Genomic DNA, 55,810 nt, shown 5'->3' on the forward strand with positions numbered 1-55,810 from the left:
GGTAGCCGCTGTGCTGGGACACGGACACGTACTGCACCTGGTCGCCGTTGATCCACACCACGACGTGCTCCCAGTCGTGCCGGTGCCCGATGGCCGCCGGGCCGAGGGTGGCCTGGTCCTTCTCGAAGTAGCTCGCGTACATCACCGCGCACCAGCCGTTGTCGCACTTCGCGCGCGAGTAGGTGTTGGCGTTGGCGAGCTGGGCGTGGTCGTGGCAGTGGCCGTTGACGTCGCCGCCCAGCTTCAGACCGGGGTTGAGGGTGCCGTCGGCGCCGATCGCGGCGGTCGCGTAGCAGCCGTCGCCGTCGTAGTCGTAGGCCGGGGAGTAGGTCTGCTCCAGGCCGTCGGCGTTCTGCGGGAGCAGGGTCAGGACGTTGGCGTGGGCGGACGTGGGGACGGCGACGACGAGGGCCAGTGCGCCGAGGAGTGCCGAGGTGAACGATCTCAACTTGGGCATGACAGCGGCTCCTTGTCAGCAGTAGAGGTTGCCGCCCGGCGCGACGCCGAGGATCGAGGTGAACCGGTTGTAGGCGTCGACGCGGCTCTGCACCTGCGCCGGGTTCCTGCCGTCGCACTCCAGGGAGCCGTTGATGGACCGGATCGTCTGGCCGAAGCCGGCCTGGTTGACCATGGCGTTGTGCGGGGTCATGGTGCCGGGTCCCGTCTGGGTGTTCCAGTACCACAGGCCGGTGCGCCAGGCCACGGACGCGTCGTTCTGCACCAGCCAGGGGTTGCCCAGCAGATCGAGACCCAGCGCGTCCCCGGCCGCCTTGTAGTTGAAGTTCCAGCTGAGCTGGATGGGCCCGCGACCGTAGTAGGCGGCCTGACCGGCCGGGCAGCCGTACGACTGGCTCCAGTCGCAGTAGTGGGGGTAGTTGGCGGTGTTCTGCTCGACGACGTACACCAGGCCGCCGGTCTCGTGGTTGACGTTGGCGAGGAAGGCGGCGGCCTCCTGCTTCTTCACCGTGTCGCTGCCGGTGTTCGCGAAGCCGGGGTAGGAGCTGAGGGCCGCGACGAGCCCGCTGTAGGTGTAGAACGAGTTCCGGCTCGGGAACATCTGGTTGAACTGCGCCTCGGAGACCACGAACCCGGACGGGGTGCCGCCACCGCCGCTCGCGGGCGCGTTCCACTTCTGGTTGGCCGTGCCGGCGCAGGTCCAGATCTGCAGCCGGGTGCCGTTGGCGCTGTTGTTGTCGCGGACGTCGAGGCACTTGTTCGCGGCCGGGTTGACGATGTCGCGCGCCGCGCTCACCACCCACTGCTGGTTGGCGCCGCCCGAGCAGTCCCACAACTGGACCGCGGCCCCGTCGGCGGTGCTCCGCTCGACGACGTCCAGACACTTGCCGAGTGCCCGGAGCGTGCCGTCACCGGAGTTGGACCAGATCTGGGCGCCGGTTCCGTTGCAGTCGTAGAGCTGTACCGGGGTGCCGTTGGCGCTGCTCGCGCCCGCCACGTCGACGCACTTGCCGGCGAGCCCGGATATCGACCCACTGGCGGCGTGCGCCGGGGTCACGGTCAACAGTGCGGTCAGGACGGCCAGCAGCGCGGCGAGGACCGGAAGTCTGCCGACGCGAAGAGACAAGGGCATGGTGGGGACGCTCCTGAGGGGGGTGTCGTGGGGTGAGCGGGCGTCACACGGGGGCGTTGCAGAACGGGAACCTAAAGGTATGGACCATTTCCGTCAAGGGGTGAAGTAAGCCTTGAGGGAAGGGAGTTGCCGACCTCGGCGTCAGAGCAGGACGGTCAGCCGGACGGTCACGTCGTCATCGGTCGTCAGGCTTCGCGGACTGCGCACGGCGGCCTTGAGCGGCAGCAGATAGCGGCCGTCCTTGGGGAAGAGCGACGTGGTGAAGGTGGCCTCGCCGATGCTCGCCTCGACCGGGATCACTCCCCAGCCGTACGAGGCTGCCGTCGCCACCTCGCGGATGTCGGCGGACTCGTCGTCCGGTACGGGGACGAAGTAGTAGGGGGCCGGGCCGCGCCATTCGATCACCTGACCGGTGAAGACCAGTTCCATGAGGGGTCAGCGTACGGCGCCCTCCCCGCCCGGTGACCGGCCTGTGGACGCCCTCTTGACGTCCACCGCGACTCGATCGACACTCCAGATGGGAATCCTAGTGAACAGGTAGGGAAACATGAGGCGCCTTGAACCGGCCGTCGGCCGAGTGAGCCGTACGTCTCGGCCGTCGCCTCTTCTCACCTCCCGCCGGCACATCGACCTCCAGCGGGTCTGCAGCGCCATCCGCGCCCGCGGCTGACCAGGTCGCCGTTCCCTGTCGCGTCCGCCGTGCCGCCGGGCACGGGCACGCCCCCCTCCTTCCGGCCCGACGTCGCTTCCGCCGCGCGTACGTCCGCGCGCCCACACCCAGGGAGACCCATGTCCGTCACTCCGCTCGCCCCCGTCACGATCGCGCAGCCCCTCCCCGCCTTCCGGGGCCGCATCGGCCGGGACGCGCGCAGCGGGCACTACGCCGTGCCGCGCCGCTACCGGCTCCATCTGTCGACGTCATGTCCCGACGGCCTGCGCATCGCCGTCGTGCACAGCCTGCTCGGCCTCGCCGAGGCCTGTCCCGTGACCTTCCTGGACGCCGTCCCCGACTGTCCCGACGGCGGACACTCCGCACTGCGCCCGCTGTACGAGGCGAGCGCCCACCACTACACCGGTGCCGCCTCCGGACCCGTCCTCAGCGACGACTGGTCGGGGCGCATCGTCAGCACCCACGCCCCGGACATCACCCGTGACCTGGCCCGTCGCTTCGGCGGCGACCGGCCGGTGCTGTACCCGTGCGGCTCGGAGTCGGAGACCGAGGCCGTAGAGCGGCTGTGCGCGGACGGCATCGAGGGGGCCGCCCAGCTCGCCGGATCGGCCGGCGGCGACCCGGCCGCGCTCGACAAGCTGCTGGAGACCCTCGGCTCGCTGGAGCGCTGGCTGGTCGGACGTGAGTACCTGATCCGAGATCAGATCACCGCGGCCGACGTCGAGTTGTGGGTCACCCTGGTGCAGCTCGACACCGTGCACCGTCATCACCTGGACGCCTCCGCCGTCCAGCGGATCGCCGACCACCCCGAACTCTGGTCCTACGCACGCCGGTTGGCCGCCCACCCAGCCTTCGGCGCCCACCTCGACCTCGACGGCATCGCCCGCCGCCACCACGCCCGCTGTCGTGGCCTGGAGGCCGCCGGGTCGGCCGTACAGATCCTGGACTGGGCCGCGCACACCGCCCACGTGGTGGAACGGCGTTGACATCCGTTCGGGCGCATGTCTTAACTTACGCCCCAGAACGGTCATGAGCGTCAGCGAAAAGCCCTGGCTTGCTGACCGGCAACCCTCGCTCCGCGGTGGGGTGCCCCAGGTGACGACCGGACCGACGACATATCGGTAAGCGCGAGGGCCCGACGGGCCGGAAGAACACGGTGACGGACATGTACGCAGCCCCCAGGACGGCCCCGCGCCGCTCCCACGGCTGCGTACTGCCGTACGTGGACCTGCTCGTCGCCGACCGGGCCGTCGATCTGCTCCGCGTGAACAGCGCACTGTGTACCGCACCGGGCCGCGCCCGCTGTCGGGGCTGACTCTCCACCTCCGCAGCCCCGCCCCGAAGACGAACACCGCCCTTGCGGTGTGCCGTTGTCCACCAAGCCCCGGTGCCCGTGCGTCCTCGTGTGTCACGCCCCTCAGGTCGTGACACGCCTCGTTCGCCGTACCCGGGGAATCCGACTCCCGCCGGAGCCCCTCCATGAGCGAACCCCCAGGCGCCGCCGTGTCCCTCACCGAGGCACCGCCGACCGCTACTGACACCCCGTCACAGTCCTTTGCCGCCCAGCGCGTTCTGCCCCAGCGCCGCCCCGGCCGGTGGATCGCCACCGCCGTCGTCCTGGTCCTCGCGGCCCAGTTCGTGCACGGCCTGGTGACCAATCCGTTCTACCAGTGGGACCGGTTCGGCTACTGGTTCCTGCGGCCGACGATCCTCGACGGACTGCTCGTCACGCTCGAAGTCACCGCCTACAGCGCGGTGCTGGGTCTCCTCGGCGGCATCCTGCTCGCCCTGGCCCGGCTCTCCAAGAGCCCCGTCCTGCGGGCGGTCAGCTGGATCTACATCTGGACGTTCCGCTCCATCCCACTGATCGTCATCCTGCTCTTCCTCTACAATTTCAGCGCCCTCTACCAGACGCTCAGCGTGGGCGTTCCCTTCGGACCGGCGTTCTTCAGCTTCGACGAGTCCCGGCTCGCCACCGACATCGTCGTCGCCGTCGTCGGCCTGAGCCTCAACCAGGCGGCGTACGCGGCCGAGGCGGTCCGCGGCGGCATCCTCTCCGTCGACCAGGGCCAGCACGAGGCGGCGGCAGCGCTCGGACTGCCCAAGGGCTACCAGTTCCGCAAGGTCGTCTTCCCGCAGGCGCTGCGCTCCATCACGCCGAACTACGTCAACCAGCTCATCGACCTGGTGAAGGCCACCTCGCTGGTGTTCTACGTGTCGCTGCTCGACCTGTTCGGCGCCGCCCAGACCATGGGCGCCACCTACCCCGGCGACATCGTGCCGCTGCTGCTGGTCGTCACCGTCTGGTACCTGATCCTGACCACCGTCGTCTCCGTCGTGCAGTTCTATGTCGAGCGGTACTTCGCCCGGGGCGCCACCCGCGCCCTGCCGCCGACCCCGCTGCAGAAGCTGCGCGCCTCGGTGAGCGACCTGCGCGCCCGTATCCGCAGGGAGGCCGCCGTATGACCACCGAGACCCTCCAGATCGTGCCCGCCGCCGTAGAGGTCCACGACGTGCACAAGTGGTACGGCACCCACCGGGTCCTGGACGGTGTCGACCTGACCGTCCGGGCCGGCGAGGTCACGGTCATCCTCGGGCCGTCCGGCTCCGGAAAGTCCACCCTGCTCCGGGTCGTCAACCACCTGGAGAAGCCCGAGATCGGGTACGTCAGCGTCAACGGCGAGCTCATCGGCGTACGCAAGCAGGGCGAACACCTCAAGGAGCTGAGCGAGCGGGCGATCCTGGCCCAGCGCAGCAACATCGGGTTCGTCTTCCAGAACTTCAACCTCTTCCCGCATCTGACGGTGCTGGAGAACGTCGCCGCGGCCCCGGTGGCGACCGGGAAACTGGACCGGGACGCGGCCCAACGGCTCGCCCGTGAACTCCTGGACCGGGTCGGCCTCGCCGACAAGGAGACCGCCTACCCGCGCCAGCTGTCCGGCGGACAGCAGCAGCGCGTCGCCATCGCCCGCGCCCTCGCGCTGCGGCCCGGCGTCATCCTCTTCGACGAGCCCACCTCCGCCCTCGACCCGGAGCTGGTGGGTGAAGTCCTGGCCGTCATCAAGGACTTGGCGAAGAGCGGCACCACCCTGGTGATCGTCACCCATGAGATCGGGTTCGCCCGCGAGATCGCCGACCGGGTCGTCTTCATCGACGGCGGAAAGATCGTCGAACAGGGCCCGCCCTCCGAAGTGCTGGACAAGCCGCAGCACGAACGGACCCGGGACTTCCTCAGCAAGGTCCTCTGACCAACACCCCTTTTTCCACCCCTCTCACTCACACGACAAGGACAGCCATGCGCACCCACCTCACCCGACGCAGCCTGATACGGGGCATCACCGCGGCCACCGCCGTCGCCACCCTCGCCACCGGGCTCGCCGCCTGCGGGGGCGACAGCGACGCCGCCACCCAGACCAACGACGCCGCCGGCACGGTGACCGTGGGTCGGCTGTCCAACGGCGCGGCCACCGAGACCGCCCTGAAGGTCGGCGAGGTGAAGTCCATCAGCGCCCTGCTGCCGGCCGACATCAAGAAGAGCGGCAAGCTGGTCATCGGCTCGGGCACCCTGCCCTCCGGCGCCCCGCCGCTCGGCTTCATCGGCAGCGACCAGAAGACGCTCACCGGCTCCGAGATCGACCTCGCCCGACTGGTCTCCGCGGTCCTCGGCCTCAAGCCCGAGGTGCAGCGCTCCACTTGGGAGAACCTCTTCATCGGCCTCGACAGCGGCAAGGTCGACGTGGCGTTCTCCAACGTCACCGACACCGAGGAGCGCAAGCAGAAGTACGAGTTCGCCTCCTACCGCAAGGACGACCTCGCGTTCGAGGTGAAGAAGGACAACACCTGGAACTTCGACAACAACTACGAGAACCTCGCCGGCAAGACCGTCTCCGTCGGCAACGGCACCAACCAGGAGAAGATCCTCCTGGAGTGGAAGGCCAAGCTGGAGAAGGAGGGCAAGAAGCTCACGGTCAAGTACTTCCAGGAGACCAACAGCCTCTACCTGGCCCTGAACAGCGGCAAGATCGACGCCTACTTCGGCCCCAGCCCCAACCTCTCGTACCACACCACCCAGACCGCGAAGACGCCCCAGGCGACCCGTGTCGCGGGGCAGTTCTCCGGTGCGGGCGAGACCCTCCAGGGCCTGATCGCCGCGACCGCCAAGAAGGACAGCGGCCTCGCCAAGCCGCTCGCCGCGGCCATCAACCACCTGATCGACAACGGGCAGTACGCGAAGTGGCTCAAGGCCTGGAACCTCTCCGGCGAGGCCGTCGCCAAGTCCGAGGTCAACCCGCCCGGGCTGCCGCTCACCAACTCCTGATCACCCACTGAGAGAAAGGCCATCGTGGCCCACCAGACCGCTCTGGGCACCCACCTGTTGGACAACCCCGTGTGGGCCGCGCTCGACGGCCCGCACGCCGGGTTCGCCGAACAGTTCGGCCGGGCGGCGCGCTACCCGGCGGACGTGTACGCGTTCGCCGCGCTCGCCGACCCGGCGGACCCGGCCGCCTGGGCCGACCTGCACGCGCTGCTCGGCCCGGGGGCCACCGCCAAGGTCAAGGGGGTCGAATCGGTTCCCGACGGCTGGGACGTCATCGGCGGTGGCCAGGGCGTCCAGCTCGTCGCCACCGGGCTGCTGCGGACCGAGCCCGCCCCGGAGGCCGTACGGCTCGGGGCGGGCGACGTCCCGGAGATCCTCGACCTGATCGCCCGCACCCGGCCGGGACCCTTCCTCGCCCGCACCGTTCACCTCGGCACCTACCTCGGCATCCGCCACCAAGGCCGGCTGATCGCCCTGGCCGGGGAACGGCTCCGCCTCCCCGGCTGGACCGAGATCAGCGCCGTCTGCACCGACCCCGCCCACCGGGGCCGGGGTCTCGGCACCCGGCTGGTGCGCGCGGTCGCCGCCGGGATCGTGGAGCGCGGCGAGACCCCGTTCCTGCACGCCGCCGCCCACAACTCCACCGCGATCCGGCTGTACGAGTCGCTCGGCTTCACCCTGCGCCGCCGTACGACCATCCTTCAGGTGCGCGCCCCCGGAACAGATGCCGGGGCGGAGGCGTTGTGAGGTGCGACGAGGCGCGCGCCGACAGAACGGGAGGCAGGGACATGTGTATCCCTCACCTCCGCCTGCACATCGACCTCCAGCGCGTCGCCGGCGCGCTCTGTCGCCCCTGACCCGTTTGTTCTCCGCCGTGCCCTGAGTGCCGTGTGCCCGGGCCGGTGTTCTCGTACGGATCTCCAGGAAGGCACCCTCTCGTGTCCCCTTCTTCTGCCCTGCACCTGGCCGTCGCCCTCGACGGCACCGGCTGGCACCCGGCCTCCTGGCGCGAGCCGGTGGCCCGCCCCGGTGACCTGTTCACCGCCCGCTACTGGGCCGACCTGGTCGCCGAGGCCGAGCGCGGACTGCTCGACTTCGTGACCATCGAGGACGGACTCGGCCTGCAGTCCTCGGTCTTCGGCGGGCTGGACGGCCGCACCGACCAGGTCCGCGGTCGCCTGGACGCCGTACTGATCGCGTCCCGCGTCGCTCCCCTGACCCGGCACATCGGCCTGGTGCCGACCGTGATCGCCACCCACACCGAGCCGTTCCACATCTCCAAGGCGATCGCCACCCTCGACTACGTCAGCACCGGCCGCGCCGGCCTGCGGGTGCAGATCTCGCCCCGCCCGGACGAGGCCGCGCACTTCGGGCGCCGCACCGTCCCGCAGCTGACCCTGGACGAACTCCAGAGCCCGGCCGGACAAGAACTCGTCAGCGAGTACTTCGACGAGGCCGCCGACTACGTCGAGGCCGTGCGCAGGCTCTGGGACAGCTGGGAGGACGACGCCGAGATCAGGGACGTCGCCACCGGCCGCTTCATCGACCGCGACAAGCTGCACTACATCGACTTCGAGGGCCGCCACTTCAGCGTCAAGGGCCCCTCCATCACCCCGCGCCCGCCGCAGGGCCAGCCCCTCGTCACCGCCCTCGCCCACCAGACCGTCCCGTACCGGCTGGTGGCCCGTCAGGCCGACGTCGGATACGTCACCCCCTTCGACACCGAGGGGGCCGGGGCGATCGTCGCCGAGATCCGGGCCGAGCAGGAGACGGCGGGCCGCGCCGACCAGCCCGTCCATGTCTTCGGGGACCTGGTGGTCTTCCTCGACGACGACCCGGCGACGGCACTCGCGCGCCGCGAGCGGCTCGACGCCGTGGCGGGGGAGCCGTACGAGAGCGACGCCCGCATCTTCGCCGGAAGTCCCGCCCAACTCGCCGACCTGCTCCAGGAGTTCCAGACCGCCGGGCTCACCGGCTTCCGCCTCCGCCCCGCCGTCCTCGGCCACGACCTCCCGGCCATCACCCAGGGCCTGGTTCCCGAACTCCAGCGCCGCGGCGCCTTCCGCACCGCCTACGAAGCCGACACCCTGCGCGGCCTGCTGGGCCTCACCCGCCCCGCCAACCGCTACGCCGCCGCCTGAGACGGGAAGGACCGCACAGCCATGACCAAGCCGCTGAAGCAGATCCATCTGGCCGCCCACTTCCCGGGCGTCAACAACACCACCGTGTGGAGCGACCCCGAGGCCGGCAGCCATATCGAGTTCAGCTCCTTCGCCCACTTCGCCCGCACCGCCGAACGGGCCAAGTTCGACTTCCTGTTCCTCGCCGAGGGCCTCCGGCTCCGCGAACAGGGCGGGCACATATACGACTTGGACGTCGTCGGGCGCCCCGACACCTTCACGATCCTCTCCGCGCTCGCCGCCGTCACCGAACACCTCGGTCTGACCGGCACCATCAACTCCACCTTCAACGAGCCCTACGAGGTGGCCCGCCAGTTCGCCAGCCTCGACCACCTCTCCGGCGGCCGCTCCGCCTGGAACGTGGTCACCTCCTGGGACGCCTTCACCGGCGAGAACTTCCGCCGTGGCGGCTTCCTGCCGCAGGACGAGCGCTACTCACGCGCCAAGGAGTTCCTCGCCACGGCCGGCGAGCTCTTCGACTCCTGGCACGGCGACGAGATCCTGGCCGACCAGGAGACCGGTGTCTTCCTGCGCGACGCGAAGGCCGGAGCCTTCGTCCACTCCGGCCAACACTTCGACATCCACGGCCAGTTCAACGTCCCGCGCTCCCCGCAGGGCCGTCCCGTGATCTTCCAGGCCGGCGATTCGGAGGAGGGCCGCGAGTTCGCCGCCTCGTCCGCCGACGCCATCTTTAGCCGGTACGCCGCCCTCAAGGAGGGCCAGGCCTTCTACACGGACGTCAAGAACCGCCTCGCCAAGTACGGCCGCGGCCACCACGACCTGCTCATCCTGCCCGCCGCCACCTTCGCGCTCGGCGACACCGACGCAGAGGCCGAGGAGCTCGCGAGGGAGGTGCGCCGGCAGCAGGTCAGCGGGGCCACCGCCCTCAAGCACCTGGAGTTCGTCTGGAACCGGGACCTGTCCTCGTACGACCCGGAGGGCCCGCTCCCGGACATCGACCCGGATGTCAGCGACAACCACATCTCCAAGGGCCGCGCCCAGGTCCGTATGTACCGCGACCCGCTCGCCACCGCCCGCGAGTGGCGCGAACTGGCCGCCGCCAACCAGTGGTCCATCCGCGACCTGGTCATCAACACCGGGAACCGGCAGACCTTCGTCGGCTCCCCGGAGACGGTCGCCAGGACCATCAACGAGTACGTCCAGGCCGACGCGAGCGACGGCTTCATCCTCGTCCCGCACATCACCCCCACCGGCCTCGACGTCTTCGCCGACAAGGTCGTCCCGCTCCTCCAGGAACAAGGCGTCTTCCGCACCGAGTACGAGGGCACGACCCTGCGCGACCACCTCGGCCTCGCCCACCCGGACGAGGTGCGCGGCGAACGGGCCGCGTCGTGAAGTTCCTCGCGATCACGCTGATCGTGCACCGACCGGACCCGGTCACCGGGGTGCTGAAGTCGACGCACGAGCGGTTCCGCGAGGTGCTCGACAACGCCGTGCTGGCCGAGGAGCTGGGCTTCGACGGCTTCGGGGTGGGGGAGCGGCACGAGCGGCCGTTCCTCTCCTCCTCGCCGACCGTCGTCCTCGGTCACATCGCCGCCCTGACCCGCCGCATCCGCCTGTTCACCGCGGTCACCACCCTCAGCCTGCTCGACCCGGTCCGCGCCTACGAGGACTACGCCACCCTCGACCACCTCTCCGAGGGCCGCCTCGACCTGATCATCGGCAAGGGCAACGGCACCGCCCAGCGTGAGCTGTTCCACGTCACCCCCGAGGACCAGTGGGACCGCAACGCCGAGAGCTACGAGGTCTTCCGGCAGATCTGGCGGCAGGACAAGGTCACCGCCGACACCCGCTTCCGGCCGCCGCTCAAGGAGGCGGAGGTGTGGCCCAGGCCCTACCAGCGGCCGGTGCGGGTCTGGCACGGCAGCGCCACCAGCAAGGAGTCGGTCGACCTGGCCGCCCGCTACGGCGACCCGCTCTTCTCGGCCAACGTCACCAACCCCATAGAGCCGTATGCCGAGTTGATCCGCTACTACCGCGAGCGGTGGGAGCACTACGGGCACGATCCGGCGGACATCGCGGTGGGTGCCGGGACGGCCGGGCTCCTGGTGACCCGCACCTCCCAGGAGGCCCTCGACGTCTACCGGCCGCTCTTCGAGGCCAACCTCGCCTTCTACGAGAAGGCGGGCCTCCCCGTGGTCTTCGAGACCCTGGAGGACTTCGTCGAGCGCAGTTCCGCCCTGATCGGCAGCCCCGAGCAGATCATCGACAAGGTGCACCGCTACCACGAGCAGTTCGGGCACACCGTCCTCCATCTACACGCGGATGCGCATGGGTTGACGGATCGTCAGCACCGGGACTCACTGGAGCTGTTCCAGTCACGGGTCGCCCCGGTACTGCGGCGTGACATCCCGGACCCGCCGTTCGCGTGGGAACCCGTACGGGAGGAGCCCGTCCATGCCTGACATCCCCCTCGGCATCCTCGACCTGGTCCCGATCTCCAGCGGCTCCACGGCGGCCGACGCCCTGCGCAACTCCATCGACCTGGCCCGGCGCGCCGAGCGACTGGGCTACGCCCGCTACTGGTTCGCCGAGCACCACCTCAACCCCGGGGTGGCGGGCACCTCCCCGGCGGTCGTGCTCGCGCTGACGGCCGCCGCGACCTCCACGATCCGGCTCGGCTCCGGAGCCGTACAGCTCGGTCACCGCACCGCGCTGAACACGGTCGAGGAGTTCGGCCTGATCGACGCCCTGCACCCGGGCCGCCTCGACCTGGGCCTCGGCCGCTCCGGCGGCCGCCCACCGGGACAACCGGCCGCGGAGCCGCCGCCCCCGGGCCACGCCCCGAACGGTCTCGTCGTACCGCCCCGCTTCTCCTTCGAACGCCTCCTGGGCTCGCCCCGCATCGCCCTCCAGCGCAAGCTGCTCCTGCTCCCGGGCGCCGAGTCGCAGGAGTACGCCGAGCAGATCGACGACCTGCTCGCGCTGCTGGCCGGCACCTACCGCACCGACGACGGCGTGGAGGCGCACGTGGTGCCGGGCGAGGGCGCCGACGTCGAGGTGTGGATCCTCGGCAGCAGCGGCGGGACCAGCGCGGAGGTCGCGGGCGCGCGGGGCCTGCGCTTCGCCGCGAACTACCACGTCAGCCCGGCCACGGTCCTGGAGGCCGTGGACGGCTACCGGTCCTTCTTCCAGCCGTCCGACGTCCTCGACAAGCCGTACGTCAGCGTCTCCGCCGATGTCGTGGTCGCCGAGGACGACGCCACAGCGCGTGAACGGGCCACCGGTTACGGCCCATGGGTGCGCAGCATCCGTACCGCCGAGGGCGCCATCGAGTTCCCGACCCCGGACGAGGCACGCGCCCACCCCTGGACCGAGGCGGACCAGGAACTGGTCCAGGACCGCCTCGACACCCGGTTCGTCGGCTCTCCGACCACGGTCGCGGACCGCCTGGAACAGCTCCAGGAGGCCACGGACGCCGACGAGTTGCTCCTCACCACCATCACCCACGACCATGCGGACCGGGTCCGCTCCTACGAGCTGCTCGCCGCCGAGTGGCGCAGGCGAGGTCACTCGCTCCAGTCGAGCTGATGCTCGGGGGTCCCCAGGGACCTGCCGTACGCGATCGCCTCGGCGCGGCCTCGCCGGTCGCCGCGCCGATACCGGAACACCCTTCCGGCGAAGACGACGACGCGCTCGTCACCGGCGACGAAGTCGGCGTACCACCCGTGCGCCGGCTCCAGCGCCGCGGCGAGCGCGTCGGCGATCGACGCCGACAGACCGTCGTCCGCCTCCCACTCGACCAGCGTCCACAAGGGCGGTTGCCCGGCCCGAGCGCTGTCCGAGACATCGAGCCGGCGCACGGCACGGACGCGAAGCCCGGGCGGGGCGAACTCGGCACCGGGGCGCAGGCTCTCGCCGAGAACATAACCGTTGATCATGTGCTGTCTCCTCTACGGGGGTCCAGGGAGACGTTAGGGCCCGATGGCTGACATCCTCTGTCAGTCGTACGGCGATGAGGTGATCGGGAAATGCGCGCGGACCGGCTGCTGTCCCTGCTGCTCTGCCTCCAGGCCCGGGGGCGGATGACGGCCCGTCAACTCGCAGCAGAGCTGGAGGTGTCGGTCCGTACCGTCTACCGCGACCTGGAGGCGCTGAGCGCGGCCGGTGTGCCGGTCGTGGCCAGCGGCGGACCGGGCGGCGGGTGCCGGCTGATCGAGGGCTGGCGCAGCCCGCTGCTGGGGATCAGCGCGGAGGAGGCGACGGCGCTCCTCGCGGTGTCGGCGGGCGGGCCGCTGGAGCGGATCGCGCTCGGTGACGCGCTCGCCCAGGCACGGCTGAAGCTGCTGGCCGCGCTGCCCGCGTCCGGCCGCGACGACACGCGTGCCGCGGCGGCCCGCTTCCATCTCGACAGCCAGGCCTGGTTCCAGCCCGCGGAGCCGGTGCCGACGCTGCCGGCGCTGGTGGACGCCGTACGACGAGACCGCCGCCTGCGCCTCACCCACGGGGACCGGACCCGCACCGTGGATCCCCTGGGCCTCGTCGCCAAGGCGGGCGTCTGGTATCTCGTCGTCGCCTCGGACCGGGGCGTCCGCGCCCACCGGGCGGCCAGGATCACCGGCGCCGAGATGCTGCCCGAGTCCTTCCGGCGCCCCGCCGGGTTCGACCTGGCCGCCTTCTGGGCAGGCTGGACGGCGGAGTTCGAGGCGAGCCTCGATCAACTCCGGGTCACCGTAAGGCTGTCGGACGCGGGGCTCGCCGCACTGCCCGCGGTGCTGGGCGACCCGCGGTCAGCCGCGGGGGCCGTCCCGGATGCGGGAGGCCATCGACTCGATCTCCGCTTCGACGACGCCCGGGCCGCCTGCCGACGGCTCCTCGGCTTCGGACCGGAGGTCGAGGTGCTGGAACCGCCGGAGGTAAGGGAGTTGGTGGCCGACACGGCGCGCCGAACGGCCGCCCGCTACTGAAGCAGCAGGGTGGCGCCGCCCCAGCACGCCGCCAGGAACGCGGCGAGCAGCGCGGTCGCCAGTGCGTTGCGCGCCTTGGCCGTGGCGACCTGGGCCTCGCCGGCGGCCCTGGAGCGACGCATCGCGCCGAGGAACGTCGCACAGAACGCGGCACACAGCACCGCGGTGATCGGCAACAGCCAGAGCATCAGCCGGACGTATCGCTCCAGGTCCGGGACCGTGCTGCCCTCCGTCGCAAGCATGAGCGGATCGTAGACCGCAGCCGTCGCCCCGCGCGACCCCCGAACCACTCCGCGTGCCCGACGTAGTACTCGTACGCCAGCCGGGTGTTCTCCGCCGAGCGGGTCACGCCGTGGAAGTAGCCCAGTTCGGAGAGCGCGAACTCCGCGTGCACCAGCGGCAACAGCTCCGGCAGCGCCGCCGACTCGGCCGCGCTGAGCGGTCGTACGGACTGGTAGCCGTCGAGGAGGGCCAGTGCGTCGGCCTCGCGTACGGGACAACCGGGGCGGAGCCACTGGACGGCGTTGCGCTCGATCGCCGTCGCCAGATCGTGCACGGCCGTCGTGCGGTCGCTCATGCCGACGTCGAGGACGGTCGCGACCTGCCCGGAGGTGTCCCACAGGAGGTTGGAGGCGTGCCAGTCGTTGTGCGTCCACAGGGGCGTGAGGCGGGGGAGGTGCGGGGCCAGGTCCTGGTACAGAGGGATCAGCACGCGGGCGGTGTCCTCACGCCAGGGGAAGTGCCGTAGCCCGTCGGCGACGTGAGGGTGTCGGGCGGCGTACTCCGCCAGGGCCGTCCACGGGTCGTCGGACGCGAACACCGTGAACGACGCCACCAGCGGGCGCACCTGGCGCGCAGGGGCGTCGAAACCCTCCGCCGCCAGATGCAGCCGGGCCAGCGCCTCACCGGCCGCCCGGGCGTGGGTGGCCGAGCGGAACGGGGACCAGGACAGGGCGTCCCGGTACAGGTCGATGCCGTCACCGGGCGAGTGCACCTCGTACGTCCACTCGCCGCGCTCCGCCACGTCCAGCACCTCCACCACCGGCGCCCCCCGCTCCCGCAGATGGCGCAGGAACGCGTGCTCCTCGGCCAGGGCTTCGAGGGTCCGTACGGTGACATGGTGGCGTTTCACGAACAGGCGTCGGCCGGCCCGCTCGACCACGGCCGCCGCCGACAGCGGGCGCGGGCTGCGCCACACCACCCGCGCCGGTCCGACGACCTCCGTCACCTCGGCGTCCGTGAGGGGAGGCCAGTCGGGTTCGGCGGGCTCGGTGCCGAGGCCGTGTGCCTTGAGTGAACTCATGCCGCACCCACCGTCCGCGTGCCCTTCAACGCCTCGAGGATCCGGCGTTCGGTCGCCGCGAACTCCGGTGCCGTGAAGTCGTCCGCGCCGCGCGGGCGGGCGAGCGGCACCTCGAAGCGGTCGACGACGGTGGCGGGGCGCGGCGACAGGACGTGCACGGTGTCGGCGAGCAGGACGGCCTCGCGGATGTCGTGCGTGACCAGGACGACCGTCCAGCGGTGGCGCTGCCACATGTCCGCCAGCCACAGCTGCATCTCGGTCCGGGTGAGCGAGTCCAGCGCACCGAACGGCTCGTCCAGGAGCAGCACCGGCCGCTCCAGGACGACCGTGCGCAGCAGTGCGGCCCGCTGCCGCATCCCGCCGCTGAGCTGGGACGGGTACGCCTTCTGGAAGCCGTCGAGCCCGAAGTCCGCGAACAGCGCGTCGGCCCGGGCCCGTGCCTCCTTCTTCCGCACGCCCTGTGCCTCAAGGCCGAGGGCCGTGTTGTCGAGCACGGTCCGCCAGGGGAACAGCAGGTCCTTCTGCGGCATGTAGGCGACCTTGCCGGACGCCACCCCGGCGGGCTCGCCCTCCACCAGCACCCGCCCGCACGTGGGCCGGTCCAGACCGGAGACCAGATTGAACAGCGTGCTCTTGCCGCTGCCGCTCGGGCCGATCACGGCCGCGAACTCACCCGGCTCCACGGAGAGTTCGAGGTCCCGCAGGACCTCCAGATCGCCGAAGGACTTGCCGACGTCTTCGATGCGCAGCGAACTCATGTGCCGACCTTCCGTTCCCAGGGCAGCACCAGCCGCTGCACCAGATACGTGGCCCCGAACAGGGCGATGCTCAGCGCCGCCGTCACGCCCACCGCCGCGAACACCAGGTCCGTGCGGAAGGCGCTCTTCTGCGCCTGCATATAGATCCCGAGGCCCGCCTCCGCGCCCGCGTACTCGGCGAAGACCGCACCGACGACGGCGTAGGTGATGCTCACCCGCAGCCCGGCGAAGAAGTACGGCATCGCGCTCGGCACCCGGACAAGGCGGAACGTCCGCCACCGGCCCGCCCCCAGTGAGCGCAGCAGCCGCATCGCCTCACGGTCGGTCGCCGCGAACCCGGCGGCCAGGTTGGCGGCCAGCGGGAAGAACGTCGTCAACGTCACCACCAGCATCTTCGGCAGCAGCCCGAAGCCGAACCAGATGATGAGGAGAGGCGCCACGGCGACGATCGGGATCGTCTGCGAGGCGACCAGCAGCGGATACAGGCCCCGCCGCGCCGCCGCGGAGAAGTCCAGCAGCACGGCGACCAGCCACGCCGCCGTGAAGGACAGGGCGAAACCGAGCAGGGTCTCCTGGAGGGTGGGCAGGGTCTGCGCCCACAGGTCCGCGCGGTTCGCCCAGCCCTGCTCCAGCACCCGTGCGGGAGACGGCAGGGTCGTCGGATCGACTCCGGCGGCACTCACGTACAGCTGCCAGCCGCCGACCACGACGGCCAGCACCAGCAGCGGCGGCCACAACGACCGCAGGAGCGGCTTCACTTGGCGGCCGGGAGGTAGTCGTCGGTGAAGAACTCCGACGCGTCCGGCGCCTTCGCCGGCTTCTTGCCGTCTTCGTCGACCAGCAGCCCCGCCTGGTACTCGAAGTCGGCGAACGCCTGCCAGCGCTCGGCGCTCTGCGTCCCGATCTCGCCGTCCGGCCCCTTGTAGTACTCCTTCGCCAGCAACCGCTCGCTCTTCCGCACCAGTTCGGTGTTGGTGAGCACGCTCTTGTTCTGGGCGACGAGGAGGTCGGCGGCCTGGTCGGGGTGGTCGGCCGCGTACCGGTAGCCCTTGTCGAGGGCGGCGAGGAACTTCTTCGCGACCGCCGGATTCTTCTTCAGGTACCGGTCCGAGGACGCGACGAGCGTCGAGTAGATCGCGGGGAAGCCGTAGTCGGACAGCTGGAAGTTCTTCAGCGGCTTGCCGCTCAGCTCCGCCTCCAGCCCCTCCCATGTCGGCATCGGCATGGCGAAGTCGGCCTTGTCCGCGTAGAGCGCCGCGTACGCCGAGGTGTTGAGGGTGATCTGCTTGAAGTCGCCCTTGCCACCCGCGTTCTGGATGACCTTCTGGAGCAGCGGCTTCTCGTACGGGGCGCCGAAACCGGCGTACGTCTTGCCGTCGAGGTCCTTCGGTGAGCTGATGTCGTCGCGGCCCGCGCGCACGGCGATGGTGACGTTCGTCTTCTGCGTGACCGCGTACACGGAGGTGATGTCGGCACCGGCGGCCCGGGCGGTGGTCACGCCCTCCTGGTAGGAGATGCCGAAGTCGGCCTTGTGGGCGGCGAGCAGCGTCTCGGGGGCGGTCGAGCCGTAGGGCACGATCCTCAGGTCGATGCCGGCGTCCTTGAACCAGCCCTTGGCCTGGGCGACGTAGATGCCGGTGTGGTTGGTGTTGGGCGTCCAGTCCAGGGCGAGCGTGACGGTCGTGGTGCCGTCCTTGGTGGCGGCCGAGGAGTCGGCCTGGCATCCCGTGGTGACGGCGAGCAGGGAGGTCGCGGCGATCGCGGACAGCAGGGTGCGGCGGTGCATGGCGGGTCCTTCGTACGGAGGAGAGGCGAGCGGTGCGGGGCGGTCAGGCCCGACACAGCGCGCTCGCCACCCGCTTGAAGTCGACGGCGAGCCGCCGGGTGAGCAGCGTCACGCGGTCACGTCCAGCAGGCCGTTGGTGAAGGAGCGGTCCCAGTCGCGGTCGTGCGCGATCGCGCCGTTCTCCGCGAGCCAGTGGGCGTACGGTCCCATCCGGCTCTCGTCGATGACACCCCAACGGCCGTCCCGGTCCGTCCAGGTGGGCGCGATCAGCGCGAGCGAACGGGCGATGAGCGGACGCGGGAAGTAGGGGATCACGGCTTCCAGCAACTCCAGAGTGCCGTCCTGTTCCTGGGCGGCGGCTGCGTAGCCACGAGCCGTCACCGCCAGGAAGTCCCTTACCAGGGAGGGTTGTTCGGCGAGCAGCCGCTCGCTCGTACCGAGCAGGTAGCTGTGGTAGCGAGGTGCGCCGATCTCGTCCACCGGCCAGGTCAGCCGCCGCTCCTCGGGCAGGTCGCCGCGCAGGGCGTCCCAGGACCAGTAGTTGCCGAAGGTGGCGTCGGCCTCACCCGCCTCGATGTCGTCCACGGTCAGTTCGCGGGCGCCCGCGTCGAGGAGGAGCACGGCGTCCGGGTCGCCGCCGTCGGCCGCGACCAGGTGGTGGACCAGGGCACGGCCGCGTGGGGTCGGGTTGAGGGCGAGCCGTCGGCCGGCGAGGTCGCGCGGGCGGGTGATGCCGGTGGAGGTGGTGGTCTGGATCGCCTCCAGACCACGGTGGTTGACCGCGGCGACGGCGATCAGCGGCTGGCCGTGGGCGGCGCGGCGGGCCAGCAGTCGGTTCGGCGGGAAGATCCCGAAGTCGACCTCGCCCCGCGCCAGGTACTCCAGCGTGTCGCCGCGTCCCGGATCCTGGACGGCCAGTTCCACGTCGAGGCCCGCCTCGGCGAACCAGCCACGGGCACGGGACAGGTACAGACCGGCTGAATTCGGCCAAGGATGGAAATAGTCCAGCATGACCCGGATGTGCGGCATGGAGGTACTCCGAAGGAGGCGCGCGAAGGCGCGGTGAACGGTGAGAGAGGCGAGGGTGGGTCAGTGACGACAACAGGAGCAGCGCACCGGGGTGGGGGACACCGGTCGCTTCGGCTCGACTGCTGTGAACACGTGTACTCCTACGCGGGACGCCTGGCTGGCGTGGTTGGTGCGGTCGGCGTCCCCATGGGGACCGCGTTCGAACGAACGGATCCCAGACGCCCTCTCAGCCCAGTCGGGTAGGGGCTCCCGCGTAGATGGCCGAAACCATAACGGCATGCCCGGGAGGCTGTGCAAGCCTGGTCCGAAATATGGGACGGCCTTGTTCGACGCGTAAGACGCCCAGCTCACGGGCGTACCATCGGCCGCCATGACCTCCCTGCTGCCCGGCCCCCTGGTCGACGACACCTGGCTCGCCGCCCGCCTCGACGACCCACGGGTGGTCGTCCTCGACGCCACCGCCCTGCTGCCCTCGCCCCGGCACGACGGCGACTACCGGTGTGCGAGCGGCCGGGCCGCCTGGGCCGAGCGGCACCTCCCGGGCTCCCGGCACGCCGACCTGACCGGCGACTTCTCCGACCACGACGCGCCCTACCACTTCGCCGTACCGTCCCCCGAGGCGCTCGCCGCGGCGCTCGCCCGGCTCGGCGTGGGGGAGGGCGACGCGGTCGTGGCGTACGACAACGGCGGTGGCATCTGGGCGGCCCGGCTGTGGTGGATGCTGCGGGCGATCTCCGTCCCCGCGGCCGTGCTCGACGGCGGGCTGGCGGCATGGGAGGCGGCCGGCCGTCCGCTCGCCTCCGGTGCGGAGCCGGCCCCGGTGCCCGCGGTCACGCCCGTCACCCCCGTACCGCGTCCCGGACTCTGGACCGACGTGGACGAGGTGGCCGCCGTCAGCCGCGGCGAACGTCCCGGTGTGCTCGTCTGCGCGCTGCCGACCGGCGGCTTCGACGGCACCGCCCCCACCCGCTACACCCGCCGGGGCCACATCCCGGCCAGCCGCAGCCTGCCGGGCCGTGAACTCCTCGACGCCGCGGGCCGGTTGCTGCCCGCGCCCGAACTCACCGCCCGCCTCGGCGCGGTGCTCACCACCACCGACTCCCCGGTCGTCCTCTACTGCGGCGGCGGCATCTCGGCGGCGGGCGCGGCCCTCGCGCTCACCCTGCTGGGACGCAGGGACGTGTCGCTGTACGACGGTTCGCTGGAGGAGTGGTCGAAGGACCCGGCGCGCCCCATGGACCGCTGAACGCCGCCTGGCCTCACCTGAGTTGCCCCTCGAACACGCCGTGTGGCCGGCGCTCGTTTCCCTCCCCCGAAGGTAACGAGCGCCGGCCATTCCCCCGGCGCCGGACAGTGGTCCAGCCTCGCCCGTGTGCGGCCGTACGTGCTGTCACCAGCACATGACCGCGGTTTCCCCCGAACCCCACGCGGAGTACAGGCGCACACGGACGAAGTAGCGGCGGCCCTTGACGAGACGGGCCCTGACGGTGGCGTTGTGCGGTGTTCCCCCGTCGTCCTGGCCGCCGAGATAGCGGGGTTCCCCGTCCCGCTCCTCGAAGACCACGACCACGGTGTCGCTGTCGCCGAAGGTGCCCACGCTGTACTCGCGGGTCTCCGGCGGCTCGACGGTGAAGTCCGCCTGTTCGCCCGGGCCGAGCCCGAGCGGCGCCGAGCGGAACGGCATCAGCGCGGGCGGCAGTGTGGGACCGACCGACGGATACCAGCGCTGGACGTACTCCTTGTCGGAGGGCGAGAGCGTGCCGGGCGGGGTCAGACCCGCACGGAACTGCTCCGGCTCCAGGATGAGCCCCGCCGAGAACGGATACTCCATGATCGACTGGTGGTCCCAGGCGGAGCCGCTCACCTCGCTGGGGTCGAGCTTGCGCAGGATGTTGAAGAACGTCTTGTCCCGGGTCCAGAAGTTCGGCGGGCCCGCCAGCTCGGCGTAGACGGCCTCGTCGTCCCAGTGGATCCCGGCGAACGGGTTCTGGTGCTCGTGGTGCATGCCGAGCGCGTGCCCGATCTCGTGCAGGGCCGTCCCGCGCTCCCCCGGCGCGGTCAGGTCCCACCCGAAGTTCATGGTGCGCTCGTGCAGTCCGACCCGGAGCGCGTCCTTGCCCACCGTCGACCAGGAGCCGTCGCCGAGCTGGAACCCGATCCGCAGCTCCGCCTCGGAACGTTCGCCGACCTCGGTGAACGTGACCCCGATGCCGAGGTCCTGCCATTGAAGGAAGCACTCCCGTACGACGTCCCGCTGCTTCTCCGCGCCGACCCACGACACCCGGCGGGTCGCCCCGCTGCCGGGTATCGCGATCACCGAGGCGTCCGAGTCGCCGTCGAAGAAGTAGTAGTGCAGGACGGTGTTGTTGACCCACATCCGGCCCCCGCCGACCAGCGCGCTCAACCGCTCGGCGGTCAACCCCGGTGTGAAGACGGGGGCCGACTGCTGCGCGAGGGAGCAGTAGCGGGAAGCCATGCGCCAAGAGTGCCGTCGGCCGTCCGCGGGCGCCTGAGTCGAGGGCTACTCAAGTCCCCGTGTATCAGGCTTGAGTACTCGCGCTCCTGTAGGTGTGATGACTTTCGAACGGGACGCGAAAACCCTGGAGCTGCCCTGGCCGTTCACCGGCCGGGAGGACGAACTCGAGCTGATCCGCCGCTCGTCGGCCGCAGGTCACCACGGCATCGTGGTCACCGGCCCGGCGGGCTGCGGCAAGACCCGGCTCGTGACGGAGGCCGTCCGCGGCACCGACTGCGCCAGGGTGGCCGGGACGCCCGAGACCCGGCACATCCCGTTCGCCGCGTTCGCCCATCTGCTGCCCGAGACGGTGAACCTGCACCGGGCGGTTCAACTGCTGTCCGCCGTCCGCCTGTTGCTGGTCGACGACGCCCAGCTGCTCGACGACGCCTCGGCCGCCCTGGTCCACCAGCTCGCCGTGCACGGCCGCACGCGGCTGCTGGTCGTCGCCACCGACGGCGCCCCCGTGCCGGGCGCCGTCTCCCGGCTGTGGACCGGTGAGCTGCTGCCGCGGCTCGTCCTGGAACCGCTGCCCCACGAGGAGACGGCCCAGTTGGCCGCGGCGGGTGTCGGCGGCGGCCTGGAACCGCTCACCGTCAACCGACTGCACCGGCTGTGCCGTGGCGATCTGCGCCTGCTGCGCGAGCTGATCGGCGCGGTCCGCGAGAGCGGGCTGCTCACCCGGCAGCCCGACTCGGAGGACCGGGCGTGGCGGGGCCCGATGCCGGTCACCACGACCGTGCGGGAACGGACGGCGCGGGTCCTGGAGTGCGCGGACCGCGAGACGCTCGAACTCCTGGCCTTCGCCGAGCCGTTGCCGCACTCCATGGACGACCTCGACCTGCCCGCCCTCGAACGCCTCGAAGCCGACGGCCTGGTACACGTCGACGACGACGGCGCCGTACGTCTCGCCCACCCCCTGCACGGCCCGGTGCTGCGGGCCGCGGCCGGCCGGCTGCGGGCCAGGCGGCTGGCCCGCGGGCCGGAGCAGTGCGCGGCGGCCCTCGCGGCGGAGGCCGCCGCGCTCGCGGACCGGATCGAGCGCGCCGACGTACGGGAGACGGACGCGCCCGTGGGGGAGTGGCTCATCGCGGAGGGACAGCCGGTCCCGGCGCGGTACGCGGCCGTACGGGCGAGGTTCGCCCGGCTGCGCGGAGAGCTGCGGGAGGCGGCGGCCTGGGCGAGGGAGGGACTGCGGGAAACGGCGGCCGACCCGGCCTGCCGTACCGAACTTGCCCTGGCGGCAACGCAGTCGGGAGAGACGACGGGCCTCGACGGCGACACCGGCGGACCGGTCACGGCATGGCTCGCGGCGGCGCGCGGTGACCTCGACACCGCTCTGGAAACCGTCACCGACGCCTACGACGCCGTACGCCTCGGAGCTCCCCACGCGCGGCCGGGCACCGGGGTGTTCGCCCTGCACGCCGACGCGCTCGCCCGCAACGACGGACCGGCGCTGGACCGGGCCGCCGAGCGGCTGGAGGAGCGCGGGTTCCTGCTGTTCGCCGCCGAGGCGCACGCGCAGGCCGTCCGCGCCCACCGCGACCCGCGCGCCGCCCGCACCTCGCGCACCCGGGCCGTCGCCCTCGCCCGCCGCTGCCAAGGGGCCCGCACCCCGGCCCTGTCCGGACTGGTCCTCGGCGAACTCACCGCACGCCAGCGGCAGATCGTCACCCTCGCCGCCGCCGGCCTCAGCAACCGGCAGATCGCGGAGAAGCTGACGCTCTCCATCCGCACCGTCGGCAACCACCTCTACAGCGCCTACGCCCGGCTCGGCGCGAACGACCGCGGAGCGCTGCCGTGGCTGGTGGAACTGCCCGCCGCACAGCCGGCCTGAGCCGGCCCACCGACCGGCGGTCTGACCCCCGTAATCGGGGGAGGGGTCAGGCCGCCGCCCTCGTCGGACACGCGCTCACGCCGCGCCGAACGCCGAGAACGCCCACCCCGTCGCCTGGTGCGTGGCATCGCCCGGCAGTGCCGCCCGCGCGTCGCGCAGGGCCTCGGCCAGGGACAGACCGGTGCTCAGCGCCTGGTGCAGGGCGAGCATCAGCGGGACCACCGCCGCGTCGTTGACCGGCGCGGTGCACGCCACCACGCCCGCCGTGCCCAGCGGCAGCAGCGCGGTGACCAGGCCGAGCAGCTCGTCCGCGCCGACCGAGGCGAACCGGGCGGTGTCGCAGCAGGACAGGATGATCCGGTACGGGCTGCGGTCGAGGCGTTCGAAGTCGTGCACGACGATCGGCCCGTCGGCCATCCGCAGCGAGGAGAACAGCGGGCTGTCGGCGCGGAAGGTGCCGTGCGCGGCGATATGCGCCAGCGCGGCCCCGTCGAGCTCCGTCAACACCCTTGGCACCCGGGCCTCGTCCTCCTCAAGGACGGTCGATCCGCCGTACCGGCCCGCCAGTTCGGGCACCTCGGCGCCCTCGGTCGCCAACCCCGGCCCACGGACCAGCACATGGCGGCCACCGGGCGGCGGTTCGGTCTCGCGGGCCCGCAGCCAGCTGCTCGCCGACGGCGACACGCTGAGCACCCGCTCCCGCAGCGACGGCAACAGCGCCCACGGCACCCGGTGCAGCCGGCCCGGCGGTACGACGACGACCGGCCCGGAGCCGAGGTGGGCCGCGGCCGGACCGAGCAGCAGCTTCTCCAGCCGCCGCCCCGCCGCCTCCACCACCGGCAGCCGTGCCTCCGCCCCCGGATGCGCCAGCCGGCGCAGCCCGGCCTGCACATGCTCCGCCTCGGTCTCCGCCTCGTGCAGCAAGCCGGCCTCGAACCGCCGCACCCGCCCCTGCCCGCACAGCAGCACCTGGACACGCCCGTCCAGCACAGCCAGTTCGACCAGGCGTACGTCGTCACCCAGCCGTTCCAGCAGCCGGCTCGGGTCGAAGCGGATGCCGTCGCCGGGGTGGTCGCCGCGGATGTGCAGGGTGCGGGAGCGGATCTCCCGTTCCAGGCGCCGCTGTTCACGCTCAAGGACCGGCAGCGGGCGGGCCTCCCGGCGGGCGGCCTCCGCGCGGGCCGCGATCTCCCGGAACGCCGTCAGATCGCTCAGCAGCGCCGGGTCGGCCGGCGGGCGGGTCGGCGGCGCGGACAGCGCGGTGGCCCGCCAGCGCTCGCTCCACACCAGCAGCCGGCGCGGGTTGCCGGAGTCCAGGCTCGCCCGCTGGGCCAACGCGGCCAGTTCCGCGCCCTGTTCGGTGGCCCGGGCCCTGAGCTCCGAGGCACCCAGCGTCATCCGATGGTCGTCGAGCACGTCGAGGCCACGTCGGCAGGCCTCCAGGATGCCCCGCCCCGAACCGGCCGCCCTGGCCCGCAGCGCCTGCGCCGCCCAGCCCGTCATCCGCGCCAGCGGAGGACCGCTGTGCCGGCTGCGGGCGGCGATCGCCAGATGCCGTTCGGCATCCGCGGTCCAGCCCAGCCCCAGCGCGATCCGCCCCGCCAGCAGCGAGGCCTCGGGCGCGGCCGGCGCCCCGAACCCGGCCAGGCGCTCGGCGACTTCGGCCGCGTCGGCCACCAGCCGCCCCGAGCCGCGTCCGGCGGCCAGACGCGCCTCCACCAGCACCAGCCGGGCGTGCGTCTCCCACCAGGACCGCCGCTGCGCGGCGAACAGCCGCACCGCGAGCGCCGCCCGCGCGATCGCGGTGTGCGGATCGCCCGCCCGCCGGGCCGCCCGAGCCGCGGCCAGCAGCAGCTCCGCCTTGAGGGTGGACTGCCCGCCGATCCCGTCAAGGACGGCGATCGCCGCGTCCGCCTCCGCCAGCGCCTCAGGCGCCAGCCCGGCCGCCATCAACACCTCGCAGCGCCGGATGTACAGCATGAACGACGGCGTGCCGAGCTTGGCGTACCGTTCCCCGGCCTCGTCGAACAGCCGCAGCGCCGCCGGGACGTCACCGGACCGGAACGCGGCGAGCCCCCGACTCTCCACCCCGTCCGCCTTGTCGTGCTCCTGGCCCGTGGTGTCGAACAGCGTTTCGGCCGCCGCGAAGTCCGCCTCGGCCCGCTCCACCGCACCGACCGCCAGATGCACGGTCGCCCGCAGCGTCAGCGCCCGCGCCGTCCAGATCACGTCGTCCACCTGCCGCAGCACGGGAATCGCCCGGCGTACGTCCTCCAGCGCCTCCCGGTGCCGGCCGAGCACCCAGGAGGCGTAGGCCCGCCGGTACAGCACCCGCGCGCGGGTGTGCCCGCTGCTCACCGCGACCCCGCGCTCCAGCGCGTCCAGACCCTGCCGGGTGCGCCCCGCGGTCACGAGCGCCACACCGAGCGCGGCCAGCACGTCGGCCTCGCGGTCGGCGGACTCGGCGCGTACGGCGAGGTCGCGGGCGCGGCGCAGATGGCGCAGCGCGATCTTCATGTCGCCCCAGTCGCGCTGCCAGATGCCGATCACCTGATGGGCGACGGAGGCATGCAGCGGTGAGGGGTCGGAGCCGATTACTTCCTCTGCCCTCGCCAGCGCCTGTTTGGGGGCGGCGAACACCATGGGCAGCAGTTCGAGAACCGTGTCGCTTCCCGCCGTCACCCAACGGATGGTAGTGCTCCGGGTCGTACGGCACACAGGGGTGGCGCTGTATCAATCGGCGGACCCGAGACTCTGACTGACGACCACCGCTCAAGTGGGAGGACACGCCATGGCACCTCAGCGATTCCCGGAGCAGTTCGACCAGATCCAGCGATCGATGCCCGACGTCTCCCTCGCGATGGGACCGGACGACGCGGCCGAGTTCATCTACGAGAAGGGTGTGGTCCTCGCGCGGGACGGTGAGGAGGCAGCGCTCGTCGAGAACACCGTCCGCGACCACTTCACCGCGGCGACCGGCCTCAGCGGCGACCAGGTACGCCGCGCGGGGCCGCAGACCAACCGCTCGGGCATCACCCGTATCCAGGTCGGCGACCCCGGCCACGGCGACCGCCGCGCCGACCGGGCCGTGGCCAACGCCCTGCGCGCCATGCGCGAACCGGAGGGACGCGCGGGACGCCGGCTGGTCAGCCGCAACCACGTGGTGTCCATCGCCGTCAACTCCTGTCCCGGCGACGAACCCGTGCCCGCCCCGCTCACCGGCGGCACCAACCCGGCCCCCGCGGAGGCCGGTTACGACGCCGACACCGCGGTCGGCGTCCTCGTGATCGACAACGGTCTCACCCACGACCACACGCTGGTCCCGCTCCTGACGCACGTCCAGGGCGACCTGCACGGCACCGAGACCGACGACCAGGGCAACCTGAAGATCTACGTCGGCCACGGCACGTTCATCGCGGGCATCGTCGCGTCCGTCGCGCCCAACACGAACATCACCGTGCGCAACACCCTCAACGACGCCGGCGCCATCCTCGAATCCGACTTCGGCGAGGCCCTGTTCGCCGCCGTCGACCGTGACGGCTGGCCCGACATCATCAGCCTCTCCGCCGGCACCTCCAACGGCCGCACCGACGGCCTGCTCGGCGTGGACGCCTTCATGCAGGAACTGCGGCAGCAGCGCACCCTGTTGGTGGCGGCGGCCGGCAACAACTCCAGCGCGACACCCTTCTGGCCCGCCGCCTACGCCTCCCTGCCCGACTACGCGAGCAGCGTCCTGTCGATCGGCGCCCTGCGCACCGACGGCGACCACGGCGCCTGCTTCAGCAACCACGGCTCCTGGGTCAACGCCTACGCTCCCGGCGAGCGCCTCACCAGCACCCTCACCGGCTTCGACGCACCCGTTCCGTACGTCTACCAGCACTCCACCTACGACGCCTGCCGCTTCAACTTCACCTACCTCTGCACCTGCCAACACCCCCGCCACACCGGCGTGTTGAGCGACGACGGCACCTCCGCCAAGCCGGACCAGGTGATGTTCGACGGCTACGCCCACTGGAGCGGCACCTCCTTCGCCACCCCGGCCGCCGCCGCCCTGGTCGCCGCCCACATGACCGCCCACAAGGAGACCGACCCACGCGCCGCCCGCGGGCAACTGCTCGCCGCCAACACCGAGTTCGCGGAAGTGCGCGGGGCGCACGTGCCGGCGCTCGTACCGCCCACCTGGCGCCAGGGGACGGTCGTACAGCTCTCTCCTGGGGCATGAGGGCCGAACTCGCCCCCTCCACGGCGTACGATGACTTGCCGTACACGAGGGGTGGGGCCGTGGACCGAGCAGATGTCGGCGCGCTGGTCCAGTCCGCCGTCGACGGTGACGCGGCGGCCTGGAAGGCGCTCGTGGAAGGGCTGAGCCCACTGGTGTGGTCCGTCGTGCGCGCACACCGGCTGAGTGACGCCGACGCGCACGAGGTGTACCAGACCGTGTGGTTCCGCTTCGCCCAGCACCTCGGCCGGATCCGAGAGCCGCAGAAGGCCGGATCGTGGCTCGCCAGCACCGCGCGCCACGAATGTCTGAAGGTGCTCAAGAGCTTAAGGCGACTGACACCCACCGACGATCCGCAACTGCTCGACCGCGTCAGCGAGGACCGTACGCCGGAACAGTCCCTCCTCGACTCCGAGGAGGCGGCCGTACAGAGCGAACGCATCCGCCATCTGTGGCAGGAGTTCGAGGAACTCGGCGACCGGTGCAGGCAGTTGCTGCGCATCCTGATGGCCTCGCCGCCGCCCAGTTACCAGGAGGTGTCCGCCGCGCTGGGCATCGCCGTGGGCAGCATCGGCCCCCTGCGCCAGCGCTGTCTGCGTCGGCTGCGGGCCCGACTCGAAGCGCGGGGGGCGGTATGAGGGACGAGATGAACGACGACGACACGTTCGACGAGGACTACGACGCCCTGGACGCCGACGCGGACCTGCTGGAGGAGGAACTCCGCAGGGCCGCCGGCATCCTCGACCCGGTGCCGGCCCAGCTGCGGCAGATCGCCGTGGAGGCCTACGCCCTGCACGACCTCGACTCCCGGATCGCCGAGCTGACCTTCGACTCGGTGGTGGACGCCATCCCCGTCAGGGGAGCCACGGACGTACCGCGGATGCTGACCTTCCGGGCGGGCGAGGTCACCGTGGACGTGGAGGTCACCGGGGAGGGCCTGCTGGGGCAGGTGCTGCCGCCCCAGGAGGCGTTGATCGAGGTGCTCAGCGGGCCGCAGACCGGCACCCCGCTGACCACCGACGACATGGGGCGCTTCACCTACGGCCAACCCCCTGCCGGTCCTTTCGCGCTGCGGCTGAGGACCGGCAGGGAGGCGATCGTCACCGACTGGCTGACGGTCTGAGCCGGCGGCGTCCTGCGAGTCAGTCCCAGATGACGGGCAGGGACTGCGGCCCGCGGATCATCGTCTTCCGGCGCCAGACCACCTGGTCGGCCGGGACCGCGAGCCGCAGTCCCGGCAGCCGGTCGACGAGGGCGCCCACCATGAGCTCGATCTGGAGCCGCGCCAGCACCGCGCCCGTGCAGTAGTGCGGGCCGTTGCCGAAGGACAGGTGTGGGTTGGGGTCCCGGTCGAGGTCGATGCGGTCCGGGTCGGGGAAGACGTCCGGATCGCGGTTGGCGGCCAGATAGGAGACGTACACCGGATCGCCCGCACGGATCCGCTGCCCGCCCAGTTCGACGTCCTCCAGGGCGATCCGGGCGAGCCCGACCGCGGTGCGGTGCGGGACATAGCGCATCAGCTCGTCCAGGGCGCTCGCGCGGGCCTCGGGCCGATCGCGCATCCGCTCCATCAGCTCGGGACGGGTCAGCAACAGGTACAGCGTCTGCCCGCAGTTGTGGGTGACCGCCTCGCCGCCGATCTGCAGGGGCGCGGCCAGTCCGACCGCCTCCGCCTCGTTGATCTCACCCCGCCGCAGCGCCGCGCCGATCAGCGAGTACACGTCGTCGCCGTCGCTGTGGGCGCGGGCCCGGACGGTCTCCGCGATCCAGCCGAACATGCCCTTCTTGGCCTCGGCGGCGGCCTCCGCCCCGCCCTTCGTGGAGACGATCTGCGCCGCCCAGGCGTGCATCCGGGGCCGGTCGGCGGCGGGCACCCCCATGACCTCGCAGATCAGGGCCACCGGGAAGGGTTCGAGCACACGCTCGACGAGATCGGCGGGCGGGCCGTCCCGCACGATCCCCGCCACCAGCGGGTCGAGGAGCTCCTGCGCGCGAGGTCGCAGCCGTTTCATCGCGCTCACCGTGAACGCGCTCGCCACGGCCTTGCGCAGCCGGTTGTGGTCGGGCTGGTCGGCCCACGCGGGGGAGCCCGGCCGCGGCGCGAAGTGCGGAGCGAGCCGGGTGACCTGGCGGTCCATTCCCGCGGTACGGCTGAACCGCGGATCGTTGGTGATCTGCCTGACGTCCTCGTAGCGGGTGGCCAGCCATGCCCACCCCTCTCCGAACGGCAGCCGGATCCGGGTCAGCGGCCCCTCCCGCATCAGCTCCGCCAGCACCGGGTCGAACTCCGTCCCGGCCAGGTCGTGGGCGGGCCAGTCCCGTACGGGAGGGCCGGTGAGCGTGGTGGTCTCCTCGGTCATGCCCTCCACCCTCGCCGCGTGCGGGCCGGGTGTCGCGCGGGAGTGCTCCAGCCGGAGGTCAGCGGGACACGGCGTCGACGAGCCTCGCGAGCGCGGAGGCGAGCCGCCCCAGCCCCGCGTCGGCGGCCCCACCCGGCTCGCTCATGTAGGTGTCCCGGCGGATCTCCACCATCAGCGCGGTGACCCGGGGCTCCCGGCCGTAGAACTCCAACGGCACGTACGTCCCGCTGAACGGGCTGTCCAGCCCGACCTCCCCGAAAGCGTCACGGGCGGCGGTGACCAGCTCCGCCGGGGTGTGAAAGGAATCGGTACCGAGACAGACAGCCGGCCGCGGCCCGTCGCCATGCATCTCGTAGGGCAGCGCCGCACTGGGGTACGAGTGCACATCGACGATCACGACCCGCCCCGCCACGGCCAGCCGCTCGGCGACAGCCTCGCTCATGGCCCGCGCGTACGGCCGGAAGTACCGCGCGAGCAGAGGCTCGGGGTCGGTGTCCGCGGGCCGCAGCACTCCTCGGTGCGCGGTCCGCGTGTATACGGCGCCCATCCCGACGGCGAGCATCTCCTCCCGCCCGTCCGGAAACCGCTCCGGATCGACGACCAACCGCGACAGCCGATTGACGAACCGCCACGGCGTCACCCCCGACAGCCCGGCGGCCCGCGCGGCCAGCTCCGCGGTGTGCGCGTCCACCAGGTGATCCAGCTCCCGCTCCAGCGCGGCATCGCCCAGCACGATCCCCGCGCGCACCTCGTCCGGTATCTCCCGCGAGGAATGCGGCACATGCAGAATCACGGGGGACTCCACGGCCCCGGCCACCAGCTCGAAGGACGGTACGACGGAGGTCATGCGGCGGCTCCCGGGGTGCTGTCAGTGGGGTGGTGCACGATCACAGCATGACGATCAGCAACGAGCTCGTGGCCGCCCACCCGTTCCTCAAGCCGCTCTACGACGACGACTACTACCCCGACCAGGTGCTGGACCGGGGTCGAGAGATCCTGCTGCGCCTGTGCGAGCGGATCGAGGCGGAGCGGCCGGCCGATCTCGCCGCGCTGTACGTGCTGACGCATGCGGCCACCGAGGAGTTCAACGACCTCGAGGCGGCCTTCGACGAGGCGGGCAGCGAGATAGAGACCGTCGCCCGGGAGGAGATAGGCGAGCAGTTCTGGTTCATCGCCCACGCCTACGGCTTCGCGGACGCGGACTCGGAGGAGCTGATCGCGACGCGGGAGTGGTGAAAGCCGCCCAACGCCCCCGCCCCGGCCGGGCAACTGCCGACCGGGGCGGGGCGTCCGCGGGGTGGGCGTCAGCTCAGGGACGCCAGGGCCTCGTTCCACGTGGTGGAGGGGCGCATGACCGCGGCGGCCTTGGCCGGGTCGGGCTGGTAGTAGCCGCCGATGTCGGCCGGCTTGCCCTGGACGGCGTTCAGCTCGTCGACGATCTTCTGCTCGTTCGAGGCGAGGGTCTCGGCGAGCGGGGCGAAGGCCTTCGCCAGGTCGGCGTCCTCGGTCTGCGCGGCCAGCTCCTTCGCCCAGTACAGGGACAGGAAGAAGTGGCTGCCGCGGTTGTCGATGCCGCCGACGCGACGGGTCGGGGACTTGTCCTCGTTGAGGAAGGTCGCCGTGGCGCGGTCGAGGGTGTCGGCGAGGACCTTGGCCTTGGGGTTGTTCGTGGCCGTGGCGTACTGCTCCAGGGACGGGACCAGCGCGAAGAACTCGCCCAGCGAGTCCCAGCGCAGGTAGTCCTCCTTGACCAGCTGCTGGACGTGCTTCGGCGCGGAGCCGCCGGCGCCCGTCTCGAACAGGCCGCCGCCCGCCATCAGCGGGACGACCGACAGCATCTTGGCGCTGGTGCCCAGCTCCAGGATCGGGAAGAGGTCGGTCAGGTAGTCGCGCAGGACGTTGCCGGTCACCGAGATGGTGTTCTCGCCGCGGCGGATGCGCTCGACCGACAGCTTCGTCGCGTCGACCGGGGCGAGGATCCGGATGTCCAGTCCCTCGGTGTCGTGCTCCGGCAGGTACGCGTTGACCTTGGCGATCAGGTTGGCGTCGTGCGCGCGGGTCTCGTCGAGCCAGAACACGGCCGGGTCGCCGGTGGCGCGGGCACGGGTGACGGCGAGCTTCACCCAGTCCTTGATCGGCGCGTCCTTGGTCTGGCAGGCGCGGAAGATGTCGCCCGCGGCGACCGGCTGCTCGATGAGGACGTTGCCGGCCTGGTCGACCAGACGGACCGTACCGGCCGTCGCGATCTCGAAGGTCTTGTCGTGGGAGCCGTACTCCTCGGCCTTCTGCGCCATCAGACCGACGTTCGGCACGGAGCCCATGGTCGACGGGTCGTAGGCGCCGTTGGCGCGGCAGTCGTCGACGACGACCTGGTAGACACCGGCGTACGAGGAGTCCGGGAGCACCGCGAGGGTGTCGGCCTCGGCGCCGTCCGGGCCCCACATGTGGCCGGAGGTGCGGATCATGGCCGGCATCGAGGCGTCGACGATGACGTCGGACGGCACGTGCAGGTTGGTGATGCCCTTGTCGGAGTCGACCATCGCGAGAGCCGGGCCCTCGGCGAGCTCGGCGTCGAAGGAGGCCTTGATCGCGTCACCCTCGGGAAGGGCGTCGAGGCCCTTGAGGATGCCGCCCAGACCGTCGTTCGGGGACAGGCCGGCGGCCGCGAGCGTGGCACCGTACTGCTCGAAGGTCTTCGGGAAGAACGCGCGGACCACGTGGCCGAAGATGATCGGGTCGGAGACCTTCATCATCGTGGCCTTCAGGTGCACGGAGAACAGCACGCCCTGGGCCTTGGCCTCGGCGATCTGCGCGGTGAGGAACTCACGCAGCGCGGCCACGTGCAGCACGGACGCGTCGACGACCTCGCCCTGGAGGACCGGTACGGACTCGCGCAGGACCTTGGTCGTGCCGTCCTCGCCGACCAGCTCGATCTTCAGCGCGCCGGCCTCGGAGATCACGACGGACTTCTCGGTGGAGCGGAAGTCGTTCTGCCCCATGGTCGCGACGTTGGTCTTCGAGTCCGAGGACCAGGCGCCCATGCGGTGCGGGTGGGTCTTGGCGTAGTTCTTGACCGAGGCGGGGGCGCGACGGTCGGAGTTGCCCTCACGCAGGACCGGGTTGACCGCGGAGCCCTTGATCTTGTCGTAGCGGGCCTGGACGTCCCGCTCCTCGTCGGTCTTCGGGTCGTCCGGGTAGGCCGGCAGCGCGTAGCCCTGCGCCTGCAGCTCGGCGATGGCGGCCTTGAGCTGCGGGATCGACGCCGAGATGTTCGGCAGCTTGATGATGTTGGCCTCGGGCGTCTTCGCCAGCTCGCCCAGCTCGTGCAGGGCGTCCGGGATGCGCTGGTCCTCGGTCAGGTACTCCGGGAACACCGCGATGATGCGTCCGGCCAGCGAGATGTCCCGCGTCTCCACGGCGACCCCCGCCTGCGAGGCGTACGCCTGGACCACCGGCAGGAAGGAATACGTCGCCAGGGCCGGGGCCTCGTCAGTGTGCGTATAGATGATGGTCGAGTCAGTCACCGGGTGCTCCGCTCCACGTCTGCAACATTGCTCGACATCAAGATATCTCGTGATCGAGCCCGGCTCGACAGGGGTCCTCGCACACGCTCTCGGATTTTGTGTGCCCTCGCGTGCAACCCCAGCACCCGATCTTGGAGTGAAGGAGGGTGATCACACTCATCCGACGGCCGGAACCGACCACCCCGGCCGCCCGAGCGAAAGCGGACCATGAGATATCGCACCAGAGTGACGGCGCCCGCCGCCCTGATCGGTACGGCCGCGGCACTGACCATCGGGGGAGCCCCGGCGCAGGCCGCCGCCGCGAGCGGCGTTCCCGGCGCGGAGACCCTGGGGGACCCCGTCTACCCGGACCTCGGCAACGACGGCTACCGCGTGTCGGCCTACCACCTGGACCTCGCCTACGACGCCACGACGAAGCTCGTCGACGCCACCGCCACCCTGCGGATCACCACCACCGAGGCCCTGACCCGCTTCTCCCTGGACGCGCTCGGCCTCGACATACGCACCGTGACCGTGGGTGGCAGGACGGCGGTCTTCGAGCAGGCCGGCGAGAAGCTGCGGATCACGCCCGCCCGCTGTCTGCCGGCCCGGCGCCGGGTCACCGTCACCGTGACGTACTCCGCCGACCCGCGCCGCACCCTCGCGCACACCGCCTGGGTGCCCACGCCGGACGGCTTCGCGGTCTGCCCCCAGCCGAACTCGGCGCACACCGTCTTCCCGTGCAACGACCACCCGGTGGACAAGGCGGACTTCACCTTCCGGATCACCGTCCCCACGGGTCTGAAGGGCGTCGCGAGCGGCTCCCTGACGGGCACCGAGGACCTCGGCGACGGGCGGACCGCGTACAGCTACCGCTCCCGTGAGCCGATAGCCACCGAGCTGGTCCAGCTCACGGTCGGCGACTACGTCGTCAAGGACCGCCAGGGCCCGAACGGACTGCCCCTGCGTGACGTCGTCCCCACCGCCCGCGCCGAGGCCCTGGAGCCCGCCCTCGCACTCACCCCGAACCTGGTGAGCTGGATCGAGCAGCGCCTCGGTGCCTACCCGTTCGAGACGTACGGCCTGCTGCCGTGCAACAACGACTCCTCCACGGCCTTCGACTTCACGGGCCTGGAGACCCAGACCCTGACCCTCTACAAGCCGAACTACCTGCTCCAGGCCGAGCCGAAGATCGGCTCGCACATGATGCACGAGCTGGTCCACTCCTACTTCGGCAACAGCGTCAGCCCCGCCACCTGGGCCGACCTGTGGATCAACGAGGGCCACGCCGACTTCTACGGGCTGCTCTACCGCTACGAGCGTGGCTGGGCCGACTCGATCGGCCTGACCACCATGGAAGCCCGGATGAAGGACACCTACGCCAAGGGCGACCAGTGGCGCCAGAGCTCCGGCCCGGTCGCCGCCCCGAACGAGGCCAACCTCTTCGACAACCAGCGCTACCTCGGCGGCGTCCTCGTCCTGTACGCGCTGCGCCAGCAGGTCGGGGAGACGGTGTTCGCCACCATCGAGCGCACCTTCCTGGACCGCTTCCGCAACTCCTCGGCGTCGACCGCCGACTACATCGCCGTCGCCACCGAGATCTCCGGCTCGGACCAGTCCGGATTCCTGCGGGACTGGCTCTACGGCACGAAGACCCCGCGCATGCCCGGCCACCCGGACTGGACGGTGACGCCGGTGAGTTCGTCGCTGCGTCGGCCGCAGAGTCGGCCGAGCGGCCACCACGACAACTCGGCCACGCTCTGAGACGCATATAGCACAAGCCGTCCCGGTTGAGACGGTTTCGTGTCAACTCAAGGGCCCTGGGGGCGAGTCGGTGCCACGATGAGGCATCGATCGGGGGACCCATGGAAGACGACACGACGGTCGGCCCGCCCGGACAGCCGCCGGCCCCGTCCAGGGACCGCACGGTCCACGGGGCGGTCATCGGCGGCGCGTGCACCATCGTCGCCGCGCTGATCGGATACCTCGGCCTGCCGGCGGTGGCGACACCTCCGACGGCGAGCGTGCCGACGCGGACGGAGACGGCGACGACCCGGGTGACGGTCACGGCGACCGTCACCCGGGAACCGGACCGGAAAGGGGCGGCAACGACCCCCGGCGTGACCTCCGGCGGCGGGGAACCGACCTCCCTCCCCTCCTCGGAGGGCTGGACGCCCGAGCTCAGCGACTCGCTGACGCTGGAGGCCACCTGGACCAACTTCGACCGGTTCCCGCCGGCCCAGGGGAGCGGGACGGACGTCCAGGTCGTCGGCTTCGTGGGCGGCGTCTACCTCAAGGCGTGGCAGACGCACACCATGGCGGTGGTCCCGGCGGGCGCCGCCCCTCCCACACCGGTGGCGTGCGGCGACCTCGTCGACGCGAGCGACCCCGATGCCAACCACCTCACGGTCTCGCCCGGCGACCGCGTCTGTCTGCGTACCGACCGTGCCCGCATCGTCCTGCTCACCCTCACATCGACCTCGCCCAGGGGCCGCGACACCAGCAGCGCGGCGGCGGACGTGGTCGTCTGGGCGGGCCCTGACACACCCGCCTGAGCGGCGGGGCGACGGAACGGGGAATCCGATGGCCATGGAGAGCTGTGGGGCATGGCGTGCACTCGTCGTGGCGGGTGCGCTGGTCATGGCGCTCGTCGGCTGCGGCGGACCGGACGGGTCGGCTGCGGGGGCGAGAACGCCGAGCGGGGCCGCCGCAACCGGTGCCGGCCGCAGTGCTTCGCCGACGACCTCGCTGCCGGACCCCGAGGAGAAGGTCTACGTCGTGTTCGGCTCCGTGGATCCGCAGAACCCGCAGGTGCTGGAGGAGACCGCCGCGCTGATGCGGCGGCGCGCGGCGGAGGCGGGTCTGGCGGGGGTCGACGTCCAGGTCGCGGGGGAGGGGCCGGCCGCGACGATCACGGTCTCGGGCCGGGGCAGCCAACAGAACGGGCTCAGAGCGCTGGGCGAGACGGCGCGGCTGGACTTCCGGCCCGTGCTGGCGACCGCGCCGGTCGAAAGATCGGCCTGTACCCGACCCGACGTGACGGCCGCGCCGGAACAGCCCCTCACCGCCTGTGAGAAGAGGGACGGCGGCCACTACTCGTACTCCCTCGACGCCGTTGCGGTCCCCGGCACCGACGTGGCCGAGGCGGAGGCGGTCCACGACGAGCGGACGCGACAAGGCTGGCTCGTACGGCTCCGGTTCACCGCCGCCGGAGCCAAGAAGTTCACCGATGTCACCGGACGGCTCGCCCAACAGCAGAGCCCCGCCAACCAGTTCGCGATCGTTCTCGACGGGACCGTGCTGTCCGCCCCGTCCGTCAGCCAGGCGATCACCGGCGGAGAGGCGGAGATCTACGGCTCCTTCACCGAGACGTCGGCACGCGAGCTCGCTGCCGACCTCCGCACTGGCGCCCTTCCCGCCCGGCTGTCGGAGCAGAGCGTCACCCGGCTGCCGCCGGGCTGAACACCACCCGCTACGGCGTCAGGTCCACCGCGTCCCGCTGCTGCGGGATCACCACCGCGCCCTGCTGGAGGGAGACCGTCCGCGTCGGCGCCGGGACCCTGATGCCCTCCTGGCGGTAGCGCTTGTGGAGCTGCTTGATGAACTCGTGCTTGATCCGGAACTGGTCGCTGAACTCGCCGACCCCGAGGATCACGGTGAAGCCGATCCGCGAGTCGCCGAACGTGTGGAAGCGCACCAGCGGTTCGTGCTCCGGGACGGCGCCCTCGATCCGCGTCATCACCTCGGTGACGACCTCGCAGGTGACCCGCTCGACGTGCTCCAGATCGCTGTCGTAGGCCACACCGACCTGGACCAGGATCGTCAACTGCTGCTCGGGGCGCATGAAGTTGGTCATGTTCGACTTGGCGAGCTCCCCGTTGGGGATCACGATCAGGTTGTTGGAGAGCGCGCGCACGGTCGTCTGACGCCAGTTGATGTCCTCGACATAGCCCTCCTCGCCGCTGCTCAGCCGGATGTAGTCGCCGGGCTGGACGGTCTTGGAGGCGAGGATGTGGATGCCCGCGAAGAGATTGGCGAGGGTGTCCTGGAGCGCGAGGGCGACCGCCAGACCGCCGACGCCGAGGGCGGTGAGCATCGGCGCTATCGAGATGCCCAGCGTCTGGAGCACCACCAGGAAGCCGATCGCGAGGACCAGCACGCGGGTGATGTTCACGAAGATCGTCGCCGAGCCCGCGACGCCGGAGCGGGACTGGGTGACCGTCCGCACCAGACCGGCCACGAGACGGGCCGCAGCCACCGTGACCACGAAGATCATCAGCACGGTCAGCACCTGGTTGGTGTTGCGCTGGTACCCCGAAGTCAGCGGCAGGGCCGCCGCCGCGATGGCGATGCCGCCCACCACCGCACCCCACGGCACCACCGTCCGCAGCGCGGCGACGATGACGTCGTCGCCGGTCCACTTGGTGCGGTCGGCATGCTTGCCCAGCCACTTGAGCAGCATGCGCAGCAGGAACGCCGCCAGCACGCCCGCGACCACGGGGATGCCGGCGACGACCAGGTCGTCCATGGTGAGATCCCGTTGAAATGCCGTCACGTCGCCACCTGTTCGAGTTGCTGCTGGATGTGCGCCCGCGCCGACCGCGCGGGTGCGGTGGTCGACGCGACCGCTCATCCTGCCGCATCCGGTACAGGAGTTCGTACCCGGTCCGCGGCCTGAGGGCACGGTTTCAGACGATGCCCTCCGCCAGTTCGGCCTGTTCCTGGTCCGAGTAGGCGGCCGCCGTGGGCGTTCCGTACGAACGACGGGCGGCGTACCACCACACGGTGGCGAGGAGCAGTACGACGGCCAGCGCGACGGACGCGTAGTTCATCGTGTCGACCGTCACCGGCGACGACTGCGGCAGACAGAACAGCACCGTCACGAACGCCACCCACACCACGGCCGTCCAGCCGATCGGCTTGCTCCACCGGCCCAGGCTCCACGGACCCGGCTGGAAACGGTCCCCCGCGCGCAGCCGCAGCAGCACCGGGATGGCGTACGCCGGGGTGATGCCGATGACGTTGATGGCGGTCACCGCGCCGTACGCCGTCGCCGAGTACAGCGAGGGCAGCGCGAGCAGGCCCGCGACCACCACCGACAACCACACCGCGGCGACCGGCGTCTGGGTGCGGGCGCTGACCTTGCGCCAGAGCCCGGAGCCCGGCAGTGCCCCGTCCCGGCTGAACGCGAACACCATGCGGCTGGCGGCGGCCACCTCGGCGTTGCCGCAGAACAGCTGGGCGACGATCACCACGACGAGCAGCGCGCTCGCCCCGTCCGTGCCGAGGCCGTCGAGGAGGATCTGCGCGGGTGGCACCCCGGTGTCGGTGGCCCGGGTGGCGTCGTAGTCCTGGATGGCGAAGGTCAGTCCCGTCAGCAGCACGAAACCGGCGATCCAGGAGACCCAGATGGAGCGGACGATGCCGCGCGCCGCCGACACCGAGGCGTTGGAGGTCTCCTCGGACAGGTGCGCCGAGGCGTCGTAGCCGGAGAACGTGTACTGGGCGAGGAGGAGGCCGATCGCCGCCACGTACAAGGGACTTGACCAGCCGGTGTCGTTGACGAACTCGGTGAAGACGAAGGACGGCGACTGGTGGTGGTCGGGGACGATCGCCAGGGCGCCGACGATCAGTGCCACGCCCGCCAGGTGCCACCAGACGCTGACGGAGTTGAGGAGGCTGACCAGACGGACGCCGAACAGGTTCAGTACGGCGTGCAGCAGCAGGATCACCACGAAGATCAGCATCGTCTTCTCCGGTGTCGGCTCGAAGCCCCACTGGAGGTTCATGAACGCGCCGGTGAACAGGGCGGCGCCGTAGTCGATCCCGGCGATCGCGCCCAGCAGCCCCAGCAGATTCAGCCAGCCGGTGTACCAGCCCCAGCGGCGCCCGCCGAGCCGGTCGGCCATGTAGTACAGGGCGCCCGAGGTCGGATAGGCGCTGGTCACCTCCGCCAGTGCGAGGCCCACACACAGCACGAACAGGCCGACGCCCGCCCAGCCCCACAGCATCACCGCGGGGCCGCCCGCGCTGAGGCCGAAGCCGTACAGGGTCATGCAGCCGGACAGGATCGAGATCACCGAGAAGCTGATGGCGAAGTTGCCGAAGCCGCCCATACGGCGGGCGAGGACGGGCCGGTAGCCGAGTTCCCGCAGGCGTTGTTCCTCGTCGTGCGGTTTCGACGGACCGTGGGTGGTACGGGACATGCGGAAACCTCCGGAAGGGCGGGATGGTGGGTCACGCGGGGCGGCAGCGCGCCCGGGCCTGGAGGAACACCTCCACGGCCTGGCCGCGGTCGCCGGTCTCGGGGATGCGGTACGCCCAGGGCAGGGGCGTCCAGTACGGGCCGAGCGCGTCGAACACCCGGGCCGCCTCCGGGAACCGGAGGGCGCCCCACAGGGCGTGCGCGAGGTGGTTGAGGTCCAGCGGGGTGCGCTCGGCGGTGAAGGTCTGCTCGAACCAGGCGTACAGCGACCGCTGTGCCTCGCGGGTGGCGTCCTCGGCGACCCAGTGCAGGTCGAGAGCGGCGTCCCGGCCGCCGGCACGGCGGTACCGCTCCACCCGGACGTACAGCGGCAGGACATGGAGGGCGGAGCCGGGTGGCGCGGTGTCGGCCGCCCAGTGGGCATAGCCGACCGCCTCGGCGAGCCGGCCCGAGGTGCCGTGCTCGTACAGGAACTGGAGCATCCGGTGGTGCGCCTCGCGGTTGTACGGGTCGCGTTTGCCGGCCTCCGCCAGCAGCCCCCACGGCCCCGGCGGCAGCATCGGCCCGGGCGGCGCCACCCGGTGCTCCTCCCAGCGCCGGTCCCGGTCGAGCCGGGCCAGCGCCAGCAGACACACCCACGGGACGGGGTCCGAAGGAGCGGCCTGGGTCGCCGTGTGGCTCGCCTGCCAGGCCTCCCGCCACAGGTCGAGGGTGCGGGAGTGCTGCTCGCGGTGGGCCCGTAACGCCCGCTCGACGGCGACCCTGGCGTGCATGACCGCGGCCGGGACGCTGTGCGGCTCCTCCGTCAGCCAGGCCCGCACCACATCGGTGCCGGCGGCAGCGGCGGCGAGTACCTGGGTGCGCTGCGTCCACTGCCACCAGGCCGTCGTCTCCCCGAGCAGCCGGCGCATCGACATCCAGCGTCCGGTGCGCACCTCCTGGAGGGTGGCCCGCAGGGCGGCGTCATGGCCCGCGGGGTCGTAGACGGGGCGTGCTCCTTCTCTGGCCATCAGCCGTCCGTCCCGGTCGGCGGGCGGGGCGGGACGGCAGGGTGGAGTAACAACAGCCCTCCTCAGGGCGGCGGTCGGGGAGCTCGTGCCGGTCGGCGGTCACTATAGAGGCGCAGGTTCCGCATCTCCTGCGGTTTCCCGATCTTTTCGAACTCCGTTGCGGATCAGGGGTGTTGAGGGAGCCGGTGATTGAAGATTCACCGACGCCGGGGTCGCTTGACGCGGTGCGGCGGGCGGCGGCAGGCTGACGCCCAGTTGATCGCCGAGGAGGGCTCGATGACCGGTCCCGTGCTGGCCGTGGACCAGGGCACGTCCGGCACCAAGGCGCTCGTCGTCTGCCCCGAACGCGGTGTCATCGGCGCAGGGTTCGCCGAGGTGCGGCCGCGGCATCTGCCCGGGGGACTGGTCGAGGTCGACCCCGAGGAGCTGTACGCCTCCGTCGTCGAGGCCGGCCGCAGTGCCCTCGCCGAGGCGCGCGAACCGGTGGTGGCCCTCGGCCTGGCCAACCAGGGCGAGACCGTGCTCGCCTGGGACCCCGCCACCGGCCGCCCGCTCAGCGACGCCCTCGTCTGGCAGGACCGCCGCGCCGAGAGCGTCTGCGAGGAACTCGCCCCGTACGCCGACGAGTTGCGCGAACTGACCGGCCTGCCCCTCGACCCGTACTTCGCCGCCCCCAAGATGGCCTGGATACGCTGCCACCTCACCCGCGAGGGCGTCGTCACCACCACTGACGCCTGGCTCGTCCACCGCCTCACCGGCGCCTATGTCACCGACGCGGCGACCGCGAGCCGGACCCAGCTCCTCGACCTCGATCGCGCGCAGTGGTCACCCCGCGCCCTCGACCTGTACGGACTCGCCGACGAACGTCTGCCCAAAATCGTCGGCAACGCCCAACCAGTGGGCACGACAGAGGAGTTCGGCCGGGAGATCCCGGTCGCCGGACTGGCCGTCGACCAGCAGGCGGCCCTGCTCGCCCAGCGCGTCACCGAGCCCGGCGGCGCCAAGTGCACCTACGGCACCGGCGCGTTCCTGCTCGCCCACACGGGGGACACCCCCAGACGGGGCGGCTCGGGCCTGGTCAGTTGTATCGCCTGGAACCTCGCCGGCCGAACCAGCTACTGCCTCGACGGTCAGGTGTACACGGCCGCGTCCGCCGTCTCCTGGCTCACCGACCTCGGCGTGATCAAGGGCGCCGCGGACCTCGACGGGGTGGGAGGCTCCGTGCCCGACAGCGGTGGGGTCACCTTCGTCCCCGCGCTGGCCGGACTCGCCGCCCCCTGGTGGCGCGGCGACCTGCGTGGCTCGCTGACGGGGCTCGGCCTCGACACGACCGCCGGACATCTCGTACGCGCGCTGTGCGAGGGGATCGCCGCGCAGGTCGCCGAACTCGTGGACGCCCTGGAGTCCCCGCTGGAGACCCTGCGTGTGGACGGCGGCCTCACCCGCTCCGCCCTCCTCATGCAGACCCAGGCCGATCTGCTGCAACGCCCCGTCGACGTGTCCGCCCTGCCCGACGCGACCGCCCTCGGCGTGGCCGCCCTGGCCCGCCTCGGCGCGGAGCCCGGAGGCACCCTCGACACGGCCCTGCCGGACCGGAAGCCGGCCGCCCGCTACGAGCCGCTGATCTCCGCCGCCGAGGCCGCGGAGCGCCGTGCCCGCTTCCGCGGCGACGTCACCGCCCTCCTCGCCCGGACCCCCGCATGACGGTCACCACCCACGGACCGCTGCCCGGCACGCCGTACGACGTGATCGTCATCGGCGCAGGCGTCGTCGGCAGCGCCATCGCCCGCGCACTGGCCGGCCGTCCCCGGCTGCGCACAGCGGTCGTCGAGGCCCAGGACGACGTCGGTCAGGGCAGCTCCAAGGCCAACACCGCCATCCTCCACACCGGCTTCGACGCCACCCCCGGCTCCCTGGAGGCCCGGCTCGTCCGCGAGGGCTCCCGCCGACTCGCCGCGTACGCCGCCGAGTCGGGCATCCCCGTCGAACCGGTCGGCGCCCTCCTCGTCGCCTGGGACGAGGATCAGCTCGCCGCACTGCCCCGCCTCGCGGAGAAGGCCGAGCGCAACGCGTACGACGAGGCCCGACTGCTCGATCGGGCCGAACTCCACGAGCGTGAGCCCCACCTCGGCCCCGGAGCGCTGGGCGCCCTCCACATCCCCGGCGAGAGCATCATCTGCTCCTGGACGACGACCCTGGCCTACGCCACCCAGGCCGTCCGCAACGGCGTGGACCTGCACCTCAACTGCCGGGTGGAGAAGCTGAGCCACGGGCAGCTGTCGACCAACCGCGGTGCCCTGCACACCCGTTGGATCATCAACGCGGCGGGCCTGCACGCCGACACCCTCGACCGCGACCTCGGCCACCACGACTTCACCGTCACCCCGCGCCGCGGCCAGCTCATCGTCTTCGACAAGTTCGCCCGGCCCCTGGTCCGGCACATCCTGCTGCCCGTCCCGACCGCACTGGGCAAGGGAGTCCTGGTCGCGCCCACCGTGTACGGCAACGTCCTGCTCGGCCCCACCGCCGAGGACCTCGACGACAAAGGGGCCACGCACTCGACCGCCGACGGCCTGGCGAGCCTGCGCGAGAAGGGCCGCCGCATCCTGCCCGAGCTCCTCGACGAGGAGGTCACCGCCGTCTACGCGGGGCTGCGTGCCGCCACCGAGCACGACGACTACCGCATCACGGCCCACCCCGAGCAGGCGTACCTCACGGTGGGCGGCATCCGCTCCACGGGGCTCACGGCGTCGCTCGCCATCGCCGACCACGTGCTGGATCAACTGGCCGCCGGCGGGCTGGAGTCGGGGCCGTCGCGCGAGCTGGAGCCGGTGCGCATGCCCAACCTGGGCGAGGCGTTCCCGCGCCCCTACCAACGCCCCGACCTCATCACCGCCGACCCGGAGTACGGCATCCTCGTCTGCCACTGCGAACGCGTCTCCCGCGGGGAGATCCGGGACGCCCTCGCCAGTACGGTGCCGCCGGGCGGCCTGGACGGACTGCGCCGCCGGACCAGGGCACGCGGGGGACGCTGCCAGGGGTTCCACTGCGGGGCGGCGGTGCGACAGCTGTTCGAGGAGGCGCGCGGGTGACACGGCAGGTCGACGTGCTCGTCATCGGCGCGGGCCCCGCCGGGCTCACCGCCGCCGCCCGGCTCGCCGCCGCGGGGGCCGGCCGGGTCGAGGTCCTCGACCGTGAGCAGCGAGCCGGGGGAGTGCCGCGGCACTGCGCCCACGGCGGCTTCGGCACCTGGCACCGCCCCCTGACCGGCCCGGCGTACGCCCGCCGGCTCCTCGCCGCTGCCCTGGACGCCGGAGCGGTCGTACGGACCGGCGTGACCGCCCTCGACTGGGCGGGCCCCCTCGAACTGGACACCGTGGGCCCGGGCGGACCGGAGGCGATCGCGGCCCGCGCGATCGTCCTGGCCACCGGCGCACGCGAACGCCCCCGCGCCGCCCGCCTGGTGCCGGGCACCCGCCCGGCCGGTGTGTACACCACCGGTGAACTCCAGCAGGCGGTGCATCTGTTCGGGCAGCGGATCGGTACGCGCGCGGTGATCGTGGGCGCGGAGCCCGTGTCGTACCGGGCCGCCGACACCGTACGGGTGGCGGGCGCCGAGGTCGTCGCCATGGTCACGGAGAGGGAGCGTGCGCAGGCGCATCCCGTCCGCGCCCAGGACGCCCGTCTGCGTCGCCGCGTCCCCCTGCTCACCGGTACCGCCGTCGCCGAACTCCTCGGACATGGACGGCTGTCGGGCGTGCGCGTCCGGCGCCACGACGGGCGTACGGCCGAACTCGCCTGTGACACCGTCGTGTTCACCGGTGACTTCGTTCCCGAACACGAGCTGGTGCGGCGGGGCGGGCTGACGCTCGGCACCGGGACGCCGAGGACGTCACGGCCCGGAGTGTTCGCCGTGGGAGGTCTGGCGCGCCCGGGGCAGAGCGCGGCCGCGGCCGCACATGCGGGTGCGCGGGTCGCCGCCGCCGTCATGCGCCCTTGAACGGCCCGGCTACTTCTGCCAGTCGGCCGGCAGTTCGGTGATCTCCAGCTCGGAGAAGACCAGGCTGAGGTCGTGCACCTGTGTCTCGATACGGACCGCGTGGAAGTCGATCCCCAGCTCGCCGGCCCACCGGCGCGTGGCGTCCGACTCGGGCAGCACCCGCGCCTTGTCCAGGTTGGCCCACTTCGTACCCCAGACCCAGCCGTCGAGGCCGTCCGCCGTCTCGTGGTCGATGAGACGGTCGTCCAGCGACTCCTGCCACAGCCAGGGGAGCAGGGCCGTCTCGCAGCGCGCCGCCACGCAGTACCGGAACAGACAGCGCAGATGGGCCGGTGGGACGCCCGTGCGCGGATCGGCCGTCATGTGGACGACGACCTCGTAGTCCCGCAGATACTCCGTGTAGCCGTGGTGCACGACAGCGCGATCCTCGATCTGGTCGAGGGCCTCGGCGAGAGCGGTGATGTCCATACGGCCGTTCTACCGCAGACGATCTTCAAGCGCCGTCAGATGACCTTCAGCCGCACCAGGGCCCCCAGCGTCAGCGCCCCGGGCAGCAGCGGCAGCCACACGGTGATGATCCGGTAGGCCAGCACCACCGCCGTCGCCACCGCCGCCGGGCCGCCCGCCGCCACCAGCGCCATGACGAGCGCCGCCTCCACCGAGCCGATCCCGCCCGGCGTCGGCACCAGCGCGACCGCGACCGTCGCCGCCAGATACGCCACCGCCATGTGCAGCGGCGGCACCGGCAGCCCCAACGCCTGCCCCACCGCGGCCAGTCCGGCCGCCTGGAGCGCGGGGAAGGCCAGGGACCCGCCCCACAGGGCCAGCGCCCGCGACGGCCGGGTGTGCACCTCGCGCAGCTCGCCGAGCGCGGTCCGCAGGAACGCCGTCACGGTCGTACGCACCCGTCGTACGAGGACGAGCACGCCGGCCGCCACGAGCAGCACCGCCCCCAGGGCCGGCAGCAGCGCGCCCACCGCCGCCTCGGGAAGGAGGGAACCAAGGCTCAGCGCGTCGGGGAACGCGAGCAGCAGGACCGCCAGCAGGCCCAGCCTGCCCACCGACTCCGCCAGCAGATACAGCGCGAGGGCGGCCGAGGAGCGGGCGAGCGGAACCCCGCACACCGTCATGAACCGCAGATTGACCGCGCTCGCGCCGAGGCCCGTCGGCAGCAGATGGTTCGCGGCACCGGCCGCGAACTGCGTGGCCAGCAACCGCCGCTTGGGCAGCCGCTCCACGACCGCGCCCTGCCGGGTACAGGCCGCGGCGACCCAGGTCAGACAGGTGGCGCAGACCGCGACCAGCAGCCACGGCCACTCGGCGGACTCCAGATGGCCGAAGCCCTCGGCGAGCACCGAGCGGTGCCGCACGGCGACCACGGAGACGAGCAGCAGCGGCAGCAGACACAGGATCTGCCGGATCCGGCGGCCGGGGAGGGGGACGGACAGACGGCGGGGGCTCACGTCCGGAGAGGTTTTCCCCATCGCGCCAACTACGGGTTGCGCAGGGGCGGACGGGGCATGGCGTACGGTCATCGGATCCTTCGGGGAGGGGGACGTATGGGCAATGATTGTTCTCTGAACGTTGACCTCAACAACGCTTGAGGTCCTAGGTTCGCTCCCATGAGCATGGAAACCACAGCCTGGACACAGCTGCACAGCGTGATGAACGCGCAGACGGAGACCCGCCCCTTCGCCCGCGCCACGCTGCGCCGCATCGGCGCCTTCGCCCGCCCGCACCGCACGCGCATCGCCCAGTTCGTGGTGCTCGGGGTGGCCACCGCCCTGCTCGCCGTCGCCACCCCGGTGCTCGCCGGGCATGTGGTGGACGCGATCGTGACGGGCGACGACGAGGGCACGGTGGTACGGCTGGCCCTGCTCATCGCGCTGATCGCGGTCGCCGAGGCGGCGCTGGGCATCCTCGGACGACGGCTCTCCGCCACGCTCGGGGAGGGACTCATCCTCGATCTGCGGACGGCTGTGTTCGATCATGTGCAGCGCATGCCGGTCGCGTTCTTCACACGGACACGTACGGGAGCGCTGGTCTCCCGACTCAACAACGACGTCATCGGGGCGCAGCGGGCGTTCAGCAACACCCTCTCCGGCGTGGTCAGCAACTTCGTCACCCTGCTGCTGACGCTCGCCGTCATGCTCACCCTGTCCTGGCAGATCACCCTGCTCGCGCTCGCCCTGCTCCCGGTCTTCGTGATCCCGGCCCGCCGGATGGGCAGCCGGATGGCCCGGATGCAGCGGGAGGCGGCGGCCCTGAACGCGGCGATGGGCACCCGGATGACCGAGCGTTTCTCCGCGCCCGGCGCCACCCTGGTCAAGCTGTTCGGCCGGCCGGAGCAGGAGTCCGAGGAGTTCGCGGCCCGCGCCCGGCGGGTGGCGGACATCGGCGTCCGCACGGCCACCGCCCAGTCCGTCTTCATCACCGCCCTGACCCTGGTCTCCGCCCTCGCCCTCGCCCTCGTCTACGGCCTCGGCGGCTGGTTCGCCCTGCGCGGCACCCTGGAACCGGGCGCCGTCGTCTCCCTCGCCCTGCTCCTGACCCGGCTCTACGCCCCGCTCACCGCGCTCGCGGGCGCCCGCGTCGAGGTGATGAGCGCCCTGGTCAGCTTCGAGCGGGTCTTCGAGGTGCTCGACCTGAAGCCCCTCATCGAGGACAAGCGGGAGGCCCGTGAGATCGGGGCCGGCCCGGTCGCGGTCGAGTTCGACGACGTCCGCTTCGGCTACCCGTCCGCCGACAAGGTCTCCCTGGCCTCCCTGGAGGAGGTCGCCTCCCTCGACACCCGGGGCGGCGAGGAGGTCCTCAGGGGCATCTCCTTCCGCGCCGAACCCGGCCAGACCGTCGCCCTCGTCGGCTCCTCCGGCGCCGGCAAGTCGACCATCGCGCAGCTGCTGCCGCGGCTGTACGACGTCGACGAGGGAGCCGTCCGGGTCGGGGACGAGGACCTCCGCGACCTCACCGCCCGCTCCCTGCGGGAGACGATCGGCATGGTCACCCAGGACGGCCACCTCTTCCACGACACGGTCCGCGCCAACCTGCTGCTCGCCCGCCCCGCGGCGACCGAGGACGACCTGTGGGACGCCCTGCGCCGCTCCCGCCTGGAGGATCTCGTACGGTCCCTGCCCGACGGTCTGGACACCGTGGTCGGCGAGCGCGGCTACCATCTCTCCGGCGGCGAACGCCAACGGATGACCATCGCCCGGCTGTTGCTGGCCCGCCAGCGTGTCGTCATCCTCGACGAGGCCACCGCCCACCTCGACAACACCTCGGAGGCGGCGGTGCAGGAGGCGCTGACGGAGGCACTGGAGGGCAGGACCGCGATCGTCATCGCCCACCGCCTCTCCACGATCCGCGCGGCCGACCAGATCCTGGTAGTCGAGGCCGGACGGATCGTCGAACGCGGCACCCATGACGAGCTGTTGGCGGCCGATGGCCGTTACGCCGAGCTGTACCGGACACAGTTCGAGACCGGCGAAGTCCCGGCGGTCGGAGAGGCGGCCTAGGTCGGACACGACCTCGGCGGGGTGCGCGAGTGCCGGCGGGGGAGGGGCGTCAGCCGTCCGCGCACGGCCTGACGTAGTCGCCGAGGATGCCGAAGCGCTGCCATTCCTCCCGGGTCAGGTCGCGCCCCGCCAACGCGCAGGCACGGCGGGTGAGTTCCGCCGGATCGATGGTGAGGCTGCGGACCGTGCCGTCATAGGCGACTTCCATGAGGCGGTTTCCGGCGCTGGTGAAGAAGATCTCGGCTGGGTCGTCCGCGTCGTCGAAGAGCGGCTCGCCCACGGTCTCCAGCGTCTCGGCGTCCCGCAGTCGCATGTCGCCCGTGCTCAGCAGGAGCGACCCGTCGGGGCTGAACGCCAGGGCGTGGCTGCTGCCCGGAACGGTGGCCAGGCGCCGACAGCCGCCGTCGGCCTCGGCGGCCAGCAGTCGCATGGTCGAGTCCTGCGACGCCACCGCGACGGTGGTGCCGTTCGGGTGGAAGGCGATGCCGCGGCTGCCCCCGGCGGAGGCACCCATGAGCTTGGTGCACTCCATCACCCGCTCGCCGGTGGCGACGTCATGGACGACGGTGCGGCCCACGGTGTCGGTGGCGGCGAGGCGGGTCCCGGTCCGGTCGAGGGTGAAGTGAAGGCCGATGTGGTCCGCGAACCCCGTCACCCGGAACGTGGCCACCGGCGGACCGTCGGCACGGGCGGTGTCGTAGACGCGGGCGGTCGGCGGGCCGTTCTCCTCGGTGCCGTCGAGCCACACGAACCGGCGGCCGTCGTCGCTGAAATCGACGTCGCCGGTGAATCCGTCGAAGCTGCGCAGCCTGCGGCCGTCGCTCAGCCGGACCAGGGCCGTGGTGAACTGCGTCCGGACACCGACTCTGGTCGCCTCGGTGCAGCAGACCAGCAGATGGCGGACGTCCGGTGAGAGCGTCGCGCTCGTGCTCTGTTGCAGGGGCGAGTCCAGGGTGACCGTGCGCCGCACCCGACCGGTCGCGAGATCATGCACCTGAACGCGACCGTCCTGGAGCACGGTGACGAAGCTTTTGCCATCCTTCGAGACGTCGTACGCGGTGAGCTGGTTCGGATCGAACGGCAGTTGGGCCGCGAAGGCGTGCCGGACCGCCCGCTGCACGTCCCAGACCACCGCGTTGCCGGTCTCGCCGGTGCCCAGCAGCCGGCTGCCGTTGCCCGCGAAGGCCAGGGCGAGGACGCTTCCGCGCACCCCGGGCAGTTCGATCGGCCGGGCCTCCCCGGAGGTGAGATCCCAGAGGCGAACGCGGTCGTGTTCGGCCGTCGCCACGTAGCGCAGGTCGTCCGACATGGCCACGGCACTGAGCGGGGCCGGGTCGATACGGGTCGCCCGGCCGGTGTCGAGGTTGCCGACCTCCACCCCGGTGTCGCGCCAGCCCAGGATGAGCTTCTCGCCCACGGCGAACTGAGCTCCCCACACATGGAGCACGGCCCGGGTGGCGCCGCGGGAGGCGGTGACGACCTGTTTGCGGACGCCGCCCGACGTGCCGTCGTCCGTCGTCACCGACAGCAGACGTCCCGACGGGCTGTAGACGAGTCGCGTCACCTGTGCCTCGGCCGCGACCTCGACGAGGACGTCGAGACGCGCGGTGGCCCCGGGGACCGCACCGGTGCTGAGCCGACCGGCCCGTGCGACGAGCGCGAGCTCCTTGCCGTCCGGCCGCAGCGCGACCTGGGCCGGGACGCCGCCGCCACCCGGCGGCCGCATCGTCGCCACCACCGAGGCGTCATCGGTGTCCAGAACCACCGCCTTCCGGTCCACGCCCGCCCCCACCAGCACGGCGACCCGGCCGCCGTCGGCGCTGAAAGAGGCGTCGGGCATATCCGCAGGCGCTCCGCCCAACGCCGGCCCGCGGCCCAGGGCACGCCCCGTGCGCACGTCCCACATGACGAGCCGGCCCTCGGCATCCGTGCCCGCCAGCACCGGCCGCCGGGTGGCATCGCCGGACACCCGGAGCAGATCCCCGTCCACCGTGGCCGTCCGCCGACCGGTCAGCGCGTCGAGGAAGACGACCTTGCCGGGCGCGACGACGGCGGCGAAGTACCGGCCCTCGGCCACCGACGTCACCCACGACTGCTCGTACACCGGAGCCAGTGCGCGGACGGCGTGCGTCGACGTGTTCCAGAGCCGCACCCGCCCATGGCTGTCCCGCGAGAGTACGAACCGGCCGTCGGCACCCGGGAGCAGCATCTCCAGGTCGCCGGCGTCCTTGTCGTGCGGACTCAGGACCTGAGCCCGCCGGTCGGTCCGGTCGGTGGGCCACACGAACAGCCGTCCGTCGTCCGGCCCCCCGGCGTCCCCGGCGGAGAACTCGTGGCACGGGCAGTGCCCCGCGAACGCCCAGCGTCCGTCCTGGCTCACCGCCACCGTCTCCAGCGCGAAGGGAGCCGCGACCCCGGCGGGAAGCCGCAGGAACCCCGCGAGCCCCTTCTCGGCCTCCTGCACCACGGACAGCAGCCCGCCCCGCGCCGCCGCGGTGTCCGACGTACGCCAGGCCTGGGCACCCAGCAGCAGCGCGGTGTCGAGCGAGCCCTCCTTCAGATCCAGGGCCTGAGCCGCCAGTTGACGTGAGGACCCGTCCCGCAGCCGGGCCTCCGCGGTGTTCGCGTTGCGATTGGCGACGACCGCGGCGAGGCTCGCCACGACGGCCAGCAGGGCCAGCACCACCCCGGTCACCCGCATGGCACGCAGCCGCCTGCGGTGCTGACGGACGTCCTCACCGTGTATGTCGTCGATCGACACGCCCCGGAAGCGGGCGGCCAACCGCGCCACGACATCGTCGAACGCGCGATGTCCCAACGACAGTTGCGCCGGCTCGCGGAGCCCGCGGAGATCGAGCACATACGGCTCCGCGGTGAACGCCCCGGCCAGCGCCCGCGGCACCGCGTCGGAACGCTCCCAGTCGAAGTCGCCGGCCTCCTCGTCCCAGCGGCAGTCTCCACGCGTCACCGCGAGCAGCAGGGTCCCGTCCGGCTTGTGGGCTCGCCAGTACTCGATCTCCTTGCCCACCCACTTCGACGCCGCGGCCTCGGGCGAGGCGAGGAGGACGAAATGCCGGGACCGAGACAGCGCGTCCTCGATCGTCGGCCACAGCCCGGGACTGGCCGACAGACTGGACTCGTCCCGGAACACCCGCACCGCCCGCAGCCGGTACCAGGGCCGCGCGAAGTGGTGCAGCCCGGTGCGCAGCGCCTCGGCGCGGACACGGTCGGCCTTCTGGTTGTACGAGATGAAGGCGTCGAAACCGGCCGTCGCCGCATGGGGCCGCGCCGCCCTCCGCCACCACCGCAAGCTTCCAGGCCACGGACGCAGAGCCATGGCGCCTCCCCCCGAGCGCGACGGAATCCGCGGAGCCGTCACCCCCGGGCCCGCGCCGCGGAAGAGCAGTATGCCGGGCAGACCAGGCGCCGTATCCATACGCACATGAGCGCATATTCCCGCACCACATCCCGCCCCCGAGCCCGGCCCCGGCCCTTCCCGGCCGCGGAGTGATCCGCGTTTCGTTTCCACGCCCGCGGCCGCTGCGTATCCTGAGCGCATCGTTCGTCGTACACGGCCCTTGACCTGCGGTGCAGGCAGGGAGCCACGACTCGGGAGTCGCTTGATGCTGCGCACCATGTTCAAGTCCAAGATCCACCGCGCCACCGTCACCCAGGCCGACCTGCACTACGTGGGATCGGTGACCATCGACGCGGACCTGCTCGACGCCGCCGACCTGCTGCCCGGTGAGCTGGTCCACATCGTGGACATCACCAACGGTGCCCGCCTGGAGACGTACGTCATCGAGGGCGAGCGGGGCTCCGGTGTGATCGGGATCAACGGGGCCGCCGCCCATCTCGTCCACCCCGATGATCTGGTGATCATCATCAGTTACGCTCAGGTGACCGACGCCGAGGCGCGGGCACTCGTACCCCGGGTCGTGCACGTGGACCGCGACAACCGTGTCGTGGCTCTGGGCGCGGACCCGTCGGAGCCGGTGCCGGGGTCGGACCAGGAGCGCAGCCCGCAGGCCGTACCGGCCTGAGTTCACAGACGGTCGAGACCAGGAGTGTGCCCGTGAGCGACATCGAGATCCGCGACGACCGGGCGGCCGGCCGCCTGGAGGCCGTCGGCGCCGGCGAAGTCGTCGGCCACATCGAGTACTTCGTCCTCGACTCGCCCGGGCCCGCCCTGGTCCCCGTCCACACGATCGTGGAACCGGCCCACGAGGGAAAGGGCATCGCGGGCTCCCTGGCCCGCGAGCTCTACACCATCGCCGCACGTGAGGGCGTCGTCGTGGCCCCGCTCTGCCCCTACGTCGTCAAGTGGGCCGAACGCCACCCCGACGAGGCCCCGGCCGCCGACCCCGAGCTGCTGCGTGCGGCGAAGGAGTGGCTGGTGGCGCACCCGGGCCGGTTCTGACCCGGCCAAGCGGGTGACTGGCCCGACCCGTACCGGGTAGGCGGGGGAGAAGTCCAGAGCCGACGTTCACCACAGGCTGGAGGACACGATGACCAACCCCCCGACCCCCTACCCGGATCCGGTCCACCCGGACCCGGTCCATCCCGACCCGACCCCGGGCCCGATGCCGGAGCCCCCACAGCCGCCGGCCCCGGCCCCGACGCCTCCGCAGCCCCCGGGCCCGGCTCCGGTTCCCCCGGCCCCGGAGCCGGTCCCGAACCCAGAACCGGGACCTCCGCTCACTTGACATCGGAGCCGGGCTGACGTGCCTCTTCTCGGGGGCGCGGGGAACTGCGCGACCAGCCCCCACGCCCCCGCACTCGCCCTACAACCGACCCGACCGCCCCACTAGGCGCCGATCTCCGACCGGTCCCCACCCCACAGCGTGTGGAACGACCCGTCCCGGTCCACCCTCCGATACGTGTGCGCCCCGAAGAAGTCCCGCTGCCCCTGCGTGAGCGCCGCGGGCAGCCGCTCGGCACGCAGCGCGTCGTAGTACGCGAGCGCCGCCGAGAAGCCCGGCGTGGGCACCCCCTGGCGCGTCGCCGCGACGATCACCTCACGCCAGTCGTCCTGCGCGTCGGCGATCTCCTGGGCGAACGTCTCGTCGGACAGCAGGCTCGGCAGATCGGCGCGGGTGTCGTACGCGGCGCGGATCCGGTCGAGGAACGCGGCCCGGATGATGCAGCCGCCGCGCCAGATCGCGGAGACGGCCCCCAGGTCGATGTCCCAGTCGTACTCGTCGCGCGCGGCGGCGATCTCGTGGAAGCCCTGCGTGTACGACACGATCTTGGAGGCGTACAGCGCCTGCTCGACCCGGTCGGCGAACGCGCCCGCCTCGGCCTCGCTCAGCGGCGTGGCCGAGGGCCCGGCGAGGCCGCGGGAGGCCTCCCGGAGCGCCGCGTGCCCGGACAGCGAGCGGGCGAAGACGGCCTCGGCGATGCCGGACACCGGGACACCGAGGTCGAGGGCGATCTGGACCGTCCACCGCCCCGTGCCCTTCTGCTCGGCCTGGTCCACGACCACGTCCACGAAGGGCTTGCCGGTGGCCGCGTCCACGTGCGACAGCACCTCGGCGGTGATCTCGATCAGATAGGAGTCGAGCCGGCCGGTGTTCCAGGTCCGGAAGATCTCCGCGATCTGCGCGGGCGAGTAGCCGGCGACATCGCGCAGCAGCTGGTACGCCTCGCCGATCAGCTGCATGTCGGCGTACTCGATGCCGTTGTGCACCATCTTCACGAAGTGCCCGGCACCGTCCGCGCCGACGTGCGTCACACAGGGCGCGCCGTCCTTCGCCTTCGCGGAGATCTTCTCGAGCATCGGGCCGAGCGAGTCGTACGACTCCTTCGAACCGCCCGGCATGATGCTGGGGCCGTTGAGCGCGCCCTCCTCGCCGCCGGAGATGCCGGTGCCGACGAAGTGGATGCCCTGCTCGCGCAGTTCGCGCTCACGGCGCCGGGTGTCGGCGAAGTGCGCGTTGCCACCGTCGATGATCATGTCGCCGGGCTCCAGCAGCGGGGCGAACTCCTGGATCACCGCGTCGGTCGGGTCGCCGGCCTTCACCATGATGACCAGGCGCCGGGGGCGCTCCAGCGCGGCGACGAACTCCTTGGCGGTCTCGGCGGCGATGAAGTCGCCCTCGCTCCCGTGCTCCTCCACCAGGGCGTGGGTACGGGACGCCGTCCGGTTGTGCACCGCGACCGTATAACCGTTGCGGGCGAAGTTGCGGGCGAGGTTACTGCCCATGACCGCGAGGCCCGTGACGCCGATCTGCGCTGTAGTGCTCATACCGTCTGCTCCCAAGGATCCGGTGGATCGGGTAGGTCGTGTGTCGGTGGTGCCGTTCGTGCTCGTCAGCAGCCTACGCAGATACGGTTCGCGGGCCCTGTTGTGTTCAGCACCTAGAACAGGGTGTCCGGGAGGACGACGGAGGCGCTGCGGGGGAGCGGCGCGTTCTCGGGCAGATGGAGGATGGCCCGGGCCAGCTGCCGGACCTTCTCCACGTACGCCCTCGGCGTCATGGCGTCGCGGAAGTCGACGTAGTTCCGTTCGGCCACGTGCGGCGGGGGAATGACGTCGCCGATCAGGACCGGGATCAACTGCTGGCGCTCCGCCCGCTGGGCGGCCAGGGCGTACTCCTGCAAGGTGTAGTCCGACCGCGTCCAGTCCGTGCTCACCACCGCCACCACAGCGTCGGCGCTGCTGAGACCGGCCTCCAGCCGGGAGGGCCAGTGGTCCCCCGGCTGCATCTCCCATTCGTCCACGAACACGTCGAGCCCGAGCCGCTTGAGGTTCTCCGCCAGCACCAGAGTCCAGTTCGAGTCGGCGTGGGCGTAGGACAGATAGACGTCGTAGCGGCCGCTTCGGGAGGAGTGCGGCCGCAGGCTGGGGGAGTCCCGGCGAATACGTGCGGCGATGGCGCGGGCGGCCTGTGCCGGGGTGCCGTCCTCCAGGTTGAACACCTGCAGGGACTGGGCAAGACGCGGCAGTTCGCGGATGGCCGCCGACGAGGTGACCACGGGGAACGTGAGCCGTTCAGTCGTCGTGTGGACCGAGCGGCGCAGGAAGAGGGCGGTGTCGTGGTTCTGGAACAAGTCCTCGCCCGTCTCGTCCACGATCATGACGAGGTGACGGCACCTGTCCGCGAACTGTGCCCGATGCCGGAGGTTCTCGCCCGCGACCCAGCTCGTCACGCCGTTCTCCAGGAACAGCTGTTGCAGGGTCCGCGCCAGCGGCTCCTGCGCCCTGGTGTGGCTGATGAACACGTCGACCTCGAAGTCCTGCCGCGCCGCCTGCTCGGCCGTCTCCACATAGGAGTCACGGTTCTCGATGAGCAGGCCCACGTCCTCCAGCCGGCGTGCCAGCAGCGCGGCGAGGCTGGCGATGCTGTACGTGACCTGCTCGGAGTTGCGGGGACTCTCGGTGAGCGCGGGCAGGAGCTCGCCGAAGGACCAGACGGGGAAGTAGGGGATCGTCACCCGCTGGAGCAGCTCCCCGGCGGAGCTGCCGCGCGGCGCCCAGTCCCGCAGCCGCGGCTCCATCATCTCGGCCAGCCTGCGCCGCCAGACCTCGCCCTGCTCGTACTCGGTCTGCGCGTCGAACCGGCTCAGCAGCGGCACGGTCAGCAGCCGGGGCCGGTCGTACGGCAGCCCGTCCCTGGCCTTCATGGCGCGGTCGACGATGTCCAGCACCCCGTCCACGTTCTGCTGGTTGGCGGTGTACGCGAAGACCAGCACGTCGGGGACCTGGGCCGTGCAGATGCCGCCCGCGTCGGTGATGCCCGTGCGGCTGTCGACCAGGACGAGGTCGTAGTTGCTCATCCACGCGTCCCGCCAGGCCTCCAGCGTCGCGCCGAAGTCGTGTTCCTCGTACAGCTCCTCCCAGTCGACCTGCTGGAGGCGGGAGATGTACGTCTCGTCGCCCACCGCGCCGGCCGTGATCAGATCCAGGTGGGCACCCTCCGGAAGCCGGACCGGGGTGCGGTGCCGAAGGGCCGTCAGCTCTCCCGTGCCGGGTGTCGCGCGGGCCTCCTCGATCATCTCCAGCAGCCCCGCGTTCGCCGGCGAGGCCAGGTGCTCGTCGAAGTAGTACGACAGCCCCGGCGCCTCCAGGTCCCAGTCGACGCACAGC

49 protein-coding genes, 1 pseudogene and 1 riboswitch (2 of these 51 cut by a window edge) are annotated in these 55,810 nt (G+C 71.8%); of the genes and pseudogenes, 27 read left to right on the forward strand and 23 right to left on the reverse strand.

The window, feature by feature from the left end:
• The 3 genes from ACIHIX_RS35480 to ACIHIX_RS35490 all read right to left on the reverse strand — a co-directional run.
• Positions 1-457: the 5' portion of an NPP1 family protein gene (locus tag ACIHIX_RS35480; RefSeq protein ID WP_399963573.1), read on the reverse strand. The gene continues 302 nt to the left of window position 1, outside the view; 457 of the gene's 759 nt are visible here — the first part of the coding sequence; the start codon lies at positions 455-457; its stop codon lies beyond the left edge, outside the window.
• Positions 458-472: 15 nt separating this feature from the next.
• Positions 473-1,588 carry a glycoside hydrolase family 19 protein gene (locus ACIHIX_RS35485; protein WP_399963575.1) on the reverse strand — a complete coding sequence of 372 codons (1,116 nt, stop codon included), beginning with the start codon at positions 1,586-1,588 and terminating at the stop codon, positions 473-475.
• 141 nt (positions 1,589-1,729) lie between these two features.
• Positions 1,730-2,017, reverse strand: coding sequence for a DUF1905 domain-containing protein (locus ACIHIX_RS35490; RefSeq protein WP_399963577.1), 288 nt, complete (start codon positions 2,015-2,017; stop codon positions 1,730-1,732).
• A 118-nt stretch (positions 2,018-2,135) separates the two neighbouring features.
• Between ACIHIX_RS35490 and ACIHIX_RS35495 the strand changes: the two genes are divergently transcribed.
• The 11 genes from ACIHIX_RS35495 (at position 2,136) to ACIHIX_RS35545 (ending at position 12,308) form a co-directional block, all read left to right on the forward strand.
• Positions 2,136-2,258 carry a putative leader peptide gene (locus ACIHIX_RS35495; protein WP_399963579.1) on the forward strand — a complete coding sequence of 41 codons (123 nt, stop codon included), beginning with the start codon at positions 2,136-2,138 and terminating at the stop codon, positions 2,256-2,258.
• Positions 2,259-2,377: 119 nt separating this feature from the next.
• The gene (locus tag ACIHIX_RS35500) at positions 2,378-3,244 is read left to right on the forward strand and encodes a glutathione S-transferase C-terminal domain-containing protein (protein ID WP_399963581.1); all 867 of its coding nucleotides are present in this window, start codon (positions 2,378-2,380) and stop codon (positions 3,242-3,244) included.
• 39 nt (positions 3,245-3,283) lie between these two features.
• Positions 3,284-3,392: riboswitch (SAM riboswitch) on the forward strand.
• Positions 3,393-3,423: 31 nt separating this feature from the next.
• Complete coding sequence (locus tag ACIHIX_RS35505) at positions 3,424-3,573, forward strand: hypothetical protein (RefSeq protein ID WP_159059550.1); 150 nt, start codon at positions 3,424-3,426, stop codon at positions 3,571-3,573.
• Positions 3,574-3,737: 164 nt separating this feature from the next.
• Entirely contained in the window at positions 3,738-4,724 is a 987-nt protein-coding gene (locus ACIHIX_RS35510; protein WP_399963583.1) for an amino acid ABC transporter permease, read from the forward strand.
• Positions 4,721-5,506, forward strand: a complete 786-nt coding sequence (locus ACIHIX_RS35515; protein ID WP_399963584.1) for an amino acid ABC transporter ATP-binding protein — start codon at positions 4,721-4,723, stop codon at positions 5,504-5,506. The genes ACIHIX_RS35510 and ACIHIX_RS35515 overlap by 4 nt, the downstream gene beginning before the upstream one ends.
• A 47-nt stretch (positions 5,507-5,553) precedes the next feature.
• On the forward strand, positions 5,554-6,576 hold the full coding sequence (locus tag ACIHIX_RS35520; RefSeq protein ID WP_399963586.1) for an ABC transporter substrate-binding protein: 1,023 nt from the start codon (positions 5,554-5,556) through the stop codon (positions 6,574-6,576).
• A gap of 24 nt (positions 6,577-6,600) precedes the next feature.
• Entirely contained in the window at positions 6,601-7,323 is a 723-nt protein-coding gene (locus ACIHIX_RS35525) for a GNAT family N-acetyltransferase (protein WP_399963588.1), read from the forward strand.
• A gap of 191 nt (positions 7,324-7,514) precedes the next feature.
• Positions 7,515-8,717 (forward strand): LLM class flavin-dependent oxidoreductase, encoded by a 1,203-nt coding sequence (locus ACIHIX_RS35530; RefSeq protein WP_399963590.1) that lies wholly within the window; start codon positions 7,515-7,517, stop codon positions 8,715-8,717.
• 21 nt (positions 8,718-8,738) lie between these two features.
• A complete protein-coding gene (locus ACIHIX_RS35535; protein WP_399963592.1) occupies positions 8,739-10,112 on the forward strand; it encodes an NtaA/DmoA family FMN-dependent monooxygenase in 1,374 nt (457 codons plus the stop codon).
• Positions 10,109-11,182 (forward strand): LLM class flavin-dependent oxidoreductase, encoded by a 1,074-nt coding sequence (locus tag ACIHIX_RS35540; protein ID WP_399963594.1) that lies wholly within the window; start codon positions 10,109-10,111, stop codon positions 11,180-11,182. The genes ACIHIX_RS35535 and ACIHIX_RS35540 overlap by 4 nt, the downstream gene beginning before the upstream one ends.
• On the forward strand, positions 11,175-12,308 hold the full coding sequence (locus ACIHIX_RS35545; protein WP_399963596.1) for an LLM class flavin-dependent oxidoreductase: 1,134 nt from the start codon (positions 11,175-11,177) through the stop codon (positions 12,306-12,308). Before ACIHIX_RS35540 ends, ACIHIX_RS35545 begins: the two co-directional genes overlap by 8 nt.
• Here ACIHIX_RS35545 and ACIHIX_RS35550 read toward each other — a convergent pair.
• Positions 12,287-12,658, reverse strand: coding sequence for a hypothetical protein (locus ACIHIX_RS35550; protein ID WP_399963598.1), 372 nt, complete (start codon positions 12,656-12,658; stop codon positions 12,287-12,289). The genes ACIHIX_RS35545 and ACIHIX_RS35550 overlap by 22 nt on opposite strands.
• Before the next feature lie 90 nt (positions 12,659-12,748).
• On the opposite strand from ACIHIX_RS35550, the gene ACIHIX_RS35555 reads away from it, so the two are divergent.
• Positions 12,749-13,684, forward strand: coding sequence for a helix-turn-helix transcriptional regulator (locus ACIHIX_RS35555; protein ID WP_399963600.1), 936 nt, complete (start codon positions 12,749-12,751; stop codon positions 13,682-13,684).
• On the opposite strand, the gene ACIHIX_RS35560 is transcribed toward ACIHIX_RS35555, so the two are convergent.
• The 6 genes from ACIHIX_RS35560 to ACIHIX_RS35585 form a co-directional block, all read right to left on the reverse strand.
• Positions 13,678-13,926 (reverse strand): hypothetical protein, encoded by a 249-nt coding sequence (locus tag ACIHIX_RS35560; protein ID WP_399963601.1) that lies wholly within the window; start codon positions 13,924-13,926, stop codon positions 13,678-13,680. The two genes, ACIHIX_RS35555 and ACIHIX_RS35560, sit on opposite strands and share 7 nt — an antisense overlap.
• Positions 13,872-14,987: a phosphotransferase enzyme family protein gene (locus ACIHIX_RS35565; RefSeq protein WP_399963603.1), complete on the reverse strand. Its 1,116-nt coding sequence runs from the start codon at positions 14,985-14,987 to the stop codon at positions 13,872-13,874. Before ACIHIX_RS35565 ends, ACIHIX_RS35560 begins: the two co-directional genes overlap by 55 nt.
• Positions 14,984-15,745: an ABC transporter ATP-binding protein gene (locus ACIHIX_RS35570; protein ID WP_399963605.1), complete on the reverse strand. Its 762-nt coding sequence runs from the start codon at positions 15,743-15,745 to the stop codon at positions 14,984-14,986. The genes ACIHIX_RS35565 and ACIHIX_RS35570 overlap by 4 nt, the downstream gene beginning before the upstream one ends.
• Complete coding sequence (locus ACIHIX_RS35575) at positions 15,742-16,503, reverse strand: ABC transporter permease (protein WP_399963607.1); 762 nt, start codon at positions 16,501-16,503, stop codon at positions 15,742-15,744. The genes ACIHIX_RS35570 and ACIHIX_RS35575 overlap by 4 nt, the downstream gene beginning before the upstream one ends.
• On the reverse strand, positions 16,500-17,531 hold the full coding sequence (locus tag ACIHIX_RS35580) for an ABC transporter substrate-binding protein (protein ID WP_399963609.1): 1,032 nt from the start codon (positions 17,529-17,531) through the stop codon (positions 16,500-16,502). The genes ACIHIX_RS35575 and ACIHIX_RS35580 overlap by 4 nt, the downstream gene beginning before the upstream one ends.
• A 108-nt stretch (positions 17,532-17,639) precedes the next feature.
• On the reverse strand, positions 17,640-18,560 hold the full coding sequence (locus tag ACIHIX_RS35585; RefSeq protein WP_399963611.1) for an ABC transporter substrate-binding protein: 921 nt from the start codon (positions 18,558-18,560) through the stop codon (positions 17,640-17,642).
• Positions 18,561-18,930: 370 nt separating this feature from the next.
• On the opposite strand from ACIHIX_RS35585, the gene ACIHIX_RS35590 reads away from it, so the two are divergent.
• The gene (locus tag ACIHIX_RS35590) at positions 18,931-19,806 is read left to right on the forward strand and encodes a sulfurtransferase (RefSeq protein ID WP_399963613.1); all 876 of its coding nucleotides are present in this window, start codon (positions 18,931-18,933) and stop codon (positions 19,804-19,806) included.
• A gap of 144 nt (positions 19,807-19,950) precedes the next feature.
• Here ACIHIX_RS35590 and ACIHIX_RS35595 read toward each other — a convergent pair whose 3' ends face one another.
• The gene (locus ACIHIX_RS35595; protein ID WP_399963614.1) at positions 19,951-21,036 is read right to left on the reverse strand and encodes a M12 family metallopeptidase; all 1,086 of its coding nucleotides are present in this window, start codon (positions 21,034-21,036) and stop codon (positions 19,951-19,953) included.
• Positions 21,037-21,133: 97 nt separating this feature from the next.
• Between ACIHIX_RS35595 and ACIHIX_RS35600 the strand changes: the two genes are divergently transcribed.
• A complete protein-coding gene (locus ACIHIX_RS35600) occupies positions 21,134-22,912 on the forward strand; it encodes a LuxR C-terminal-related transcriptional regulator (protein WP_399963616.1) in 1,779 nt (592 codons plus the stop codon).
• Positions 22,913-22,987: 75 nt separating this feature from the next.
• Here ACIHIX_RS35600 and ACIHIX_RS35605 read toward each other — a convergent pair whose 3' ends face one another.
• Positions 22,988-25,555 carry a CHAT domain-containing protein gene (locus ACIHIX_RS35605; RefSeq protein WP_399963926.1) on the reverse strand — a complete coding sequence of 856 codons (2,568 nt, stop codon included), beginning with the start codon at positions 25,553-25,555 and terminating at the stop codon, positions 22,988-22,990.
• Between the two features lie 148 nt (positions 25,556-25,703).
• On the opposite strand from ACIHIX_RS35605, the gene ACIHIX_RS35610 reads away from it, so the two are divergent.
• From ACIHIX_RS35610 to ACIHIX_RS35620, 3 genes are read left to right on the forward strand one after another with little or no spacing between them, the layout of a single operon-like run.
• Complete coding sequence (locus ACIHIX_RS35610) at positions 25,704-27,134, forward strand: S8/S53 family peptidase (RefSeq protein ID WP_399963618.1); 1,431 nt, start codon at positions 25,704-25,706, stop codon at positions 27,132-27,134.
• A 59-nt stretch (positions 27,135-27,193) separates the two neighbouring features.
• Positions 27,194-27,769 carry a sigma-70 family RNA polymerase sigma factor gene (locus ACIHIX_RS35615; protein ID WP_329342133.1) on the forward strand — a complete coding sequence of 192 codons (576 nt, stop codon included), beginning with the start codon at positions 27,194-27,196 and terminating at the stop codon, positions 27,767-27,769.
• A gap of 8 nt (positions 27,770-27,777) precedes the next feature.
• Complete coding sequence (locus ACIHIX_RS35620; RefSeq protein ID WP_399963620.1) at positions 27,778-28,254, forward strand: hypothetical protein; 477 nt, start codon at positions 27,778-27,780, stop codon at positions 28,252-28,254.
• A gap of 19 nt (positions 28,255-28,273) precedes the next feature.
• Here the strand turns inward: ACIHIX_RS35620 and ACIHIX_RS35625 are convergent, their stop codons facing one another.
• Entirely contained in the window at positions 28,274-29,491 is a 1,218-nt protein-coding gene (locus ACIHIX_RS35625; RefSeq protein WP_399963622.1) for a cytochrome P450, read from the reverse strand.
• A gap of 58 nt (positions 29,492-29,549) precedes the next feature.
• Positions 29,550-30,338 (reverse strand): N-formylglutamate amidohydrolase, encoded by a 789-nt coding sequence (locus tag ACIHIX_RS35630; protein WP_399963624.1) that lies wholly within the window; start codon positions 30,336-30,338, stop codon positions 29,550-29,552.
• Positions 30,339-30,385: 47 nt separating this feature from the next.
• Between ACIHIX_RS35630 and ACIHIX_RS35635 the strand changes: the two genes are divergently transcribed.
• On the forward strand, positions 30,386-30,727 hold the full coding sequence (locus ACIHIX_RS35635; protein ID WP_399963626.1) for a DUF5713 family protein: 342 nt from the start codon (positions 30,386-30,388) through the stop codon (positions 30,725-30,727).
• A gap of 68 nt (positions 30,728-30,795) precedes the next feature.
• On the opposite strand, the gene ACIHIX_RS35640 is transcribed toward ACIHIX_RS35635, so the two are convergent.
• Positions 30,796-33,015 (reverse strand): NADP-dependent isocitrate dehydrogenase, encoded by a 2,220-nt coding sequence (locus ACIHIX_RS35640; RefSeq protein ID WP_399963628.1) that lies wholly within the window; start codon positions 33,013-33,015, stop codon positions 30,796-30,798.
• Positions 33,016-33,222: 207 nt separating this feature from the next.
• Here ACIHIX_RS35640 and ACIHIX_RS35645 point away from each other — a divergent pair, with 207 nt between their 5' ends.
• From ACIHIX_RS35645 to ACIHIX_RS35655, 3 genes are all read left to right on the forward strand, one after another.
• A complete protein-coding gene (locus ACIHIX_RS35645) occupies positions 33,223-34,758 on the forward strand; it encodes a M1 family metallopeptidase (protein WP_399963630.1) in 1,536 nt (511 codons plus the stop codon).
• Between the two features lie 101 nt (positions 34,759-34,859).
• The gene (locus ACIHIX_RS35650) at positions 34,860-35,549 is read left to right on the forward strand and encodes a hypothetical protein (protein WP_399963632.1); all 690 of its coding nucleotides are present in this window, start codon (positions 34,860-34,862) and stop codon (positions 35,547-35,549) included.
• Positions 35,550-35,583: 34 nt separating this feature from the next.
• Positions 35,584-36,456 carry a SecDF P1 head subdomain-containing protein gene (locus ACIHIX_RS35655; protein WP_399963634.1) on the forward strand — a complete coding sequence of 291 codons (873 nt, stop codon included), beginning with the start codon at positions 35,584-35,586 and terminating at the stop codon, positions 36,454-36,456.
• A 10-nt stretch (positions 36,457-36,466) separates the two neighbouring features.
• On the opposite strand, the gene ACIHIX_RS35660 is transcribed toward ACIHIX_RS35655, so the two are convergent.
• The 3 genes from ACIHIX_RS35660 to ACIHIX_RS35670 all read right to left on the reverse strand — a co-directional run bounded on the left by ACIHIX_RS35660 (position 36,467) and on the right by ACIHIX_RS35670 (position 40,209).
• Positions 36,467-37,522, reverse strand: a complete 1,056-nt coding sequence (locus ACIHIX_RS35660; RefSeq protein WP_399963928.1) for a mechanosensitive ion channel family protein — start codon at positions 37,520-37,522, stop codon at positions 36,467-36,469.
• A gap of 160 nt (positions 37,523-37,682) precedes the next feature.
• Entirely contained in the window at positions 37,683-39,200 is a 1,518-nt protein-coding gene (locus tag ACIHIX_RS35665; protein WP_399963636.1) for an amino acid permease, read from the reverse strand.
• Positions 39,201-39,231: 31 nt separating this feature from the next.
• Positions 39,232-40,209 (reverse strand): hypothetical protein, encoded by a 978-nt coding sequence (locus tag ACIHIX_RS35670; RefSeq protein ID WP_399963637.1) that lies wholly within the window; start codon positions 40,207-40,209, stop codon positions 39,232-39,234.
• A gap of 276 nt (positions 40,210-40,485) precedes the next feature.
• On the opposite strand from ACIHIX_RS35670, the gene ACIHIX_RS35675 reads away from it, so the two are divergent.
• The 3 genes and pseudogenes from ACIHIX_RS35675 to ACIHIX_RS35685 form a co-directional block, all read left to right on the forward strand.
• Complete coding sequence (locus ACIHIX_RS35675; RefSeq protein ID WP_399963639.1) at positions 40,486-41,913, forward strand: FGGY family carbohydrate kinase; 1,428 nt, start codon at positions 40,486-40,488, stop codon at positions 41,911-41,913.
• Positions 41,910-43,301 (forward strand): FAD-dependent oxidoreductase, encoded by a 1,392-nt coding sequence (locus ACIHIX_RS35680; RefSeq protein WP_399963641.1) that lies wholly within the window; start codon positions 41,910-41,912, stop codon positions 43,299-43,301. The genes ACIHIX_RS35675 and ACIHIX_RS35680 overlap by 4 nt, the downstream gene beginning before the upstream one ends.
• Positions 43,298-44,200, forward strand: a pseudogene (locus ACIHIX_RS35685) (FAD-dependent oxidoreductase); the annotation flags it as partial. The gene ACIHIX_RS35680 and the pseudogene ACIHIX_RS35685, both read left to right, overlap by 4 nt.
• 18 nt (positions 44,201-44,218) lie before the next feature.
• On the opposite strand, the gene ACIHIX_RS35690 reads toward ACIHIX_RS35685, so the two are convergent.
• Both ACIHIX_RS35690 and ACIHIX_RS35695 read right to left on the reverse strand, forming a co-directional pair.
• Positions 44,219-44,677: a hypothetical protein gene (locus ACIHIX_RS35690; protein WP_399963643.1), complete on the reverse strand. Its 459-nt coding sequence runs from the start codon at positions 44,675-44,677 to the stop codon at positions 44,219-44,221.
• Between the two features lie 35 nt (positions 44,678-44,712).
• Positions 44,713-45,693: a YbhN family protein gene (locus tag ACIHIX_RS35695; RefSeq protein ID WP_399963644.1), complete on the reverse strand. Its 981-nt coding sequence runs from the start codon at positions 45,691-45,693 to the stop codon at positions 44,713-44,715.
• Between the two features lie 144 nt (positions 45,694-45,837).
• On the opposite strand from ACIHIX_RS35695, the gene ACIHIX_RS35700 reads away from it, so the two are divergent.
• Positions 45,838-47,721 (forward strand): ABC transporter ATP-binding protein, encoded by a 1,884-nt coding sequence (locus tag ACIHIX_RS35700; RefSeq protein ID WP_399963930.1) that lies wholly within the window; start codon positions 45,838-45,840, stop codon positions 47,719-47,721.
• Between the two features lie 49 nt (positions 47,722-47,770).
• Here ACIHIX_RS35700 and ACIHIX_RS35705 read toward each other — a convergent pair whose 3' ends face one another.
• Positions 47,771-51,058, reverse strand: coding sequence for a toll/interleukin-1 receptor domain-containing protein (locus tag ACIHIX_RS35705; RefSeq protein ID WP_399963645.1), 3,288 nt, complete (start codon positions 51,056-51,058; stop codon positions 47,771-47,773).
• Between the two features lie 286 nt (positions 51,059-51,344).
• Here ACIHIX_RS35705 and panD point away from each other — a divergent pair, with 286 nt between their 5' ends.
• The gene (gene panD / locus ACIHIX_RS35710) at positions 51,345-51,764 is read left to right on the forward strand and encodes an aspartate 1-decarboxylase (protein WP_329342152.1); all 420 of its coding nucleotides are present in this window, start codon (positions 51,345-51,347) and stop codon (positions 51,762-51,764) included.
• 32 nt (positions 51,765-51,796) lie between these two features.
• Positions 51,797-52,141 (forward strand): GNAT family N-acetyltransferase, encoded by a 345-nt coding sequence (locus ACIHIX_RS35715; RefSeq protein WP_399963647.1) that lies wholly within the window; start codon positions 51,797-51,799, stop codon positions 52,139-52,141.
• A gap of 387 nt (positions 52,142-52,528) precedes the next feature.
• Here ACIHIX_RS35715 and gndA read toward each other — a convergent pair whose 3' ends face one another.
• On the reverse strand, positions 52,529-53,968 hold the full coding sequence (gene gndA, locus ACIHIX_RS35720; protein WP_399963649.1) for an NADP-dependent phosphogluconate dehydrogenase: 1,440 nt from the start codon (positions 53,966-53,968) through the stop codon (positions 52,529-52,531).
• Between the two features lie 113 nt (positions 53,969-54,081).
• Positions 54,082-55,810, reverse strand: the 3' portion of a protein-coding gene (locus tag ACIHIX_RS35725) for a KGGVGR-motif variant AAA ATPase (protein WP_399963932.1). The gene runs 107 nt beyond the window's last position; only the last 1,729 of its 1,836 coding nucleotides appear in the window; the start codon falls outside the window, past its right edge — the gene reads right to left on this strand; the stop codon is at positions 54,082-54,084.

This window comes from Streptomyces sp. NPDC051913, assembly GCF_044593635.1.
Taxonomy (GTDB): Bacteria; Actinomycetota; Actinomycetes; order Streptomycetales; family Streptomycetaceae; genus Streptomyces.

Excerpts from the sequence above, each read along its gene's own strand:
- ACIHIX_RS35485 (WP_399963575.1), bottom strand. The coding sequence starts at position 1,588 with ATGCCCTTGTCTCTTCGCGTCGGCAGACTTCCGGTCCTCGCCGCGCTG.
- ACIHIX_RS35490 (WP_399963577.1), bottom strand. The coding sequence starts at position 2,017 with ATGGAACTGGTCTTCACCGGTCAGGTGATCGAATGGCGCGGCCCGGCC.
- ACIHIX_RS35495 (WP_399963579.1), top strand. The coding sequence starts at position 2,136 with ATGAGGCGCCTTGAACCGGCCGTCGGCCGAGTGAGCCGTACGTCTCGG.
- ACIHIX_RS35500 (WP_399963581.1), top strand. The coding sequence starts at position 2,378 with ATGTCCGTCACTCCGCTCGCCCCCGTCACGATCGCGCAGCCCCTCCCC.
- ACIHIX_RS35505 (WP_159059550.1), top strand. The coding sequence starts at position 3,424 with ATGTACGCAGCCCCCAGGACGGCCCCGCGCCGCTCCCACGGCTGCGTA.
- ACIHIX_RS35510 (WP_399963583.1), top strand. The coding sequence starts at position 3,738 with ATGAGCGAACCCCCAGGCGCCGCCGTGTCCCTCACCGAGGCACCGCCG.
- ACIHIX_RS35515 (WP_399963584.1), top strand. The coding sequence starts at position 4,721 with ATGACCACCGAGACCCTCCAGATCGTGCCCGCCGCCGTAGAGGTCCAC.
- ACIHIX_RS35520 (WP_399963586.1), top strand. The coding sequence starts at position 5,554 with ATGCGCACCCACCTCACCCGACGCAGCCTGATACGGGGCATCACCGCG.
- ACIHIX_RS35535 (WP_399963592.1), top strand. The coding sequence starts at position 8,739 with ATGACCAAGCCGCTGAAGCAGATCCATCTGGCCGCCCACTTCCCGGGC.
- ACIHIX_RS35545 (WP_399963596.1), top strand. The coding sequence starts at position 11,175 with ATGCCTGACATCCCCCTCGGCATCCTCGACCTGGTCCCGATCTCCAGC.
- ACIHIX_RS35550 (WP_399963598.1), bottom strand. The coding sequence starts at position 12,658 with ATGATCAACGGTTATGTTCTCGGCGAGAGCCTGCGCCCCGGTGCCGAG.
- ACIHIX_RS35555 (WP_399963600.1), top strand. The coding sequence starts at position 12,749 with ATGCGCGCGGACCGGCTGCTGTCCCTGCTGCTCTGCCTCCAGGCCCGG.
- ACIHIX_RS35560 (WP_399963601.1), bottom strand. The coding sequence starts at position 13,926 with ATGCTTGCGACGGAGGGCAGCACGGTCCCGGACCTGGAGCGATACGTC.
- ACIHIX_RS35565 (WP_399963603.1), bottom strand. The coding sequence starts at position 14,987 with ATGAGTTCACTCAAGGCACACGGCCTCGGCACCGAGCCCGCCGAACCC.
- ACIHIX_RS35570 (WP_399963605.1), bottom strand. The coding sequence starts at position 15,745 with ATGAGTTCGCTGCGCATCGAAGACGTCGGCAAGTCCTTCGGCGATCTG.
- ACIHIX_RS35580 (WP_399963609.1), bottom strand. The coding sequence starts at position 17,531 with ATGCACCGCCGCACCCTGCTGTCCGCGATCGCCGCGACCTCCCTGCTC.
- ACIHIX_RS35585 (WP_399963611.1), bottom strand. The coding sequence starts at position 18,560 with ATGCCGCACATCCGGGTCATGCTGGACTATTTCCATCCTTGGCCGAAT.
- ACIHIX_RS35590 (WP_399963613.1), top strand. The coding sequence starts at position 18,931 with ATGACCTCCCTGCTGCCCGGCCCCCTGGTCGACGACACCTGGCTCGCC.
- ACIHIX_RS35595 (WP_399963614.1), bottom strand. The coding sequence starts at position 21,036 with ATGGCTTCCCGCTACTGCTCCCTCGCGCAGCAGTCGGCCCCCGTCTTC.
- ACIHIX_RS35600 (WP_399963616.1), top strand. The coding sequence starts at position 21,134 with ATGACTTTCGAACGGGACGCGAAAACCCTGGAGCTGCCCTGGCCGTTC.
- ACIHIX_RS35605 (WP_399963926.1), bottom strand. The coding sequence starts at position 25,555 with ATGGTGTTCGCCGCCCCCAAACAGGCGCTGGCGAGGGCAGAGGAAGTA.
- ACIHIX_RS35610 (WP_399963618.1), top strand. The coding sequence starts at position 25,704 with ATGGCACCTCAGCGATTCCCGGAGCAGTTCGACCAGATCCAGCGATCG.
- ACIHIX_RS35620 (WP_399963620.1), top strand. The coding sequence starts at position 27,778 with ATGAACGACGACGACACGTTCGACGAGGACTACGACGCCCTGGACGCC.
- ACIHIX_RS35625 (WP_399963622.1), bottom strand. The coding sequence starts at position 29,491 with ATGACCGAGGAGACCACCACGCTCACCGGCCCTCCCGTACGGGACTGG.
- ACIHIX_RS35630 (WP_399963624.1), bottom strand. The coding sequence starts at position 30,338 with ATGACCTCCGTCGTACCGTCCTTCGAGCTGGTGGCCGGGGCCGTGGAG.
- ACIHIX_RS35635 (WP_399963626.1), top strand. The coding sequence starts at position 30,386 with ATGACGATCAGCAACGAGCTCGTGGCCGCCCACCCGTTCCTCAAGCCG.
- ACIHIX_RS35645 (WP_399963630.1), top strand. The coding sequence starts at position 33,223 with ATGAGATATCGCACCAGAGTGACGGCGCCCGCCGCCCTGATCGGTACG.
- ACIHIX_RS35650 (WP_399963632.1), top strand. The coding sequence starts at position 34,860 with ATGGAAGACGACACGACGGTCGGCCCGCCCGGACAGCCGCCGGCCCCG.
- ACIHIX_RS35655 (WP_399963634.1), top strand. The coding sequence starts at position 35,584 with ATGGAGAGCTGTGGGGCATGGCGTGCACTCGTCGTGGCGGGTGCGCTG.
- ACIHIX_RS35660 (WP_399963928.1), bottom strand. The coding sequence starts at position 37,522 with ATGGACGACCTGGTCGTCGCCGGCATCCCCGTGGTCGCGGGCGTGCTG.
- ACIHIX_RS35665 (WP_399963636.1), bottom strand. The coding sequence starts at position 39,200 with ATGTCCCGTACCACCCACGGTCCGTCGAAACCGCACGACGAGGAACAA.
- ACIHIX_RS35670 (WP_399963637.1), bottom strand. The coding sequence starts at position 40,209 with ATGGCCAGAGAAGGAGCACGCCCCGTCTACGACCCCGCGGGCCATGAC.
- ACIHIX_RS35675 (WP_399963639.1), top strand. The coding sequence starts at position 40,486 with ATGACCGGTCCCGTGCTGGCCGTGGACCAGGGCACGTCCGGCACCAAG.
- ACIHIX_RS35680 (WP_399963641.1), top strand. The coding sequence starts at position 41,910 with ATGACGGTCACCACCCACGGACCGCTGCCCGGCACGCCGTACGACGTG.
- ACIHIX_RS35690 (WP_399963643.1), bottom strand. The coding sequence starts at position 44,677 with ATGGACATCACCGCTCTCGCCGAGGCCCTCGACCAGATCGAGGATCGC.
- ACIHIX_RS35695 (WP_399963644.1), bottom strand. The coding sequence starts at position 45,693 with ATGGGGAAAACCTCTCCGGACGTGAGCCCCCGCCGTCTGTCCGTCCCC.
- ACIHIX_RS35700 (WP_399963930.1), top strand. The coding sequence starts at position 45,838 with ATGGAAACCACAGCCTGGACACAGCTGCACAGCGTGATGAACGCGCAG.
- ACIHIX_RS35705 (WP_399963645.1), bottom strand. The coding sequence starts at position 51,058 with ATGGCTCTGCGTCCGTGGCCTGGAAGCTTGCGGTGGTGGCGGAGGGCG.
- panD (WP_329342152.1), top strand. The coding sequence starts at position 51,345 with ATGCTGCGCACCATGTTCAAGTCCAAGATCCACCGCGCCACCGTCACC.
- gndA (WP_399963649.1), bottom strand. The coding sequence starts at position 53,968 with ATGAGCACTACAGCGCAGATCGGCGTCACGGGCCTCGCGGTCATGGGC.